The sequence below is a fragment of the Candidimonas nitroreducens genome (genome assembly GCF_002209565.1).
GTDB classification, from domain to species: domain Bacteria; phylum Pseudomonadota; class Gammaproteobacteria; order Burkholderiales; family Burkholderiaceae_B; genus Candidimonas; species Candidimonas nitroreducens.
On the sequence record NZ_NJIH01000002.1, the window covers coordinates 282127 to 339017 of the forward strand.

The following is a 56891-nucleotide window of genomic DNA, read 5'->3' on the forward strand; positions in this document are numbered from 1 at the left end:
CCCAGCTCGCGGGCATGGCGGCGCACCGAAGGCGAGGCCAGCGGCTTTTCGCTAAGGTGCCGTGGGGAACCGGAAGCCGCAGCGGCCGCCGAAGACGGCTGCGAAGAAGGAGCCTCGCCGGCCTTTGATGCCACTGCCTGTACCGTACGCGAGCCCGCCGCGGTACTGGCGCCGGCGGCCGCGGCCGCCGCTACGTCGTGGCCAACGGCCGACATGGCCTGCGGCGCAGCGGAACCCTGGTTCGGTAGCTTGGCCGGAGGCTCGCCTTGCTCCGGTGCGCTGCTCGGCACCGCCTCGACCGCCGCGGGTGTCGCGGCCTCCATTGACGCAATCGCACCATGATCATGTGCGGCGCCCTGCCCGGCTTCGACTTCCAGGCGGATCAGTTCCGCACCCACGGCCAGCACATCGCCGACCTTGCCGCCCAGGGACACCACTTTGCCCACCACCGGCGAGGGAATCTCGACCGTGGCCTTGTCGGTCATGACGTCGGCCAGAACCTGGTCTTCGGCCACGCTGTCGCCCGGCTGCACGTGCCATTCGGCCAGCTCGACCTCGGCGATGCCTTCACCGATGTCGGGCATCTTGATGACATGAATACGCGAAGAGGCCATGGCTTCAGTCCTCCAGCGCGCGCTTGAACGCCGCCCCGACCCGTGCCGGGCCCGGGAAGTAGTTCCATTCCTGCGCATGCGGATATGGCGTGTCCCAGCCCGCGACCCGCTGTATGGGGCTTTCCAGGTGGTAGAAGCAGTGTTCCTGCACCAGCGCCACCAGCTCGGCGCCGAAGCCGCTGGTGCGCGTGGCCTCGTGCACCACCACGCAGCGCCCGGTCTTCTTGACCGACTCGACGATGGTGTGCAGATCCAGCGGCCAGATGCTGCGCAGGTCGATGATCTCGGCGTCTATGCCGGTTTCGCGGGCCGCGGCCTCGCAGACGAACACCATGGTTCCGTAGGTGATTACGGTCAGGGCCGCGCCCGGCCGGAACACGGCAGCCGATTCCAGCGGCACGGTGTAATAGCCTTCGGGGACTTCGCCCAGCGGATGCTTGGACCAGGGCACCACGGGGTTTTCGTGGTGGCCGTCGAACGGCCCGTTGTACAGGCGCTTGGGTTCCAGGAAGATTACCGGGTCGTCGCATTCGATGGAGGCGATCAGCAGCCCCTTGGCGTCATAGGGGTTGGAGGGCATGACCGTGCGCAGCCCGCTGACATGCGTGAACAGCGCTTCGGGACTCTGGCTGTGCGTCTGCCCGCCGTAGATGCCGCCGCCGCAGGGCATGCGTATGGTCAGCGGCGCGATGAATTCGCCCACCGAGCGGTAGCGCAGGCGGGCCGCCTCGGACACGATCTGGTCGGAGGCCGGATAGAAGTAATCGGCGAACTGGATCTCGACCACCGGACGCAGGCCGTAGGCGCCCATGCCCACTGCCGCGCCGACGATACCGCCTTCGGAAATCGGCGCATCGAATACGCGCGATGTGCCGTACTTGGCCTGCAGGCCTTCGGTGCAGCGGAACACGCCGCCGAAATAGCCCACGTCCTGGCCGAACACGACCACGTTGCTGTCGCGCTCCAGCATGATGTCCATGGCCGAGCGCAGCGCCTGGATCATGGTCATGGAGCGCACCGGCATGTTCTTGCTGTGCTGTTTCATGGTCATTCCTCCAGCAGCTGGCGGCGCTGCACGCGCAGGTGTTCGGGCACGCCTTTGTAGACGTCTTCGAACATCATGGCCGCGCTGAAGGTGTGGCCGGTGGCAAGCGAGCCGTAGCGCTCGGCTTCTTTTTGTGCCGCGATGATCTCGGCCTCGAGCTGCTTGCGGGTTTCTTCGTGTTCTTCTTCGGACCAGGCGCCGATGGCGATCAGATGCTGCTTCAGGCGCGGAATGGGGTCGCCCAGCGGGAATTTTTCCCAGTCGTCGGCGGGCCGGTATTTCGACGGGTCGTCCGACGTGGAATGGGGGCCGCCGCGATAGGTGACCCACTCGATAAGCGTGGGCCCGAGATTGTTGCGGGCCCGCTCGATGGCCCACTGCGAGGCCGCATACACCGCCAGGAAATCATTGCCGTCGACCCGCAGCGAGGCAATACCGCAGCCCACGCCGCGCGCCGCGAAGGTGGTGCTTTCGCCGCCGGCCAGCGCCTGGAAGGTGGAGATTGCCCATTGGTTGTTGACCACGTTCAGGATGACCGGCGCGCGGTACACATGGGCGAAGGTCAGGGCGGTATGGAAGTCGGACTCGGCCGTTGCGCCATCGCCGATCCAGCCCGAGGCGATGCGGGTGTCGCCCTTGATGGCCGAGGCCATGCCCCAGCCCACGGCCTGGATGAACTGCGTGGCCAGGTTGCCCGACACCGAGAAGAACCCCGCCTTGCGCACCGAATACAGCACCGGCAGCTGGCGGCCTTTCAAGGGATCGCGCTCGTTGGACAGCAGTTGGCAGATCAGGTCGACCAGCGGCACGTCGCGCACCATCAGCAGGCCTTGCTGGCGGTAGGAAGGAAAACACATGTCGCCATCCGACAGCGCCAGCCCGTGGGCCGTGCCTATGGCTTCCTCGCCCAGGCACTGCATGTAGAAGGACATCTTCTTCTGGCGCTGCGCGATCAGCATGCGCGCGTCGAAGATACGCGTCTTCAGCATGGCCCGCAGGCCCTTGCGCAATAGTTCGGGATCGGCCTTGGGCGCCCAGGGCCCCAGCGCCCTGCCCTGGTCGTCCAGCACCCGTATCAATGAATAGGCCAGGTCGCTGGTGTCGACCGGCAGCACGTCGACCGGAGGGCGGCGCACTTCCCCTGCGGGGGAAAGGTGCAAATAGGAAAAGTCGGTTTCACGCCCGGGACGCCCGCTGGGTTCCGGCACGTGCAAACGCAGATGTGATGTATGTCTCATTTTTTGTTTCGCCGTAGAAAGAATCTTGTGGATGCTTCCCCCGCCGCGCCGATCTTTTGGATACGGAACTATCATCGCGCATCCGCTTGAAATTCGCAAGGCGGCCGGAAAGCGGCCAGAGGCAAAAACAGCAGCAGGCTGGGAGACGAACCGGCGCGCCCGGCGCCGCCCGACCAGAGCTGCCTGACCGGATCCACCTGACCAGACCTGCCTGACCAGACCTGCCTGCTCAGACCTGCTGGATCAAATCGAGCCGATCCGTTCAAGCATCTGGAATATTTCAACACCCTTGCCAATAAGATTTCAACGCCCCTGCCAATAGCGGGGATATTGTTGCCGTTCGGCCTGCGCTGTCAGGCCGGTGGGGCGCGAGCGCACTGTTATGGCGCCGTGCAGGTCGGTGCGCCAGAACTCTGTACCGGCGCGCCGCCAGCGTTGCTCGACGCCGCGGCCAGGGTGGCCGTAGCGGTTCCAGCGGCCCACCTGCGCCACGACGTGCGCCGCCTGTAGCCGCGCAATGAAGCGCGGCGCGGAAGATCCCGACGAACCGTGATGCGCCGCCATTGCCACGTCGGTGGGCGGCAGGCCGCTACGCACCAGGGCGGTTTCCTGCGCGGCACCGATGTCGCCGGTGAGCAGCAGCGAATGATGGGCGCCGCTGATGCGCAGCACGCAGCTTTGGCCATTGCGGCGATTGCCGCTCTTGCCGGACACGTAGGCAACACTGGCTTTCTGGGGGGCGTTGGAAGGCTCGACAAGGCCAACAGATTTGCTTGTCGACGAGTCGGCGGCATTGAAGACGACGGGGGTTCTGGCGCGTGCCGAAACCCGGGAGGCCGCAGAACCCTCGGGCCAGAAAAACTCGAAGCGCACACCGTCCACCTCCCAGGCCATGCCACGTTCGCAGCCAGACAAGGCCATGGGGCGCCTGACGGTATCGGTGGCCATGCCCAGCAGCCCGGCCTCGCGCCTGAGATAGGCATCGAGGTCAAAGGAACTATAGGATTGCTGCACCGGAATTTCTCGCAGCACACTGCGCGCGCCGCCCACATGATCGATGTCCGCGTGCGAGATCACCATCGCGTCCAGCCGGCGGATGCCGCGCGCCTGCAGAAAAGGCACGATCGTGCGCGCACCTTGATCGGCATCGGGGCCGATGCGCAGGCCCGTATCGAACAGCAGCGCATGCGCGGCGGTCTGTACCACGATGGCGCTGGATTGCCCGACGTCCAGCGCATACATATCCCAGCCGCCCGGCGGCGGCTTTTCAGGCCGCCACGCCAGGGCCGGCAAGATCAGCAGCCAGCCGCCATGCCTGGCGGGAAAACCGCGAGGCAGCATGGCTACCCCTACCCCCAGAAATGCCAGGGCCACCGCCCACCATGGCGCCTGCGGCACGCCGACGCTGGCGGCCGGCAGTGCGGCCAGCCATTGCGTGGGCCACATCGCGGCCTGCAGGACGGCATGCGCCAGCCATGCCAGGCCACCGGCCGCACTGTCCAGGCCAGGCACGACGGCGCAGGCCGCGGCCAGCAACGACACGGGTGTGATCACCATCTCGACCAGCGGAATGGCGTAGGCATTGGACAACGGCGACACCAGCGAAACCTGATGGAAGATAAGGGCCAGCAGCGGCATGAGCGCTGCATTGATGGCCAGCTGCAGCCGCGCCGCCGCGCATACCAGGCGCCAGGCGCGCCGCGGGCGGGTTTCCTGCAGACCGGCCGCAGCCTGACCCACCCAGGACTGCGCCGCCAGCAGCACGCAGACGGCGCCGAAGGACAGCCAGAAGCCGCTGGCCAACGGCGCCCAGGGATCGAGCAGCACGACCGCGCAGAGCGCGATGCACAGCAGGCGCGAGGCTTTGACTGGCAGGCGCAATATCTGGCCGCCGGCGGCCACCGCCAGCATCAGGAAGGTGCGCTGCGCCGGCACGCCCCAGCCTGCCAGCAGGCAATACAGCCATGCCACGAGCAAGGCGGTGCTTGCGGCCGCGACCTGCGCCGGCATGCGCTCGGCCAGCGCCCGGCCGCGCCAGCGCGCTCTGCGCCACAGCCAGTACATCGCCACCGCACCCAGTGCCGCGATCATGGTGATGTGCGAGCCGCTGATGGACACCAGATGCGTGATGCCGCTGCGATTGAATACCTGCCAATCGGCGGCATCGACCCCGGCCTGGTCGCCGATGACCAGCGCCAGCAGCACGGGGCCATAGCGCATGCCCTGCAGGTGCGGGCTCATGGCTCGGCGCACGTAGTGACGCACGCGATTGGCGACGATGGCCAGTCCCGCCCAGGGTTCGTCGCGCAGATAGCGCGGCGTGCCGCGCACGCTGCCGCTGGCGCGCAGGCCGCGGGCAAAAGCATGGCCCTCGTAGTCGAAGCCGCCCGGGTTGCGAATGCCTTGCGGCCGCTTCAGATTCAGCGACATGCGCCATACCTGGCCCGGCACCAGCTCGGGAAAAGGCTGGGACGGTGCGCCGCGGCGGCCATAAGGCCCGGCATAGCCGGGCGCGTTCCAGGACACCAGGATGCGCGAGGGCACACCCGCCGGTATGGATTCGATGACCTCGGCCTCGAAGCGGCGGTTGTCCGGGCCGAGCCGCACCAGATCCGCCACACGCAGCACTACCCGCGAGACGCGGTTCTCGTTGCCGGGCGCCAGTTCGTCGGCCAGGCGATGCTCGATACGCGCCAGTACCAGCAGCAGCCCGGCCGCCGCGGCCCATAGCGGCCAGGCCTGGCGCGGCAAGCGCTGGCGCCGCCGCATGCCCAGCATGACCGCAAGCAGGGCCAGCAGCGCAGCCCAGGCCGCGGCCATCCAGCCCGGCGGGATCGACACTGCGGGCAAGCCATGTGCCGCCCAGGTCACAAGCGCGACGGCCAACAGGCAGCAGCGTCCCGTCACGCCCGGCCTCCTTCATAAATAAGGACAGCTTATTCGGCCCGAGCGCAAATGCCATCCGTGCAGGGACAATGGCAGCACTGCGCAGTACTACCAATTTTCGGGTCGGCTGTATGCCCGAAGGTATACATTTAATGCTTGACGTTAAACGCTATAAAATGCCCATGATTAAGAGTTTCCGATGCTCGGACACAATGGCTCTTTACGAAGGTCGACGCGTCGCGCGATTCGTGAACTTTTCCGCGATTGCCCAGCGCAAGCTGCAGATGCTGGATAGCGCGGCCACGCTCGACTTCCTGCGTTCGCCCCCGGGCAACCGGCTGGAGCGGCTCAAAGGCCATCGTTCGGGCCAGTACAGCATCCGCGTCAATGATCAGTGGCGTATTTGTTTCGTCTGGACCAGTGAAGGGCCGGCCCAGGTCGAAATCGTCGACTACCACTGAAAGGAATTCATCATGGCCCAAAACAATATGCGCCCGATACACCCCGGAGAAGTTCTACGGGAAGAATATCTTGTCCCTTTGGGGATGAGCGTCAATGCCCTGTCCAGGCTCTTGCATGTGCCGGCTACGCGCATGAACGAGATCATGCACGGACGCCGTGGCATTACACCCGATACGGCATTGCGCCTGGCCGCCTTGTTCGGAGGCGACGCTGCGTCCTGGCTGAATCTGCAACAGGCCTATGACCTGAAAACCGCACAGGCCAAGGTTGCCAGGCTGATCGCCAAGCAGGTCAAGCCGCTGGAGTATGCCTGACGCCGCATTGCCAACCCGCGATCGGTTGCGGCCGCCGGGCCAGCTCCGGCATTCACGCATTCAACGCAAGACTCAGCCCCCCTGGACATCAACGTCGAGGGCCGACCGCCTTCAAACCTCCAACAAACGCTGGAAGATATCCGCCGGCCCCATCTGGCCGCCCTTGAGCATGAGCTCCAGGCCGTCGAGCGCCGGATCATCGCTGTGGGCGCGGCACAAGGCCACGCCGGGGCTCAGCGGGCGCAGGAAAGACAGGCCCCAGACGGGCAGGCCCTTGACCGCGAGGCTGGAGGTATCGCCGCCGGCAACGCCTATGCGGCGCAGGCCGGTGCTTGCCGCGGCGCGCAGCACCCGGCCCAGCAGTTCGGCGGTGCTTTGCGCCAAGTCCCGGGTGGCGACCCCGCGGTCGGGGCCGGCCCCCGACTGCTGCACATGGGCCAGCACGTGCCTGCCACCGGCCAGCGCTGCCGCAATCGTATCCGCCTGCGCCTGCAGATAGGCCGGATCGGCCACCAGGCTGGACGCCGCCAGCGGCAGGCGCAGGAACGAGGTCGCTTGTTCGACCTGGTGGGCGGTTACCGGCGACATGCTGCCGGCCAGCGCGAATACGGGAGCCGTCGCGGGCACCACTGCGACTTGGCGTCGCGCGGAGGAATCGGACGCAATGCGGTGGACAGCGGCCACACCCGCGGAAGGGGCCACGTCCGACGCATCCCAATGCGCGGCCAGCGCCTGCACCACGGTACTGGGGCCGGCGACCAGCACCGGCCCGCGCCCGGCCGCACGCCAGATCTGCCGGCCCACCGGGGCCAGATCCGCGTTGCAGGCGACGTCGAACAGCACGGCGCCGCCCTGCCCCCGCAGCAATTCGAGCAACTCGTCGACGCGGGCGTCCAGCTGTGGCGCGGGCCGGCCATAGTCGGGATAATGCACGCCGGTCACGCGCGCCAGCCCCTGCTCTTCCAGATGGCGCCGCAGATCCGCCTCGCGCATGGGCGTGACGGGATGACGGCTCATGGTGGGGTGCCGATCCAGGCGATAGACCTCGGCATCCGCGCCGGCCGCCGCGTACAGATTGCTGAAGCAGCAATAGCGGCCGATATCGGGCTGGCCGCCCACCACGTATGCGATATCCGCGTCCACGAATGGGTGCAGGCAGGAAAGCGCCGCGCCTATGCTGCCCACGGTGGGCGAGCTGTCGAACGTGGAGCAGCATTTGTAGTGCAGCACGGGCGCGCCCAGGCCGCGGAAGAAATCGCCCACGCGTGCCATTTCGGCCCGCAAGGCGGCCGGCGCCATGGTGCGCGCCGAACCGGCGATGCCCAGCGCGTCCAGCGGCCCGGCCTGCGCCAGCCTGCGGGCGTCGGGTACGTCCAAAAAAAGCATGCTGCGCAGGCCCGCCCGGGCGGCCACGGCCAGCGTGTCGCTGGCGCCGGTGAAGTCGTCGCCGTACCAGGCGATTTTCAGTTCCTGCCCCGGCATCCCATTCTCCCGCTACCCTGAGCCTTCTTCGCGCTGCCCGACGCCATCTTCAACGCCATTTCATAAAGGGAATCGTGCCTCGTGCACAGCTGCACGGGCGCGGACGAGGATCCGCGTCCGCGCCGCAGCGCGGCGCCTTGCCCCGTGAAGACCGCAGGGCTATTCCCATTATTGTCATGCCGCGGGCTTGCCGAAGCGCTGCAGCGCAACGCGCAGCTCGGGCATGTTGCGGCTGTACTCTTCCAGCGACAAGCCTACGCGCTGGGCCTGCCAGGCCTGGCGGATACTGGCCACGCCCGCGGCGGGGCCGTCCGGGTGCGCGAGTATGCCACCGCCCGACATGAACAACAGGTCTTCGCTGCCTATCGCCTGCCAGGTAGCGGGCACCGTGCCGGCCCACTGGCCCGACGAAAAAGCCGGCAGCACGCGGTCGTCGGCACTGTCCGACATGCGTGCGGCGCAATCGCGCGCCGCCTCCACGACTTCCTGGTCGGGCTGCGCGAACTTGCCCTGCAGCCCATGCACGTGCATGTGATCCACACCGGTCAAGCGCCACAGGGTCTGCCAGGCCTGGTACGAAATGCCCAGCAAGGGGTGGCGCGATAAGGCGCCGAAGCCGTTGCGGTGCCCGTGTATGGCCAGCGGCGTGCTGCGGCGCAGGCTCTGGATCGCCGAAAACCCGCACCAGTTCAGGCTGGCCATGACGCAGCTGCCGCCTTCACGCTGCACCAGCTCGGCATGGCGCAGCATCGCGTCGGTCTCGTCGCTGATATTGAAGGCCATCATGACGTGACGGCCGCTGCGCTCGGCGTGCGCGCGGATCACCTCCATCACGGCCGGCACGCGCTCGGCCAAGGGCGCGTGCACCGGATCGGCGCAGACCTCGTCGTCCTTGATGAAATCCACGCCGGCCTCGCACAGTTCCCTGACCAGCGCCGCGGTCTGCCGCGCCGACAAGCCGACGTTGGGCTTGATGATGGTGCCGACCAGGCAGCCCGAAGCCGCGCCTATGCTTGCCCGGGTGCCGGCTACGCCCTGCGCGGGCAAGTCGAAGCGCATGCGATAGGCGGACGGCAGCCGCAGCGATTCCAGGCGCAGCCCGGTCAATTCGCCCAGGTCGTAGAGATTGCCGGCCACGGTGGCTGCCAGCGTGGGCAGGTTGGCGCCGATATTGCCCAGCGGAAAAGACAGGCTAACCCGGGCACGCCGCCAAGGCCCGGCCACGCCGCGCCGTTCCAGATAGGCATTGGGCAGGCTGGGCGCGGGAGCTGCCGCCAGTTCCTCGATGGACTCGACCGTGGCGCGGGCGCGGGCGCGCAGCTCGTCGGTTTCGTCCCTGACCCGCGCGAAGGTGCCGCAGGACTGCTCCCCCGCCATGGTCTCGGCCACCTGGCGCGGATCGAACGGCGTCTCGATCAAATAGCTGGCGTATATACGTTGTATATAAATATCCGCATCGGCGGCAGATTGCGCATGGGCGCGCGCGCCCTGCCCGGCCCCGGAGCCCTGCGCCGCTGCATCGCCGCCGCCGTGGATGTCCGCGGCGGCTCGGCCGCTCGCAACAGCACCGGAGCCGCTCATTGCAAGGGTGCTGGTGTCGCTCACAGCGTATCCAGATCGGGAAAGTTGCGCACCGGATCCTTACCGTCCCAATCGCGCGCCGACTCGCGGATCAGGTCGAACAGGCGTCCTTTGGGGCCGGCCACTTCGGACAGCTCGATGACGGTGCCCGGATGCAGCCCAGTATCGAAATAGACGAAGCGCCCCTGGCGCCCAACCTCGCCGCCCATCTTGACCCGGAAGCCTTGCGCCTGCAGGCGCTGCAGGTCGGCGTCATAGTCCTCGGTCCAGTAGGCCACGTGCTGCAGCCCGGTATGGCCTTCCTGCAGGAAATCGCGATACATGGACGGCACGTCGTTGCGCACCTGGATCAGCTCGACCTGCACGAAGCCCGAATTGGCCAGCGCGACCGAATTGTGCGGCTCGTAGCCGCGGCCATCGTATTGATAATTGACGATGGGCACCTTGGGGTTGTAGTACCACGGGCCCACGCCCAGGGTATTGCTCCAATACTGCATGGCCTGCTCGATGTCGCGCACCACGTAGCCCAGTTGGCGGATCTCTCCGAAATAACGGCTCATATGCTTCCCTGTTGCAAGGGCACCGTGCCGCGTGCCGCGGCCGGCCGCCCGGATTCATTCATTTGAGAAAACCGACCGACAGCCACGGCACGGCGGCCACGATCACCAGCCCGATCAGCAGCGCGGCGATATAGCCCCAGATGTGCCGCATGCCTTCGCTGGGTTCGACGCGGCTGATCGCGCAGGCGCCGTAGTAGCCCACGCCGAAGGGCGGCGAGAACAGGCCTATGCCCATGGCGAAGATCACCACCATCGAGTACTGCACCTCGTGTATGCCCATCTCGCGGGCCACGGGGAACAGCAGCGGGCCGAACAGCACGATGGCCGGTATGCCCTCGAGCACACTGCCCAGCACGATGAAGGTGACAATGGAAATGGCCATGAAGCCGTAGGCACCGCCGGGCACGCCGGCCATGAAATGCGCCAGCTCGCTGGAAAACCCCGACTGCGTCAGCGCCCAGGCCATGGCGGTGGCGCAGCCTATGATCAGCATGATGGCGCCCGACAGCGAGGCGGTCTCCACCAGCATGGGGATCACGCGCTTCCAGTCGAAGTGGCGGTACACGAACAGGCCTATGCATATGGTGTACACCACGCCGATGGTAGAGACTTCGGTAGCAGTGGCCACGCCCTCCACCACCGAGGCGCGTATGACGAAAGGCAGGCATACCGCGGGCAGCGCCACCACCAGCATGCGCAGCACCTGCCCGCGGCTGACGCGCTGCACCTGGCTCAGGTCTTCATGGCGGCAGCGGCGCCACACCACGAAGCACAGGGCCAGGCCCAGTACCACCGCGGGCAGGATGCCGCCGCTGAACAGCGCGGCGATCGACACCCCCGTCACCGAGCCTATGGTGATCAATACGATGGAAGGCGGTATGGTCTCGGTCTGGGCGCCGGTGGCCGCCAGCAGCGCGATCAGCTCGCCCGGCTTGGCGCCGCGCTTCTGCATCTCGGGAAAGAGCACCGGCGTAATGGCGGCCATGTCGGCGATCTTCGAGCCCGAGATGCCGGACACCAGGTACATGGCGCCGATCAGCACATACGACAAACCACCGCGCACATGGCCCAGCAGGCCCGCCAGGAACTGGATCATGGCCCGGGCCATGCCGGTCATCTCGATCAGCGCCCCCAGGAAGATGAACAGCGGCACCGCCAGCAGGATCAGGTGCGACATGCCTTCGTTCAGGCGGCCCATCATCACCACCATCGGCGTATCGGTGGTCAAGGCCAGGTAGCCGAAGGTGGACAAGGCGAAAGAGAAAGCGATGGGCACGCCCGAAAACACGTTTATCGCCACCAGGATCACGAAAAAGATCACCAGGTTGATGTTGCCCAGGCTGGCGAACAACGGCTGCGCCAGCCAGAAGCCCAGCGCCAGCACAGCCGTGCAGACGGCGGCCAGCGACACCGTGCGCAGGTCGTGCACACGCGCCAGCCGCAGCAGCGACACCACGGCCATCAGCCCCAGGCCCACCGGCAGCGCGATCGCGCGCCACAAGTCGTTGATCTGCAGCGCAGGAGTGATGATGAAGGATTCCTCTTGCGCGTAGTCGCAGGCGGACACGATGACCAGCAGCAGGAAGGCCAGCGAGGCCGTCTGCGCAAAGGTTTCCAGGAAGGCGCGCCAGCGCGGCCCCACCCTGTCGATGAGCGCCGTCATACGCATGTGCTCGCCGCGCCGCAAGGCCACGACCGAGCCCAGCATCGACAGCCACAGGAACAGCATCGATGCCAGCTCGTCGGACCAGACCAGCGGCACGTGCAGCACGTAGCGCGCCACCACGCCGCTGAACAGCACGACGATTGCCACGACCAGCAGCGCCGCGCACAGCAGTTCGACGACGCGGCCTATGCCATCGTCCAGCCGCAAGAGCCCGCGGCGCAGGCCCGACTGCGCTTCGGCCGCGGCGGCGGATTGGCCGGTGGTGCTCGCGTAGATCATGGCGCCGTCACACCAGCTTGCCGACGGCCTGTTCCAGCACGCCCCAGGCGGCATCGCCGAAGCGCCCCTTCCAGGTCTTGTAGAAGCCGGCGCTGCGCAGCTTGGCGCGGAAGCTATCGGCCGACACCTGGTTGAACTGCAGGCCCTTGGATTGCAGGTCGGATTGCACCGAGTCGTTCAGCTTCTTGATGTCCTCGCGCTGGCGCAGCCCGGCGCCGTTGATGGCGTCGGCCACGATGGTCTGCAGATCGGCGGGCAGGCGCTTCCAGGCCCGGCCATTGGCGATGAACCAGAAGCCGTCCCAGATGTGGTTGGTCAGCGAGCAATACTTCTGCACTTCGTAGAGCTTGGCCACCTGGATGATGGGCAGCGGGTTCTCCTGGGCGTCGACGATCTTGGTCTGCAGCGCCGAATACACCTCGCTGAACTGCAGGCTGGTGGGCGCCGCGCCCAGCGCCTTGAACATGGCGATCGACAAGGGGCTGACCGGCACGCGGATCTTCAGGTCGGCCATGTCGGCGTCGGTCTTGATGGGCGCCTTGCTGCTGGTCATCTGGCGAAAGCCGTTGTCCCACATTTTTTCAAAGGCATACAAGCCCACCTTGTCGACCGCCGAACGGATGTAGGCCCCGACCTTGCCGTCCATGGCCTTCCATACCTGGCCGTAGTCCGAGAACGCGAAGCCCACGGCATTGATCGCGGCCACCGGCACCAGGGTGGCGATCACCAGCGAGGACGGCGTGAAGAACTGGATACCGCCGGAGCGCACCTGCGACAGCATGTCAGTGTCGCCTCCCAGCTGGTTGTTGGGGAAAATCTTGATGTCCACCCGGCCCTTGGATTTATCGAGAATTTCCTTGGCGGCCTCGTGGGCGCGCACGTTCAGCGGGTGCGCCAGCGGCAGGTTGTTGCCGTACTTGTAGGAAAACTCGGCGGCTCGCGCGGTCAGCGGCAGCGCGCTGGCGACACCGGCCAACGGCAGCGCCGACATGGCCTTCAACATGCTGCGGCGGGTAATATTGCTCATCATTGCCTCCTGATTGGATTTGATGTTATTTGATCAAAATATTGATTGATAAATTAGGGTTTTTCGAACGATAATCGCCTCATGGCAGCATGGTCAAACCCTTTGAATGATGTTTTTTGATGTAATCATATGGCTGTAATCAATTCCCACGCAGGCACCGCTAGCCGTGCCCGGGTGACGGACATCGCCGCTGCGGCAGGCGTCTCTACCGCGACCGTGGATCGGGTGCTGAACCGCCGGCCGGGAGTGCGTCCGGCCACCGCACAGCGCGTGCTCAAGGCAGCGGCGCAGCTGGACTATCTGCCCGAGCACGAGCTATACGCCGCGCTGGCGCCGGCCCCCATGCGCATCGTCTTCCTGCTGCCCAAAGGCACCAACCGCTACCTCAAGATGCTGGGCGATACGGTGCACTACTCGCAGGAAAGCTGGGCGCCCTTCAACGTGCGCTGCCGCGTCGAATACATAGAAGGCTTCAATCCGCAGCTGCTGGCCGCGGCCCTGCAGCGTCAGGCCGATCGCGCCGAAGGCGTGGCCTTCATGGCGATCGAGCACCCGCTGGTGCGCGACGCCGTCAACCTGCTGGTGGCGCGCGGCGTGCACGTGGTGACGCTGATCACGGATATTTCCGGCTCGGGCCGCGCCGCCTACATCGGCCTGGACAACCGCGCCGCCGGGCGCACCGCCGCCTACCTGATAGGCCGTTTCATGGGCCCGCGCCCGGCCAAGGTGGGGATGATCGCCGGCAGTCTCAGCTACCGTGCCCATGAAGAGCGCGAGATGGGATTCCTGTACCTGTTCCGCGAATTATTCCCGGGCATCGAGGTGCTGGGGCTGCGCGAAGGCCAGGACAATGCCGAACGCAATTACCGGCTGACGCACCAGCTGCTGCAGCAGTGCCCCGAACTGGCCGGCATCTACAACATCGGCGGGGCGTCGGACGGTGTAGCGCGCGCCCTGAAAGAGGCCGGGCTGGAACACAAGGTGGTGTTCATCGGCCATGGCCTGACGCCCGATACGCGCGCGCTGCTGATCGACGGCACCATGGACGCCGTCATCACCCAGAACCCCCAGTCGGCCACCTCGAGCTGCGTGCGGATCTTCGCCAACTTGCGCGACCACCGCGCCGCCCTGAGCGGCGTCGACCCGGTGCAAAGCCAGATAATCTTCCGCGAGAACCTGCCCTGATCCAGGCTCCCGCACTTACGGCGAAAATCGCGCGGCGCGAAACGCACCGGCGCGATGCAAACAACAGATGCGACACAACGGATACGGCCGCGGCTCAGGCCAGCGCCGGCACGACCGAGGCCAGGCGCGGCAGCACGCGCAGGGCATTGGCGGCCGTGGCGGCCGCGACCTGCGCGGCGTCCAGTCCGCGCAAGCGGGCCAGTTCGGCGCCTATGCGCGCGACTTCGCCCGGCTCGTTGCGGGCTCGTGGCAAGCCGCGGCCGCCCAGCCACGCGGGCGGGATGTCCGGCGCATCGGTTTCCAGCGCCAGCGCGTCCAGCGGCAGTTGCGCGGCCAGGCGGCGTATCTGCAGCGCGCGTTCGAAGGTCATGGCGCCGCCCATGCCCAGCGCGAAACCCATGTCGATGAATGCGGCGGCTTGCTGGAAGCTGCCGTTGAAGGCGTGCGCCATACCCCCGGCCACGGGCTTGCGGCGCAAATGCTTGAGCAACTGGTCTTGCGAGCGCCGTACGTGCAGCAGCACCGGCAGGCCATGTTGCCGCGCCAGTTCGAGCTGGGCGGCGTAGAAAGTTTCCTGGCGCGCGCGCATCGCCTCGGTGCACAGCTCGGGCACGAAGAAGTCCAGCCCGATTTCGCCGATGGCGACAAAGCGCGGGTCGGCCAGGCTGGCCTGCACGCAGGCCTCCAGCGCCTCCAGATCCGCCGGCTGCGCCCGCGGCACGCACATCGGATGTATGCCCAGCGCGTAGGCGCCGCCCTCGAAGCTGTGCGCCAGGCTGCGCACGGTCGTGAAATTGCCGCGTTCCACGGCGGGTATGACGATGGCCCGCACGCCCTGCCCTGCGGCGCGCTGTATCACTTCGCGCCGATCGGCATCGAACTCGGAGGCGTCCAGATGGCAGTGCGTATCGATCAGCAATGTGTGCTCCCTGCCGGCGGCGCGGCAGCCGGCCGCGAGTCGGCCCGCGTCAGTCAGACCGGGGCGTGTCCTCGTCGGCCAGGCGGCCCTTGTTCATGAACAACTGGCGATGCGCCAGCGCCGCCAGCGCCGGGTCGTGAGTCACGATGGCCAACGCCGTGCCCAGCTCCTGGTTGATGCGCACCAGCAGTTCGAACATGCTCTCGGCCGTGTAGCGATCCAGATTGCCGGTGGGCTCGTCGGCCAGCACGCAGATGGGATTGGTGACCAGCGCACGCGCCAGCGCCACGCGCTGGCGCTCGCCGCCGGACAACTGCCCCGGGTAATGATGCACGCGCGCGGCCAGCCCCACTTGCTCCAGGGCCTGCGCGGCCTGCTCGCGGGCGGCGGCGCGCGGCGCGCGGCGCACGATCAGCGGCATGGCGACATTGTCCAGCGCCGAGAACTCGGACAGCAAATGGTGGAACTGGTACACGAAGCCCAGGCTGCGGTTGCGCAGGCGGCTGCGCTGCGACTCGCTCATGCCGCGCGCCTCTTCACCGTCGACAAAGACCGAGCCGGAAGTGGGCTCGTCCAGCAGTCCCAGCATGTGCAGCAGCGTACTCTTGCCCGAGCCCGAAGCCCCCACGATGGCGACGAACTCGCGCTGCGCCACGTGCAGGCTGACATCGCGCAGCACCTCGATGCGGGTAGCGCCGTCGTCATAGGCCTTGACCAGGTTGCGGGCCTGCAGCACGTAATGGGCGGGCGGCTGGGAGGAGGCATTGAAAGATGGCTCAATCATGGCGCAGCACCTCGGCGGGTTGCAGGCGCGACGCGCGCCAGCTCGGGTACAGCGTGGCCAGCACGGACAGAACCAGTGAAGTCACGGCAATGGTGACGATATCGGATAGCTCGGGAGTGGACGGCAGCTCGCTGATGAAGTACACCTGCTGCGGCAGGAAATGCACGCCGAACAGGCGCTCCAGGAATGGCACGATCACGTCGATGTTGTAGGCGATCAGTGCGCCGAAACCCACGCCCAGCAAGGTGCCGACCACGCCTATCAGGGTGCCCTGCACCAGGAATATGCGCCCGATCTCGCGCGGCGTGGCGCCCAGCGTGCGCAGGATGGCGATATCGGACTGCTTGTCCTTGACGGCCATTACCAGCGAGGACAGCAGATTGAACGCCGCCACCGCCACGATCAGCGCCAGGATCAGGAACATCATGCGCTTCTCGGTGCGCACCGCCGCGAACCAGGTGCGGTTGTTCTGCGTCCAGTCGCTGGCCTGCACGGCCGGCGGCAGGATCTGCTTGAGCTGCTGCGCCACTTCGGGCGCCCGCTGCATGTCGGCGATGCGCAGCCTTACCCCGCTGGTGCCGCTGTCGCGGAACACCTTGGCGGCGTCTTCATAGTTGACGAAGGCCAGCGATGCGTCATACTCGTAATACCCCGAAGAGAAAATGCCGGCGACGGTGAACTGGCGCATGCGCGGCGCAAAGCCCGCCGGCGAGATCGAGCCTTGCGGCGCCAGCACCAGCACCGTGTCGCCGCGATGCACGCCCAGCGAGGCCGCGATCTGGTTGCCCAGCACGATGGCGTAGCTGCCGGGCTGCAGTGCATCGAGGCTGCCGTCCATCATCTGGCCGTGTATGTCCGACACCGCCGACTCGAGCTTGGGATCGATGCCGCGGATCTGCACGCCGCTAAGCGATTCGCCGCGCACCAGCATGGCCTGCGCGGCGACAAAGGGTGCGGCGCCCTTGACCGCACGATTCTTTTCGGCGTCCTGCGCAATCTGCTGCCAATGCTGCAGCACCTGCCCGGGCGCCATGCCCGGCACATAGAGTTCGATGTGCGGCAACACCGACAGCATGCGGTCGCGCACCTGGGTCTGGAAGCCGTTCATCACCGACAGCACCACTATGAGTGCGGCCACCCCCAGCGCGATCCCGGCCATCGATGTGGCGGCAATGAACGAGACGAAGCGGTCTTTGCGCCCGTCCCGGCGGCGGGCACGCGCCATGCCCGCATAGCGCGCGCCGATCCAAAGTTCATATGAGCTCTTCAATATCCCACCATCTTTTCATTGCCACTACAATCCGGGAATGCAAATCGTACTACCGGGCGCCTTGCCCGACCCTCGCGAGGCCCGCGAACTCACGCCGCACATGCTCAAGACCGCGCCTACACTGGGGCGCTGGCTGGAACATAGCCGCGCCACGGTCACGCAGGCCAGCCCGGGCGTTTCGGGCTGTACCCCGTACGAACGCTGGCAACTGGCCAGCCGCGGTTTCGTGCCGCGGCGTGAACAGAACTTCTGTGCCGGGCTCGGCCCCTTATGGGGCGCCGGCCAAACCGCCGCAGGCGCGCCCGGCGTACCGGTGTGGCTGGCCGAGCTGGTGCATGTCTCGCCCTCGCGCGAGGGCGCGCGCCTGCTGGCGGCGCGCCAGCTCGACATCACGCCAGACGAGAGTGTAGCCTTGTTCGCAGCCGCGCACAGCGCCTTCGAGGGCAGCGGTTTCCAGGCCAGCCAGCTGGCCACCGAGCACTGGCGCATCACCATCGAAAGCGACTTCTCGCCGGTCTGTGCCAGCCCGCGGCTGGTCAGCCTGAGCTCGGTCAACGAATGGTGGCCGCAGGACGCCGCCGCCCGCCCCTGGCGCAAACTGGTCAATGAACTGCAAATGACCTGGTTCGAGCATCCGGTCAACCTGGCGCGCCAGGAACGCGGGCTGCCGCCCGTCAACAGCCTGTGGCTATTTGGCGGCGCCAGGCCCGAACAGTTCCCGGCTATGCAAGAAAAAGAAGCCGCGCAGGTTCACGAAGCGCTGCTGGAGCCCATGCTGGCGCACGACTGGGGCGCGTGGCTGCAGGCCCTGGGCGAACTGGAAACACGAGTCCTGCGGCCCCTGGCGAACATCAAGCCTGCGCTGGTGCTGATCGGCAGCGACAAATACGTGGAACTGAAAAGCCGCGGGCGGCTTGCCGGCCTATTGCCCGGCGGCCGCATATCCTGGAGAAATTGGTGGTCACCCCGAGACTGAGCACACGCCGCGCCCAACCCGATGCCGCGCGCGCGCTCGAGGCCTGCGGCGTGCACCCCCTGCTGGCGCGCCTCTGGGCCGCACGCGGCGTGCGGGAAATCGCCGAAACCCGGCCCGACTGGTCGGCCATGCTGCCCCCGGGCCGGCTTACGCACAGCGAACACGCGGCGCGCCTGCTGGCCGACGCGATCGACGCACGCAGGCGCCTGCTGGTGGTGGCCGACTACGATTGCGACGGCGCCACCGCCTGCGCGGTGGCAGTGCGTGGCCTGCGGGCCATGGGCGCGCAAATCGACTTCCTGGTGCCCAACCGCTTCGAGACCGGCTACGGCCTGTCGCCCGCCGTGGTCGAACTGGCGCTGCGCCACCACGCCGGCAAGCCGGACATCCTCATTACCGTGGACAACGGCATCGCCAGCGTCGACGGCGTGGCCGCGGCGGCTGCCGCCGGCATGGAGGTCATCGTCACCGACCACCACCTGCCAGGCAGCACCCTGCCCCGCGCCTTGGCCATCGTCAACCCCAACCAGCCCGGCTGCGGCTTTCCGTCCAAGAACCTGGCGGGCGTGGGCGTGATCTTCTACCTGCTGCTGGCGCTGCGCGCCGAACTGCGCCGGCGCGGCGTCTACGCGGCCAATGCCGGCCCACGCCTGGACGCGCTGGCCGACCTGGTGGCGCTGGGTACAGTGGCCGACGTGGTCAAGCTCGACGCCAACAACCGCCTGCTGGTCACGCAGGGCCTGCAGAAGATCCGCACGGGCCGCATGCAGCCCGGCCTGCGCGCCCTGTTCGCGGTGGCGGCGCGCGAACCGGCACAGGCCGGTGCTTTCGACCTGGGCTTTGCCATAGGCCCGCGCATCAATGCCGCCGGCCGCCTGGCCGACATGAGCCTGGGCATCGCCTGCCTGCTCAGCGACGACGAGGCCGAAGCGCTGCGCCTGGCGCGCGAACTGGATTCCATCAACCACGAGCGGCGCGCCATCGAAGCCAGCATGCGCGAAGAAGCGCTGGCCGCCATGGAGCTGCCTGAAACCGAAATCGGCGCGGGCGTCTGCGTCTACCACCCCGATTGGCATCAGGGCGTGGTCGGCTTGGTGGCCTCGCGCATCAAGGAAACCTACTGGCGCCCCACCATCGCCTTCGCGCGCGCCGACGACGGCCAACTGCGCGGCTCGGGCCGCTCGATTCCCGACGTGCACCTGCGCGACGTGCTCGACCTGGTGTCCAAACGCCATCCCGGCATCATCGTCAAATTCGGCGGCCACGCCATGGCCGCGGGCCTGACGTTGCTGGAGCAAGGCTACGAAGATTTCACCCAGGGCTTCGACCAGGCGGTGCGCGAACTCAGCGGCCGCGACAGCTTCGACCCCCTGATAGAAACCGACGGTTCGCTGGACAGCGGCTACGCCAATGCCGACGTGGCCGGGCTGCTGCAGCAGCAGGTCTGGGGCTCGGGCTTTCCCGCCCCCGTGTTCCGCGACACCTTCCAGGTGCAGCAGCAGCGCCTGCTGAAAGACAAGCACCTCAAGCTGAGCCTGGCGCGCGGCAACCAGCGCTTCGACGCGATCTGGTTCGGGCACGCCGAGATGCTACCCGAATACGTCGAAGTCGCCTACCGTTTGGACAGGAACGTGTGGAACGGCATGGTCAGCGCACAGCTGGTCATCGAGTACGCCTGCGCGGCCTAGCTCGCCGCCTCACGAGCCCGGCAGCGCCACTAAGCTCTTGCTCCGTAGGGAACCCAATTGGACTGGCAATGCGCCAATGAGCGCGCACGATCATATTTCATGCATCGCCCATGTATCGCAACAGCCGTCCGCCTTCAAGGCTCGGCGGGCGCCTCCTCAAAGGCCGCGCGAAAACGTGCAATCTGTGGGTGATCTTCCGTGCTCTTGCGCATAATCAGACAAACCGGCATCAGCGCTATACGCAAAGTCAGATCCAGCACTTGCACACGTCCGGTGCGCGCATGAGCCATGGCCATACGACGAGGCGCCGCCGTCAGAAACTCCGCCGCGGCCACGATGTCTAGGGCTTGAATGTAAGTCGGCGTCTCCACCACGGGGGGAGGCAGCACCAGCCCCTTACGGAGGAATGCCTCGATCAATGCCCGCCGTACGCTCGAACTGGCGCGCTGCAACACCCAGTCCCACTGCGCCAGTCGAGCATAGTCCACTCTGGATCGGGTGGCAGGATGATCGGGCCCACATACGATGCATACGTCGTCTTCATAAAGACGAACAAAAGACAGTGACGCCATATCGTGTTTCAGGCTGCCCATGTCCGGCGGCATGCGGCCCAGCACGCAATCCAGGTCACCCGCCAGCAAACGCTCCAACAGATCGGGCGCACTCCCCTCGCTGGTATGCAGGTAGCAACCACCCGCTCGTCTGAAGCGCTCGACGGCATCTGGCAACAAGACGGTAAAAGCCTGTGGAGCCATGCCCACCCGCAGTACTTCATTCTTACCGGTATTCAACCGATCCAGCATCGCCCCCAACTCATCGAAGTCGTTCAGCAGCACGCGCAAGCGCGGTGCGAGCGCCAGTGTCTGTGCCGTCGGCGCGACCCCCTGTCGATTGCGTGTGAACAGCTGCACGCCCCACAGGCTCTCGATGTCGGTGAGCATTGCCGTCGTAGCCGGCTGGCTGATATTCAGGCGCCGTGCCGCCTTGCGCAGGGTGCCTTCCTGTAACAGGTATTCGATCAAGGCGAGATGGCGGAACTTCAGATGCGAAAGCGCGGCGCGAGAATGTCGAGTCATGAAACTGGCCATTTACGTGAAAGTTATGGGTTATCACATAATAGGAATTTTTGAATTTTAACTTTATACGTTGATCACTACACTTCCCTCACATTCAAAACGAACACACAGGGAGACACCATGAAACCGAGCCCACGTACTGCACTATGCGCAATGCTCCCCAGCGCCCTGCTCGGCGTAGGGCTGGGAGCCGCTACAGCGGCCCATGCCGAATGGCCTGCCGACCAACCCGTCAAGATAATTGTCCCGCAAGCCGCCGGCGGGACGAATGACACGGTCGCGCGGATGATAGGCTCCGAACTCGGCAAGGCTCTGGGACAAAGCGTAGTTGTCGAAAACCATCCCGGCGCATCCGGCTCCATCGGCATGCAGCTCGCAGCCCGCTCACCCGCCAATGGCTACACATTGGCAATCGCCTCTGACTCGGCAGCCATAATCAGCGCCACCCGTAATATGGGCTGGAAACTGGATCGCGACCTGACTGGCGTCGCACTGATCGGCGACCAGCCCATGGCGGTGGCTGTGTCCACCCGTTCCAAATATCGCAGCCTGGCCGAGCTGATCGCCGCCGCCAAGGCCAGGCCGGGCCACATTCCCTTCGGGACTTCGGGCCTAGGAACCTCACAGCACATTGTTGGCGAATGGCTTGCCCACTTGGCAGGGGTGCAGTTGATCCACGTGCCATACAAGGGTGGCGGACAGGCCGTGGCCGATCTCGTGGCCGGCACTATACCGGCGGCGGTACTCGGCTTCGCGCCGCTGCTGGCACAGGCACGCAATCACGCCGTCCGCATCGTCGCGGTCACGACCGCAAAGCGAAATCCCGCCACGCCCGACGTGCCGACGCTGAAGGAGCTTGGCTATCCAGACATTACGCGTGCCCAGTGGGTCGGTGTCGTCGCGCCGCGCGGCACACCGCCGGCCATCGTAAAACAGCTGTCCGACGCAATCGACGGCATAGTCCGGCAGCCTGCCATCCAGGCCAAGCTGCTGGGGATAGGCGTCACGCCCAAGCCTATGGGTGCTGCCGAGTTCGACGGCTTTATTCACCAAGACGTGACCGACTGGGGCAATCTGGTCAAGCAATTGCACATCAAGCTCAACTGACACGGAGACACAACATGCCGCAAGCGAAACCCCGGCCCAATGTAGTTCTGATCTTGGCCGACAACCTTGGCTGGGGCGAACTAGGCTGCTATGGAGGCGGCGCTATCCGCGGGGCACCCACGCCGCGTATCGACGCGCTGGCCGCACAAGGCACCCGGTTCCTGAATTTCAACGTCGAGAGCGACTGCGTACCCACACGTTCGGCCCTGATGACAGGTCGCCACCCAGTCCGCACCGGCGCCATGCAGTCCGTGCCCGCAGGGCTGCCCCAGGGCATTATTCCATGGGAGCGTACGCTGGCCGAAGCCTTCTCCGCGCAGGGCTATGCTACCGCCATGTACGGCAAATGGCACTTGGGCGACAAAGAAGGGCGCTATCCCAAGGACAAGGGCTTTGACGAGTGGTATGGCATTCCCCGCACGACGAATGAAACCATGTTCTTCAATGCCGTAGGCTTCGACCCCGAGGTCGTTGAAGTCCCCCACGTCATGGAGGGCCGCAAAGGCCACCCCGCAGAGAAGCGCGAACTCTACGATCTCGAGATGCGCCGCCGCATCGACGAGAATCTAACGCAACGCAGCTGCAACTTCATCGGTAGCCATGCCGGCAAGACACCCTTCTTCCTGTACGTGCCGCTGACTCAGCTGCACTTCCCCACTATCCCTCACCGCGACTTCGAAGGCCGCACGGGCAAGGGCGATTTCGCCGACTCGCTGGTGGAGATGGATGCCCGTGTCGGCCAAATACTCGATGCAGTCGAGGATCACGGCATCGCTGGCAACACTGTGTTTATTTTTGCCAGCGACAACGGCCCCGAGTATCGACGTCCATGGCGCGGGAGCGCCGGTATATGGGCCGGGACGTATCACACCGCGATGGAAGGCGCGCTGCGCGTGCCGCTCATCGTACGCTGGCCCGGTAAGGTACCCGCCGGCCGCCAGACCAATGAGATCGTCCATGTCGTGGATCTATTCCCTACTCTTGCCCGCATTGCGGGCCTGGAAGTGCCCACCGACCGCCCCATCGACGGGGTCGACCAGTCCGCGCTTCTGCTGGGACAGGCGGAGAAGTCGGCGCGCGAGGGCTTTGTCTACTACATCAAGACCGAACTACGCGCGGCCAAGTGGCGCGACTGGAAGATGCACTTCGTCTGGGAAGTGGAACCCAATGCCGGCCCCAATCATCTGGAAACCCCCTATGTGTTCAATGTGGTGCAAGACCCGAAGGAGGAGACTGACGTCAACACCACGCAAGGCTGGGTACGAGGCCCTATCCGCCACATGGTGAACAACTTCCAGGCCTCGCTCAAAGCCCACCCGCCGATACCACCGGGCGCACCCGACGACTATACGCCGTCCTATGACATGGCTGCCATACCGAATCCGAATGCTCGCGGCGGCGGCACGCCATGATCGCACAACTGGCCTGCCACATCGACACGACACACGCCACGCCATTGGCCGCCCTGCCGGCATGCGATGTCATCTATCTCGCAGACGCCGCCCCGGAGGCCGTCGAACGCCACATGCGTTCCTTGAACGATACACAGGTTTTACTGGGCATCAGCTTGGACTATCCAGAAGGAATGGATCCGCGCCACTGTGCTGCTGCATCCACAGACATCCTGCTGCAGCAAGCGTTATCGTCCCGGCTGGCAGCCTTCGCTGCCATCGCACAGAGTCAAGGCCGAGTACTCTCGACCGTGGGCTGCCATGGATCACTCGAGCAGGATGTCGCCGACGACGAGCGCACCACCCAGGTCGTCGCACGTACGCTGCTCCGCTTCGATTCCAGTCTGTCCATGGCAGTACCGGCGGGCCGGCGTGGAATAGCCGTGGCATACCATTGCGGCATCCAGGTATTGCGCGAAGCATGGCTGGGCAAGGAAATCAGCCAGCCGAGCCGCGACGGAAACCGTTCGGCAATGCTGCACATCGATCGCTACCGTACACAACATGAGCCGGCGCAACGGGTCGCGTCAGCGCCGCGGGAAGCCTCCCGCGGGCGCCAGCGGCGTGGCTCGGGCGTTTTCTAGCCTTGCTTGCCGCCGCTGCGCGCATGATCGCGCACGGCATCTGCCAGGAACTGCTTGATCCGCTTCCACGATTCCTCGTCGGCCCGGGCGTTGGGGGCCGGGCTGCCGCCACCGGTGCTGACCTTGCCCGAGACGGGATGGCTGTACACCAGTTGCGTGGTGGGGATATACGGGAAGACGATGGCGTGGCCCGCGTCCTGGGCGTCCACCCACTGCACGTCATAGGGATAGTGCTGCGCCTGCAGGCTGTCCACCACCATCTTGCTGTACAGGCTGGACGGCCAGGATCCATCGTCGGTAGCCGACAGCAGGATGATCGGCGCGCGGATCTTCTCGACCGGAATGCGTGCCCTGGCGACGGCCTCGCTGTCCTGCAGGGCGGTGCGGATGGCGCGCTCGTGGCGATGCGGCGACGGGCCTTCGTCGAACGGCGCCCAGGTGGCGGTGCGATTGCCCTCCCACAGGTGCCGCAGGGGCTTGCCGCCCAGCAGCCACGTGGGGCCCTCGCGGCCGACCTTGGGGTCTGCCGCATTCTGGCCGCTGTGCACCACGGCGCCGGGCACGTAGGCGACCACTGCCGATACGTCCTGCGGATACACCGAGGCCAGCAGCAGCACCAGTTCGCCGCCCCGGGACTGCCCATTGAGCGCGACGAAGCCGTCGCGCGGCTGTTGCGTCCTGCGCAGCCAGTCCAGGCCCTGCTTGAAGTATTCCAGCGGCGTGTTGGAGATATAGTCCGACAGGCCCGGCGCCTTGAAATACGCCAGCGCGAAAGCGATATAGCCGCGCGAGGCATACAGCGCCGCGCGCGGCTCGTTGATGCCGCCGCCCGAACCGTTCAAGATCATGATGGCCGGATGCGGGCCGGGGCCGGCCGGCTTGAACAGCGTACCGACCAGCCCTTCTGCGCGGATGTCCTGGCGCGTCACGCCGGCGGCCATCAGGCGCTGCACCAGCACGGCTTCCAGCCGCACGCCCGCGGCCCCGCCTACGCCCTCGACCTCGGCGCTGATCTGCGTGCGCAGCGGCTCCGACATGTCGGCCGGGAATACATCCCGGGCACCGGCGCGCTCGGGACACTGCGACCAGATCAGGCCCATGGCCGACACGCCCGCATAGTCGCCGGACAGCGGCGCGCACTCGGCCAGTTCGACGACGCCCGCGGCGTCGGCCTGGAAGCTGGCGCTGCTACGCCAGACCGTGCCGTTGCCCCGCACGGTGCGCGTGGCGATGGTGACGCGGGCGTGCGCCGGAACATGCTCGAGCCGGATGCGGCGCGGCACATCGATGAGGTCGTCGGCGGGCTCGACGAGCAGGCGGGCTGGACTCATGCCGGTCGCGCTCATTACTTGGCGCCGGCCTGCTTGCCGTCGGCCTTGCTGACCTGCATCGCCACGGTGCGGTCGCTGGTCCACGGCACCACCTTCAGGCCTTTCTTGGCGGCCCAGATGTTCTTGTAGTGGTACAGCGGCAGGATGCCCACGTCATTCATGACCACGTTCACGGCATCGCGCAGAATGGCCTCGCGCTTGTCCACGTCGAACTCGACGGTGGCCTTGCGCAGGTCTTCATCCATCGCGGCGCTGCTGTAGTGGCCCCAGTTCGAGGTGCCCAGGCCCTTGGCCGGCGTCACGGTGGCCAGGATGTTGACCATGGCGTAGCTGCCCTCGCCGGTGCCGTTGCCCCAGGCGATCATGCTCATGGCGTATTCGTTTTTCTTGGCGCGGCCCGCGTACACGGCCCATGGCACCACCTCGACGCTGGTCTTGACGCCTATGCGCGACCAGAACTGCGCCACCGCCTGCGCGGTCTCCGGCCCCAGCGGATAGCGGTCGGACGGCACGTGCATGGTCAGCTTGAAGCCCTCGGGAAAACCAGCCTCTTTCAGCAGCGCCTTGGCTTTGGCGGGGTCGAACGCGATAGGCTTGATATCGGGGTTATAGCCATAGGTGTCGGCGGGCATCCATTGGTCGGCCACCGTCGCGGCATCCTGCAGGATGCGATCGACGATCGCCTTGCGATTGACCGCCAGCGACAGGGCCTGGCGCACACGCACGTCCAGCAGCGGGTTCTGCGGCAGTTCCTTGCCGCTATTGTCGGTGATGTACTGGTTCGGCCCCTTGCGGAAGCTGGGCTGCAGCAGCATGACGCGCAGGCCCGGGTACGAGAACAGCGACACCTTGGACGATTTCTTCAGCCGCGCGATGTCGGATACGGAAACCTTGTCGATGACGTCCACGTCGCCCGACAGCAGCGCGGCGGTGCGCGAGGCGGCATTGCTGATATAGCGGTAATTGACCTTGTCCCATTCCGGCTTCGGGCCCCAGTAGCCGTCGTTGCGCTGCATGATGATGCGATCGCCCGGCGTATAGGACACCAGCTTGTAGGGGCCGGTGCCGACCACGGCCTTGCCGCTGTTGTAGTCTTCGCTGGTGGCATTCGCGCCGACATGGCGGCTGACGATATGCACGGAAGCCAGGTTCAGGGGCAGGTCGGGATTGGGCACCGTGGTCTTGACGACCAGGGTAAGCGGATCTTTGGCCTGCGCCGAGGCGACAGTGCGCAGATAACCGGCGAAGGTCGCGACGCTGCCTGGTACTTTACGCGCGCGCTCATAGGAAAATACGATGTCGTCGGCCGTGAAGGGCTTGCCGTCCGACCACTTGACGCCGGGGTGCAGCTTGAATTCCCAGGTGTGATCGTCCAGCGCCTTCCAGCTGTCGGCCAGCATGGGCTTGACCCGGTTGTCGCGGATCTGGGTCAGCAGGTCGAAAAAGTGCAGGTCGACGGAGCGGTCGCCGGCAAAATTGTTCAGCTGCGGATCCAGCGACGAGACCGGATCGGCGAAGCCGATGTTCAGGGTTTCGGCATGCGCGATGCCGCCGGCGGCAAGCACGCCGGCCATCATGGCACTGATTAAAAAACGCTTCATTGCGACTCCTCCAGGAAAAACCATTGCAATCGTAGGACGGGATGAAAACTCATGACGGGTGCGGCTCAGGCCTGGTCGTTCAGGTGGCAGGCGCTCAGGTGGCCCGGGGCCACGCTCTTGAGCTCGGGGCGCTCGACCCGGCAGCGCGGCATCGCGTACGGACAGCGGGGATGAAAATGACACCCGGACGGCGGCGCCAGCGGACTGGGGATTTCCCCCTTGACCGCTGAAAAGGCGCGGCGGCGCACATCGATGCGCGGCACCTCGTCCAGCAAGGCCTTGGTATACGGGTGATTCGGATGGTGAAAGATTTCCGCCACGGGCGCCGTTTCGACCACGCGCCCCAGGTACATGACGACCACCCTGTCCGACAAGTGCTCGACCACGCCGAGGTCGTGGCTGATGAACAGATAGGTCAGGTTCAGCTGCTCGCGCAGATCCATGAACAGGTTCAGGATCTGCGCCTGGATCGACACGTCCAGCGCAGCCACGGCCTCGTCGCACACCAGCATGTCCGGGTTCACCGCCAGGGCCCGCGCAATACCTATGCGCTGGCGCTGGCCGCCGCTGAACTGGTGCGGATAGCGGCCGCGCAAGGCGGGGTTCAGGCCGGCACGCTGCAGCTGCGCGCAGACGTAGTCGTCCAGCTCGGACTGCGGCACCAGATCGTGGGTGCGCACCGCTTCGCCGACGATTTCCGTAACCCGCAGCCGCGGGTTCAGGCTGGCGTACGGATCCTGGAATATCAGCTGGATCTTCAGGCGTGCCTGGCGCTGCTGGCGGCGGCTCATGGCGGCCGCCTCGACGCCGTTGACGCGCCGGCTGCCCTCGCTGGGCGCCAGCAGGCCCGCGGCGATGCGGCCCAGCGTGGATTTGCCGCAGCCGGACTCGCCCACCAGGCCCACGACCTCGCCGCGCCCGACCACCAGGTCGACACCGTCCACCGCGTGCGTGACCGCCGGCTCGCGCTGCAGGCGCAGGCCTTGCAGAATGCCGTCGAACAACCCGGGCGCTCTTTCGCCGAAACGATGGCTGATGCCCTTGAGCTCTACCAAGGGCGCGGTCGGATTCATGCCGGCACCTCCTGCCCGATCGGGTGAAAGCACCGCACCGCGTGCCCGTTTCCATGAGGATCCAGGGCGGGCCGCTGTTGCTCGCACTGCACCGTGCGGCGCGTACAGCGTTCGAAGAAAGCGCAGCCCGCGGGCAGGGCCAGCAGGTTGGGCGCCATGCCGGGTATCTGGTTCAGGCGCCTGCCATGCCGGTTGCTGCTGGGCAGACTGTTGAGCAGGCCCAGCGTGTAGGGGTGCAGCGGCCGATCGAGCACGTCGTCGACACCGCCCTGCTCGACGATGCGGCCGGCGTACATGACCGCAATCTCGTCGGCCAGGCCCGCCACCACCGAAAGATCGTGCGTGATCCATATCAGGGAGGTACCGTACTGGCGCGTCAGGTTCTGCACCTCGGACAGTATCTGTCCCTGGATGGTGACGTCCAGCGCGGTGGTGGGCTCGTCGGCGATGATCAGTTCGGGCCGATGCAGCAGCGCAATGGCGATGGCCACGCGCTGGCGCATGCCGCCGGACAACTGGTGCGGGTACGCCATCAGCCTCTCTTCGGGGCTGGAAATACCCATCGCGCCCAGCGTGTCGCGCGCCAGCTCGCGCGCCCGCGCCCTACTGGTGTTGCTGTGCGCCAGCACCGTTTCGATCATTTGCACGTCCACGCGCAGCACCGGGTTCAGCGTCATCATCGGATCCTGGAAGATCATGGCGATGCGATTGCCGCGCAGATGCTGCATTTCTTTTTCCCGCAGCCGCAGCAGATCGCGCCCCTTGAACAGGATCTCGCCGGCGACGATGCGGCCCGGGGGATCGATCAGGCGCATGATGGAAAAGCCGGTCACCGATTTGCCCGAGCCCGATTCGCCCACCAGGCCCAGGATCTTGCCGCGCTCCAGGCCGAAGGACACCTCGTCGACGGCCGCCACCGCGCCCGCCCTGGTGGAGAAATGGGTGCGCAGGCCGCGCACTTCCAGAAGCTTGTCCGCGCTCATTTCTGCAGCCTCGGGTTGAAGATGTCCCGCAGGCGATCCCCCACCAGGTTCAGGCTGACGATGGTGACCAGCAGCGCTATGCCCGGATAGAAGCTGATCCAGTACTGGCCCGACAGCATGTATTGGTAGCCATTGGAAATCAGCAGGCCGAGCGAGGGCTCGGTGACCGGCACGCCTAGGCCCAGGAAGCTCAGGGTGGCCTCCAGCGTGATGGCGCGCGCCACCTGCAGGGTGCCTATGACGATCAGCGGCGGTAGGCAGTTCGGCAGCATGTGCTTGAGCACGATGCGCCACTGCGGTATGCCCAGGCAGCGCGCGGCTTCCACGTATTCCTTCTGGCGCTCGACCAGCGCCTGGCCGCGCGCCGTGCGCGCGTAATAGGCCCATTCCAGCACCACCAGGGTAAGAATCACATTGCCTACGCTCTTGCCCAGATAAGCCAGGATCATCATGGCCACCAGGATGGAAGGCAGCGACAACAGCAGGTCGACCAGGCGCATGAGCGCGGCATCGGTCTTGCCGCCGAAGTACGCTGCCACCAGACCGAGCACGGTGCCGATGATGCCGGCCGCCAGCGCCGAGCCCACCCCCACCGTCAGGCTGATGCGCAAGCCGTACAGAATCGCCGACAACAGGTCGCGCCCCTGCCCGTCGGTACCCAGCCAGTAGGAAAAAGTGCCGGTGCTGCTTTCGGTGCCCGGCGCAAGACGCGCGTCCAGGATGCTGATCTGCGTAAGGTCGTAGGGATTCTGCGGCGTGATCCACGGCGCGAGAATCGCGGCGGCGATCAGGGCCAGGCCCACCACCAGGCCCAGCACGGCGCTTTTGGAGGCGAATAAATCGCCCAGGAACTGGCGCCAGGAAGATTCCAGCTCCATGGGAACGGCGGCCTTTGCGATGACTGCGCTCATGCCGTCTTCTCCAGGCGCACGCGCGGATCCAGCAGGCGGTACAAAATGTCGACCACCAGGTTGACGGTGACGAACAGGCACACGATCACGATCAGGTAGCCGACGATGACCGGCCTGTCCAGGGAATTGATGCTGTCCAGGATCAGCTTGCCCGCGCCCGGCCAGGAAAAGATGCTTTCGGTCACCACGGCGAAGGCGATGGTCGAACCGAATTCCAGCCCCAGCACGGTCACCAGCGGAATCAGAATATTGCGCAGCACGTGCACGCCGATGATGCGCAAGGGCGACAGCCCTTTGGCGCGCGCGAATTTGATGTAGTCCAGCGGCAGGGTTTCACGCACCCCCGCGCTGGTCAGGCGGATCACCAGCGAAATCTTGAACAGCGACAGGTTCAGGGCCGGCAGCAGCAGGTGCTTCAGGCCGTCCCAGGTCAGGAACGACCACTGCGCCCCGAACAGCTGCACGGTCTGGCCGCGCCCGCTGGCGGGCAGCCAGCCCAGGCTCACGCTGAACGCCATGATCAGCATCAGGCCCACCCAGAACGTCGGCAGCGAGAAGCCGAGTATGCTGCCCGCCATCACCGTCTTGGACAGCGGATGATCGGGCTTCAGGCCCGCCAGCAGGCCGACCGGCAGGCCCAGCACCACGGCGATGACCATGGCCGCCACCGCCAGCTCCAGGGTCGCCGGCAGGCGCTGCATGATCAATTGGATGGCCGGCTGGTTGTAGACGAAGCTGTTGCCCAGGTCGCCGTGCAGCGCGCCCGCCAGGAACGATAGGTACTGGCGCCACAGTGGCAGGTCGAGCCCGAGCTGCGCGATGATGCGTGCCCGGTCGACCTGGTCGACGTCCTGGCCTATCAGGATGTCGACGGGGTTGCCGATGGCGTGCAGCCCTACGAATACGATCAGCGTCATCAGCAGAATGACGAAAACCGCCTGCACCAGGCGCTTGGCCAGCCAGAGCATCATCGCGCGGCCTCCGTCCGAACCGGGCCCGCGGCCTGCGCGCCCCCGGCCACGACACAGTTCATGGGTATCGGTCGCCGCATGGTTTTCATGCCTCGGCCACGCTGTAGAGCGAGCCCATGATCGCCGCCAGGTTCTGCGGATCGTGTTCGACCAGCTTGGGCAGGCGCAGGCGGGCCTGGTCTTTGAGGCAGCCGATCAGGCGCGCCACGTGCTCGCCGCCCAAGGCGCCTTTGGCGGTGATGACGCCGAACAAATAAGGAATGTGCACGTCGATCGGCCGTATGACGATGTCGTCCATCGAGCCGCCGAGCGCGCTGACGGGTTCGACGATGGAAATACCCATGCCGTTGCGCACCATCGCCAGCGCATTCAGCGTGGAATTCGTCTCGATGCTGAACGAGGGATGGATTTCATTCTGCGCCATGGCCTGATCCAGGCGGTGCTTCAGCCTGTAGGGGTTGGCCATGGTGATGATGGGCGAATCGCCTAGCGCGGACAGCGCAACGGTCTCGTGCCGCGCCAGACGGTGCCCCTTGGGCAGGGCCAGCACACAGGACACCTCGGCCACCCAATGGATATGCGTGCCCTGGCTCTGGATGGGCAGGCTGGCAATGCCCAGGTCTACGCTTTCGCCGGCGACGCTCTTGACGACTTGTTCCGGCAGCAGGCTTTGCACCCCGAAGCGCCGCGGCAGGTCGGGCCCGGCCTGCTCGCGCAGTTGCTTCAATGCATGCGGCAACAGGCCGGCAGCCAGCGCCGCGGTGGCGGCGACACGCAGCGGCCGGTGCTCGCCGCGGGCGATTTCTTCCGAGCGGATGCGGATCTGCTGCAGGCCGCCCAGGGTGCGCCGCACTTCTTCGTAGAACAGCAGGCCTTTTTCCGAGGGCGTGACACAGGGCCGGCTACGGGTGAACAGCACGTAGCCGATCTCGGTTTCGAGATCCTGGATCAGGCGACTGATGGCGGACTGCGAACGCCCCAGCAGCTGGCCCGCAGCCGTCAGGCTGCCGGCGGACATCACGGCGGCGAAGGCTTCCAATTGTCGTAGATCCATAGCATCCATGCATTTTCTGCAAATTATACTTTCAACTATTTGGTTCTACGATATATAAGCTTATTCCTCAAGCCTCTATTCGCCGAAATTAGCGGCAATTAAGGGTTTATCCGGACAAGATTAGCCGCGGGCAAGCAACACGGCCGGCCGCCGGCAACGCGCCTCGACGCTGCTGCCCGCCGCATGCTGTTTCTTGAAGATTGAAAAATATCGCGCCCCGCCCCTTGCGGGCGAAACCGCTGGCTATCCAAGGCAAGGGCACAGGCACGGCGGCGCCGCAGCCCTATAGCTGCCCTACCCTCGGCATTCCATCGCGGCACAGCCCGGCCGGACGCGCACCGGGCCGGCCCAGACCCTATTGCGGCGCCGAGGCAATGCGCCGCAGCGCCTGCTCGAACACCTCTGGCGGCTGGCCGCCCTGGATCAGGTGCTTGTCGTTGACGATGATGGAAGGCACGGAATCGATGCCGGCATCACGGTAGTAGCCCTCGCGCTCGCGCACCTCTTGGGCGTAGGCGTCGGAGGCGAGGATCTCGCGGGCCTGCGCCGCATCCAGCCCTACCTGGGCCGCCAGGTCGGCCAGCACATCGATGTCGCCCGGGCTGCGGCCCTCGGTGAAATAGGCGCGGAACAAGGCATGCTTGAGTTCACGCTGGCGCCCCTGCAGGCCGGCCCAGTGCAACAGGCGGTGCGCGTCGAACGTGTTGTAGACGCGCGTGCGCGGCGCGAATTCGAACCCTACCTGGGCGCCGCGCTGGCGGATGTTCTCGGCGCTGCGCGCGACCTCTTGCGGCGTCCTGCCGTATTTCTGGCCGAGATACTCGACGAAGTCGCGCCCCTCGGCCGGCATCTGCGGGTTCAGCTCGAAGGGCTGGAAATGCAGATCGACGCCGACCTCGCCGTCCAGCTGCGCCAGCGCCTGTTCCAGCGAGCTGAGCCCGATGGCGCACCACGGGCACGATACGTCGGAAACGAAATCTATCTTGAGCTTGCCTGCCATATCAATATCTCGCAATTTGAACGTGCCCGACGCGAGGCTAGGCCCGGCGTCCGCGGCATCTACATACATCTACCATCCATCCGACCCAGTTTAATCCCTTGCGGCGAGGCCCGCGCGATCGCCGTCCCGGTCACTCCGCAACCGAAGCCGATCCCGGCGCGGCGGCGCTGGTAGGAGGCAGCACCGGGCCTGCGGGCTTGGCCTCGGCCAGCAGCATGGTAGAGGGCGTCGACAGGGGCAGGCCGGCCTCGCGCAGGCGCCGCAGCACGTCGAACAGCAAATCGCTGCGCACCCCCGAGGCGGCGCGCGGCGACACTACATAGCCGATCAGGTTGAAGACCAGGCCGCCGGCGTCCAGGCCTTCGAGCAGCACGCTCGGCGCCGGTTCGTCGAGCACCCCGTTGTGTTCGCGCAGCGCGTCGAGCATCAGGCCGCGCGCCCGGTCGGCATCGGTCGACAGCGGCATGGGCAGCTTGATGAGCACCCGTCCCAGGGGATTGGCGTGGGTCACATTGCGCACGATCTTGGTGATGAACTCGGAATTGGGCACCACGACCGTCGAGCGGTCGCTCATCTGGATTTCGGTGGCCCGCACGTTGATGCGGCGTATGTCGCCCTCTACGCCGCCCAGAGTGACCCAGTCACCCACCTTCACCGGGCGTTCGGCCAGCAATATCAGGCCCGACACGAAGTTCTGCACCACCGCCTGCAGGCCGAAGCCTATGCCTACCGACAGTGCGCTGGCGATCCAAGCCACGCGCTCCAGGCCTATGCCCGCGGCCGACAGCGCCAAAGCCACGATCAGCACGTAGCCGGCATAGCCGAACAGGGTCGCGGCCGAATACTGCATGCCCCGATCGAGGCTGGTGGCGGGCAGATAGCGCGCCAGCAGCCAGCGCTGCAGCACCCGGATGCAGGCGAACCCCAGGATCAGAACCAGCGCCGCCAGGAATACCGAGGTCGGCCGGATCTGCGCCTCGCCTATGGAAATGCCGGTGTACAACTGGTTGAAGCGGCTGATCCACTCCGAGGGCCCTTCGCCGAACGGGATCAAGAGCAGCATCAAGGTGATCAACACGATGGCCAGGCGCACCAGCCCGGCTGCCAGCACCAGGGCCTGGCAGCGGGCGCGCAGCATGGGGCCGGGATCGGGCCCGTCGGGCGCGCCGCGCTTGACGGCCGCCAGCAGGCTGGCACAGCCATCCTCCACCAGCACCGACAGCAGATACGCCACGCCGAGCACCGTCACGACCCACACCACCTGCCTGGCCAGGAAGCCGCCGAAGGCCACGTAGCCGGCCACCAGGCACACCGCACTGATCGCCAGGGCCGTCCAGGCGGCGGCCATGAGCGCCGAAGCCCATATGGGCAGCGCCGGCGCCGGCCCCTTGTCGCTGGTGTCGGCCGTGGCCTGCCGCAGGCGCCGCGCGCGCAGCAGGCCGGCCGCCAATATCGCCGTGGTCAGCAAGCCGGTGAGGCAATCCAGGAAAACCGTGGTACTGAGACTGGCATTGACCTGCGCGGCCAGGTGCTGCGCCGCCCAGCCCAGCACGATCACCACCGACAACAGCAAGGGAAACCTGCGCAGGCCTTGCGCCACGCCGTCCGACAGATGAGGCAGGCGCCAGGAAGGCCGATCGGCAGCCAGCAGGGCCCGGCCCAGGCCGGCCACCAGGCCGCCGAAACACAGCAGGCCGACCAGCCAGCTCAGCAAGGCGTCCAGGCCATCGGGCAAGGCGGCAGACCAATCGATGCCGGTGTGCAAGGCCGTGGCGATCAGGCCCGGAACGGCAACCGCCATCACGACCCGCACCACCGCATACAAAGAGCGGCGCAAGCGGCCCGATGGCACGTGCGTGGTCGAGAAACGCATCAGCGCGCGCCCCGCCAGCACGCGCAGCACCAGCAACAGCGCAACCCCCAGCAGCACCAGCACCCACACCCGAGCCGGCGCGGCGCGCACATAGCCGGCCAGTTCGTTGCCCAGGGGCACGAAGCGCCGATGGGCATCGCGGGGCCACTCCTGGGCCAGTTCGGCCCAGAACGGCACGCCGAAGACGGAATCGGTGCGCGCCCCCAGGCGGGCCTGGAACTGCGAACGCCGCAGTGTCTGGATCTGCTCCACGGCCTGGTCGCCTTCGACCGTGATCAGGCGCGCCAGCTTGAGCTGGGAGTCGAGCGTGCTGCTGCTCTTGCCGAGCTGCGCGCGCTGGGCCGCGACATCGGGCGCCTCTTGGGTGCCGGCCGGCACGGAGCCCAGCTCGGCCTGCCTGGCCTTGACACTGGTGAGCTGCGGCTCGATCTGGGTGGCGGCCTGCTTGGCCTGGGCCTGGGCGTCCTGCACCGTGGCCCGCAATTGCACCAATTGCGCGTCGTCCAGCGGCTGCTTCAGGCTGTTCTGCACCGAGTCCATGCGCGCACGAGCCTCGTCGAGCGTGCGGGCGAAGTCTGCCGGCGTGGGGGTGCCCTTGGCGGCGCCGGCATTGGCATTGGCATCCGAAACCTGGCCTACGGCCCCGGCCAGTGGCGCCAATGCCAGCACGCAGGCCAACAGGGCCACGCAAAGCCAGGCCCACAAGGCCGCCAGGCCGGCGCGCGCGCCACCGGGTGCGCGCGTAAGCGTCGCTTTCATGTTCATGCTCAAGCGTTGAGGTTGCCTATTTTATGACGCGCCAGGCGGCCGTGCCGCGTCGCTTACCGATGGATACGGCGCCACGCCTGCAGCGCCTGTTTGGTCTATCTCGCCTACTGCGCCCGGGCAAGCCCGGGCACACGCCCCGGAAAAGTGCATGAGCCGGTTTGGTGCAATGAAAACGCACCAATAACGTGCAAACAAACCTTCATCTTCGGTGAACAATGAATCAACTGCGTTCAACCATTCGTCAATTTAGCGCTCGTAAAATTCAAGGCCGGACTGCGGCACGAGCGCGCCGCGCATTTATCACAACAAAAAGGAGCGTGCCGCATGGAGCGCCACATAGACAGCGCCGATGCCCTGTTCATTTTGCTCGGGGCCATCATGATCCTGGCCATGCATGCCGGCTTCGCATTCCTGGAACTGGGCACGGTGCGCAAGAAAAACCAGGTCAACGCCCTGGTCAAGATTCTCGCCGACTTCGCCATTTCCACCATCGCCTATTTCTTCGTCGGCTATTACGTCGCCTATGGCGTGACCTTCTACGCCGATGCGCCGGTGCTGGAAGCACATAGCGGCTTTGCGCTGGTGCGCTTCTTTTTCCTGCTGACGTTTGCCGCCGCCATCCCGGCGATTATCTCGGGCGGCATGGCCGAGCGCGCCAAGTTCTATCCGCAGCTATGCGCAACCGCGCTGCTGGTCGGCCTGGTGTACCCGTTCTTCGAGGGCATCGCCTGGAACGGCCACCTGGGCATCCAGGCTTGGCTGCAATCGGCCTTTTCGGCGCCCTTCCACGACTTCGCCGGCTCGGTGGTGGTGCACGCCATGGGCGGCTGGATCGCCCTGCCGGCGGTGCTGCTGCTGGGTGCGCGGCGCGGACGCTACTCCAAGAGCGGCGCCATCGCCGCCCACCCACCCTCGAACATTCCGTTCCTGGCGCTAGGCGCCTGGATTCTGACGGTGGGCTGGTTCGGCTTCAACGTAATGAGCGCGCAGACGCTGGATCGGATGAACGGGCTGGTGGCCATGAACTCGCTGATGGCCATGGCCGGCGGCACGCTGGCGGCGCTGGCCAGCGGCCGCAACGACCCGGGCTTCATCCACAACGGCCCGCTGGCGGGGCTGGTGGCCGTATGCGCGGGCTCGGACGTCATGCATCCCCTGGGCGCCCTGGCCACCGGCGCCGTGGCGGGTGCCGTTTTCGTCTGGATGTTCACCCTGACCCAGAACAAATGGAAGATCGACGACGTGCTGGGCGTATGGCCGCTGCACGGCCTGTGCGGCACCTGGGGCGGCCTGGCCGCCGGCATCTTCGGCCAGCGCGCCCTGGGCGGCCTGGGCGGCGTGTCATTCATGTCGCAGCTGGCGGGCACCCTGCTGGGCATCTGCACCGCGCTGATCGGCGGCCTGGTGGTCTACGGCAGCCTGAAGCGCTTCGTGGGCATCCGCCTGGAGCCCGAACAGGAATTCGAGGGCGCCGACCTGTCGATCCACAAGATATCGTCCACGTCGGACAGGGAAACCAGCTGGTAGGGGCCCGCGTCACGGCGCGGGCTCACTCGTGCCCCGCCCTGCCCGTCTCGCGGTGCCTGGAGGGCAGCTCATGGCGCGCATGCTGCGCCACGGCTCCCAGCCCGTGGCGGATGCCGTGCCGGCGCAGCGCGACGCCATTGCGTTCCATCTGCCTGCGCGCAAAAACGCGCCGCCCGACCCAGGTAAGCAGGCCCACGAAAGTCATGACCCAGGCCACGATCGCCACGAACAGAAAGCCCTCGGCCACAGGCATGAGAAAGCCGAAGCCCATCATCAGATCCATGCGGTAGGTGCTGGCCGCATACATGCCCAGGGGGAACACGGCCCCCCAGTAGAGCGCGTCGTATTGCACCGGGAAATGCCGGTAGCCGTGGCGCCACAGCTCCAGTATCACCAGCAGCGGGATCCACCAGGTTCCCGTGGCCCAATAGAAAATGGTGAAGCCTTTGACGAAGGGCAGCAGCGAATCCAGGTACGGCACGTCGGCGGCGTGCTCGATCATCGAAGCGCCCGTGAGGGCCGAAATGGCCATGGCGCCCATATTGATCCAGTACGGAGGCACCATGTCGCCCGGCGAGAAGCGGAAGAAGGTGTCGCGATAAAAGATGAGCGAGACCATCCATATGTACAGCATGCCGCCCCACAGCCACAGCGACAGCGCCAGAAAAGCCATCAGCGTACGGTATTCGACCGGCACGTCGACCACCAGGAACAGACTGAGCGACGAAACCGACTGGGTGGCGACCACCGCCAGCAGCCAGCCGCCGTTGATGCCCTGCTTGAGCTCGGGCTTGTGCGCCTTGATGATCAGGGCCGTGAACACCGCATAGTTCAGGCAGACCCAGAGCCCCAGGGCCAGCAGCCAGAAGGCCCACGCGACCTTGACATTGCCCGCCTGCTCGAGAAACTGGATGCCGAGAATGCTGGAGGCGGCCACCATGGTGAAATAGCCCCAGCCCTGCAGATGATGCGTCAGGTCTTCCAGCATGCGCGCCGGGTGGCGCATGATGCGCAATAGCGTCAGGATCCAGAGCACAGCGTACAGCGCCACGTTCAGGTAGAACAGCACCCGCGCGAACAAGGGCGCCAGCGAGAACGCCGCCGGGCCCAGCATGTGCGCGGCCAGCGAGACGATCCCAGTGGCCATGGTCAGGCCGAAATAGGCCGGGGACATGGAAGCCAGCGTGGCCCTGCGGGCCCGGCGCCGCCGCAGCCTTGCGGCAGAAGCGCGTGCGAAGAATGGCAGACTCATGAACGTGGCGGCATGTGGGCAGGCTTTCAGTATTCGACGACGGGCGGCGCCGGCCGGGTCGGTTGAGCCGGTTTCGGGTGCGCCTCGGGTTCGGGCTTGCGGCCCGGATGGGCCAGCATGGCCTGGCAGTCGCTGGCCTCGGTGGTGCCCGGGTTCAGCAAGGGCAGCAGCGCCGCGAAAGGCGTAGCCACCACGCCCAGCACCACCGCCGCGCCAGCGCGCAACAGCAGCGGCCCCTTGTAGACACCCACATCCGGGTGCTTGAAGGTGCCGTGCACGTACAGCGGGGTGCGCAGCGTGAACACGCGCGCCGACTTGTTCTCGGGCTTAACGTCCAGGTTCAGCACCTCGGTGGCCAGGTTGATCGTGCCGCTCACGTCCACGACGGCGTCACTGGTGTCCAGCCTGAACACCCGCGTACTCATCAGGCCCTTGTGCACGCTGAAGTCGCTGGCCATGCAGTTGAGTACCACTTGCTGATCGCCGAACAGCTTGTTGATCAAGATATTGGCCACGTTCAGGCCCGCGGTCTCCAGCAGCAGGCGGCTGATGGTGCCCTTGCTGATGAGCGCGCTCAATTCGCCATTGGCATGGCCCAGCAGCGCGGCAATGGAATTGCCCGTGGCCGCCAGCCGGGCGTTGCCATGCAGCTCGCCGAAGCTGGCATTCATGCTCTCGGCGCCAGGAAACAGCCGCTTGAGCTTCAGGTGGCGCGCAGAAACCGTGACATCCGCCTTCAGCGGCTTGCTGCGGCCGTCGGCATGGATCACCGTGGCCAGCGTGCCGCCGGCCACCCCGAAATCCAGCGGATCGAGGCTCAGCACGCGGTCGTCCAGCACCACATGGGTCTGGATGTGATCCAGCGGCAGCTCTTTGGAGTGAACGATCTTCTGCCCCGAGAACTTGACGTCGGCGTCCATGGTGGCCCAGCTGTCGGTAGAGATCGGGTCGACCGGCAGCACCTTGCCCGCGGGCTGCCGCACCTTTGCGGCCGGCTGCAATTCCTCGCCTTCGGCATTGTGGACGGCCTGCAGGCGCTTGGCCTTGCGCGCCGCGGTATCCACCCCCACCAGGGGCCCCAGATCCTTGAATCGCAACAGTGAAGAGCGCAATTCGCCGCTGAGCAGGGGACGCGGCTTGCGGATCTGGTACTTGAGCGTGCCTTCTATGTCGCTGGCGCCGACCTTGCCGCGGAAGTCGGAATAAGTCCAGGTTTCGTGCCCGGGCTGCAGCGTCCCGACCAGATGGCCCGAGGTGCTGTAGGCCGGCGTGTTGGGCAGCACTACCCCCAGTATGGGGTACAGATCGGCCATGGTCGCGCCCTGCAGCTTGAACTGCACGTCCAGCGCGGCGAGGTCTTGCGGGCGGGTCACCGAGCCCTGGGCCTGGATCTGCGTCTCGCCGATTTTCACGCGGGCATCGATGGGAAAGGGCTGGCCGCCCTGCTGCAGCGACAAGATGCCGCCCGAACTGCCCTGCCCCTCGACCCGCGCGCGGTTGTAGCTGCCGCTGAGCTTCCAGCCCAGGCCATAGCCTTCGGCAGTCGTCTGCGGCAGGCTGTCTAGGGTGGCCTGCAGGTCGAGCCGGTTGGCGGCGTCGCGCACCTGCACGCCGACGTCCCGCAGCTGCAGCCGGCGCAGGTCGAAGGCCCAGTCGGATTGCGGCTCGGTGGACGGGTTCTGCGTCAGGCTCCAGTTGACGGTGCCGTCCTGGGCACGCTGCAGCAAGAGCCGGGCCGAAGCCACCTGCAGGCTGTCGATGCGCGCCACGTGCTCGGGCAGCACCCAGGGGTCGACCACGACGGACACGTCGGCGGCCCGCAGCATGTCTTCGTCGGCCGGACTCCATTGCGGATTACCCACCGCCAGCCCCTGCGCCCGGATGCGCGGCAGCGGCAGCCAGCCGCGCCAGCCCGGGCGGTCGGCGGGCCAGAACCAATATACGGACAGATCCTGCATCGACACCGGCCGATGCAGCACGTCGCTGAGCCGCCGGCTCAACGGCTCGCGCAGCAGATTCCAGTTGAAGGCCCAGACGACGGCCACGCACAGCACCAAGGCCGCCAGCGGAGCCGCCACCACCCATAATCCGATTTTTGCGTATCTGCGCATCCCTGCTTCCATGCCTCGCGCCCGCCAAGGGCCATGTGATCCATTGAATGCTACGTGCGATGGGCAACGATCGTCCGCTTACAAGGTAACACAATGTGAAGCCATTCCCATGGCTAGCCTGCCCGAAAAGCCCCCGGCCGACGCCGTGGCTGCAGCCCTGCCGAGGCGGGCTCGGCCGCCGCCCTGCGCACAGGCGGCCCACGCGGTAAAATGGCAGGCTGCCCGGCGCGAAGGCGGGCTGCACCCTCTTCGGCACGGCGCCCCCGAACTTACGGAATATACGAACGAACACATGCGATGCACAGGCATGTATCCATATATATACATGTGTATCGCCAACCCGAATCACCCACCGGAATTTGCAAACCATGGAAGCAGAACGTCAAAATCAACTGGCCGCACGCCTGCAGGACTACCAGGATCGGCAGCTGGCTCTACGGAGGTATCTTTGACTTCGATGCCAAAGCGGAACGCCTGCAAGTAGTCAACGCCGAGCTGGAAAGCGCCAGCGTCTGGGACAATCCCACACACGCCCAGGAACTGGGGCGTGAAAAAAAGAATCTCGACACCGTCGTGCAGACGCTGTCGGAACTGGGCGCCGGCCTGGGCGACGCGCAGGAACTGTTCGAGCTGGCCGCAGCCGAGGGCGATGACGCCACGCTCGAGTCGCTCGAGCACGACAGCGACGGCTACCAGCAGCGCCTCGAGGCGCTGGAATTCCGCCGCATGTTCTCCAATCCGGCCGACCCGCTGAACTGCTTCCTGGACATCCAGGCCGGCGCCGGCGGCACCGAGGCCCAGGACTGGGCCTCCATGCTGCTGCGCCAGTACCTGAAGTATTGCGAACGCAAGGAATTCAAGGCCGAAGTCCTGGAAGAGTCCGAGGGCGAAGTGGCCGGCATCAAGTCGGCCACCATCAAGATCGAGGGCGAATACGCCTTCGGCTTCCTGCGCACGGAAACCGGCGTGCACCGGCTGGTGCGCAAGAGCCCGTTCGACTCCGCCAACGGGCGGCACACTTCGTTTGCCAGCGTCTTCGTCTACCCCGAGGTCGACGATTCCATCGAAATCGAGATCAATCCGGCCGACCTGCGCATCGACACCTACCGTGCCAGCGGCGCCGGCGGCCAGCACATCAACAAGACCGACTCGGCGGTGCGCATCACGCACACGCCCACCGGCATCGTGGTGCAGTGCCAGAACGACCGCTCGCAGCACCGCAACCGCGCCGAGGCGATGCAGATGCTCAAGTCGCGCCTGTACGAACGCGAACTGCGCGAGCGCATGGCCGCCCAGCAGAAGATGGAAGATGCCAAGACCGACGTGGCCTGGGGGCACCAGATCCGCTCGTATGTGCTGGATCAAAGCCGTATCAAAGATCTGCGCACCAACGTGGAAACCTCCAATACCCAGAAGGTGCTGGACGGCGATCTCGACCCATTCATCCAGGCCAGCCTGAAACAAGGCGTCTGATACGGATTCGCGATCGACAAGACAACGGCGCCGCCCGCGCCGGCCAGCCGCAACCCGCAATCCGCAACCCGCAACCAGGAGCACCCGCAATGAGCCTTTCCACTTACGCCATAATCACCGGCGCATCGCGCGGCCTGGGCCTTGCGCTGGCCCAGGGCTTGCTGCAGGCCGGCACCGGCGTCCTGACCCTGGCGCGCAGCCATAATGCCGAACTCGAAGCGCAGGCCGTGCAGGCCGGCGGCAGCTTGCGGCAGATCCAGGTCGATCTGGCGGACGCAGCCGCGGCACAGCGCTGCGCCGCGCAGCTTGCCGACTGCCTGCCGCGCGACGCGCAGCGCTACCTGCTCATCAACAATGCCGGCAGCGTCGACCCCGTGCGCAGCGCCGCGGGCCTGGACGACGCCGCGGCAATCGGCGCGGCGCTCACCCTGAACGTGGCCAGCGTCATGCTGCTGAGCGCCGCGTTCCTGAGCGCCACCCGCGGGCTCGACGCCCAGCGCCGTGTGGTCAACATCTCGTCAGGCGCCGGCCGCAACCCCGTCCCCGGCTGGGCGGTGTACTGCGCCACCAAAGCCGCCGTGGATCGCTACACACAGGTCGCCGCCGCCGAAAACCCCGACGCCCGCTTCGCGTCCCTGGCGCCGGGCGTGATCGACACCGCCATGCAGGGCCACATACGCGACAGCGACCCGGCCGATTTCCCCGGGCTGGCGCGCTTCGTCGACATGCACGCCGGCGGACAGCTGGCCGCGCCCGCGGCGGTCGCGGCGAAAATCCTGCGCTACGTGAACCGCGACGATTTCGGCTCGACCATCATCGACGACATACGCAATTACGACTGATACCTTCCATGACCGATTCCACACCCACGACCCCTGCCCTCGACGAGAACCACCTGATCGCAGAGCGGCGCGCCAAGCTGGCGCGGCTGCGCGGCCAGGGGCCGGCCTACCCCAACGACTTCAAGCCCGACAGCAGCGCGGCCGAACTACGCGCGGCCTATGGCGAACTCGACAAAGAAGCGCTGGATGCCGCCGGCAGGCAGGTTGCCGTGGCCGGGCGCATGATGCTCAAGCGCGTCATGGGCAAGGCCAGTTTCGCCACGCTGCAGGACGCCTCGGGGCGCATCCAGATCTACCTGGAACGCGGCGCGCTGGGCGAAGAGGCCTACGCCGAATTCAAGACCTGGGACATCGGCGACATCATCGCCGTACAGGGCAAGGTGTTCAAGACCAACAAGGGAGAACTGTCGATACACGCCGGCAGCGCCCGGCTGCTCGCCAAGTCGCTGCGGCCGCTGCCCGACAAGTTCCACGGCGTGGCCGACCAGGAACTGCGCTATCGCCAGCGCTACGTCGACCTCATCATGACCGAGGAGACCCGGCGCACCTTCATCGCACGCAGCAAGGCCGTGGGCAGCATCCGCCAGTTCATGCTGGAACACGGCTTCCTGGAAGTCGAGACGCCGATGCTGCACCCGATACCCGGCGGTGCCAGCGCCAAGCCCTTCGAGACGCACCACAACGCGCTGGACATGGACATGTTCCTGCGCATTGCGCCCGAGCTGTACCTGAAGCGCCTGATCGTCGGGGGCTTCGAACGGGTCTTCGAGATCAACCGGAATTTCCGCAACGAAGGCGTCAGCCCGCGCCACAACCCTGAATTCACGATGATAGAGTTCTACGCGGCCTACACCGACTACCGCTGGCTGATGGACTACACCGAAGCGCTGATCCGCGCTGCCGCCGTGGCGGCCTGCGGCACTGCGGTACTCAGCTACCAGGGCCGCGAACTGGATCTGAGCCGCCCTTTCGACCGGCTGACCATCGAGCAGGCCATACTCAAGTACGCCCCCGCCTATCAGGCCGGGCAACTGCGCGACGCAGCGTTCCTGCGCACGGAACTCGCCAGGCTGGGCGCCGACGTGCAAGGGCCGGTGTTGGCCCGTGCCGGCCTGGGCGCGCTGCAGCTGGCGCTGTTCGAGGAAACCGCCGAGGCGCTACTGTGGAACCCCACCTACATCATCGACTACCCGGTGGAGGTTTCGCCGCTGGCTCGCGCCTCGGACGCGCAGGCCGGCATCACGGAACGCTTCGAGCTGTTCGCCACCGGGCGTGAGATCGCCAATGGCTTCTCGGAATTGAACGATCCCGAAGACCAGGCCGCGCGCTTCCAGGCGCAGGTGCAGGCCAAGGACGCCGGCGACGAAGAGGCCATGTACTACGACGCCGACTACATCCGGGCCCTGGAATACGGCATGCCGCCCACCGGCGGCTGCGGCATCGGCATCGACCGCCTGGTGATGATGCTGACCGACAGCCCCAGCATCCGCGACGTGATTCTGTTTCCGCACCTGCGGCGCGAAGATTAGGGCTGGTTCACGCTAAAAGGGATCGCCCCGGCGCGGCCGCCCCGCCGAGGCTTGCCTCAGGCCAGCAGCTCCATGGCCTGCGCCCATTTATAGGCCACGGCCGGCGAGGTCGCGCAAGTGGCCGTGGCGGTCACCACCCGCACGGCCCGTTCCAGCAGCTGGATGTCGGCCTCGTGCTGGCGCGCCACGTGCGGGTCTTCAAAGAAAATGACGCGCTGGCAGCGGCCTTCCAGCACCAGTTCGGCGATCTGGGCGTCGCCGCCCAGGGGCCCGCTCAAGTAGGGCTGCACCCAGGGCCGCTCGCGCGGCCAGCCGCGCGACCAGGCCATCGCATTCAGGCGGCCGCTGGTGGTGCCGGTGCCGACACGCGCGGCGAAGCGCGACAGCAGCTCGAAATGGCTGTCGGCGAAATCGACCATCTGATCCTTGAGCGCATCGTGCGCGATCAACGCCACGGTCTGCGCCGCAAAATCGAAGGCCTGGCGCGCGGCCTGGCCCGCGCTCAGCCCCAGCCCCGCGTGCAGGCGCTCGACCTCGATCCATTCTACGGCGCCGGCCAGCGTCGAGATGAAGGGCTTGCCATGCGTGACGCACTGGCGCTTGAGCGCCAGTGCTTCGGGAAAAATGGAGGACGGATCGACCGGATCGATAAGATAAATGGCGCCGTCCAGGGCCGGCTCGCCGCCGGGCCGCTGCGGAATATGCGCCACCAGCTTCATCAGGCCGCCGTCGCGCCCGTAGGGATAGCGCAGCAGGCCCCGATAGCCGGCCAGCAGGCCCGAATGCTCGATCGCGTGATAGGTGCGGCCCACCGCGCGCAGCTCGACGCCCAGTTCGCGGATGGCCGGCCCCGAACGCTCCAGCCATTTGAAAAGCGCCGCACCGGGAGATTCGTGGTGCAGGCGGTTGGCAGCCAGGCCGAAACGCAGACGGGGAAAGGTCATGAACAGGGATCCGTATGGGGTCGGTCGGGAATCGGCTGGAAAATTCGCCGACTCGGAACAGACCGCAACTATACCGGAGCCCTGAGCGCCGTAGTGAGGCCACGCGCACCGTGTTTGCGGCCGGCCCGCGCTTGAGGCAGGCTCGGGCTTCAGGCTACCGAGTACGGCGGCACGGGGCTCGAGCGGCCGCCCGGAACGGTGGGCGGCAAGCCTGTGCTCGATCAACAGGCCGGCGGCAGCGGCTTTTGCCGGCCTCGGTGTTTACACCGTAAAGGATTCGCCGCAGCCGCAGGTGGCCTTTTCGTTGGGATTGGAGAACTTGAAGGCTTCGTTCAGGCCGTCGCGGGTGTAGTCGAGCTGCGTGCCGTCGAGGTAGGCCATGCTGTCTGGGTCGACGTAGACCTTGATGCCGCAAGACTCGAAAATGAGGTCGTTGGCGGCCGGCTCGTCGACATATTCCAGCTTGTAAGCCATGCCCGAACAGCCCGAGGTGCGTACGCCCAGCCTCAGGCCCACGCCCTTGCCGCGCTTCTCTAGGTAGCGCCCGATGTGATCGGCCGCGCTCTGCGTCAGAGTAATTGACATGGAATGCTACTCCTGGTGTTTCTCTTGGTAATTGCGCACCGCCGCCCTGATCGCGTCTTCGGCCAGGATCGAACTGTGGATCTTGGCCGCAGGCAGCGCCAGTTCCGCGGCGATTTGCGTACTGCGTATATTAAGCGCTTCGTCCAGCGTCTTGCCCTTGACCCACTCGCTTGCCAGCGAGCTGGAGGCGATGGCGGAACCGCCGCCATAGGTCTTGAAGCGGGCATCCTCTATGATACCCGAGGCGCCGACCTTGATCTGCAGCCTTATGACATCGCCTTCCGCGGGCGCCCCGACCATGCCCGTACCCACGCTTGCGTCGGCCTGGTCGAAGGTGCCGACATTGCGCGGGTTTTCGTAGTGATCCAGGACTTTCTGGCTGTAAGCCATGCGTGCTCCGGGTTCGGGCCGGTTTGCCTTCAGCGCGCCGCCCATTGATACGTGTTCAGGTCTATGCCTTCCTGGGCCATTTCCCACAAGGGCGACATATCGCGCAGCTTGCTCACGCGCCTGGTGATGAGTTCGACGGCGTAGTCGATTTCTTGCTGCGTGGTGAAGCGCCCGATCGTGAAGCGTATGGAGCTGTGCGCCAGTTCGTCGCTGCGGCCCAGCGCGCGCAGCACATAGGAAGGTTCCAGGCTGGCCGAGGTGCATGCCGAGCCGCTGGACACCGCCAGCTCTTTGATGGACATGATCAGCGATTCGCCCTCGACGTAATTGAAGCTGACGTTCAGATTGTGCGGCACGCGCTGCTGCAAGTCGCCGTTGAGATAAACCTCGGGAATGCGCGACAGCCCCGCCCAGAGGCGGTCGCGCAGGCCGCGCATGCGTTCGTTTTCGGCGGCCATTTCGGCGCGCGCCAGGCGGTAGGCCTCGCCCATGCCGACGATCTGGTGCGTGGGCAGCGTGCCGGAGCGAAAGCCCCGTTCGTGGCCGCCGCCGTGCATCTGGGCCTCGATGCGCACGCGCGGCTTGCGCCGCACATAGAGGGCGCCTATGCCCTTCGGGCCGTAGGTTTTATGAGCCGAGAACGACATCAGGTCGACCTTCAGCTGCTGCAGGTCTATGGCTACCTTGCCCGTAGCCTGGGCCGCGTCGACGTGGAAAACAATACCTTTGTCGCGGCAGATTTCGCCCAGCGCGGCGATGTCTTGCACCACACCGATCTCGTTGTTGACGAACATGACCGAGGCCAGGATGGTGTCGGGGCGCAGCGCCGCCTTGAAGGCGTCGAGATCGAGCAGGCCGTTTTCCTGCACGTCCAGGTAGGTGAGCTCGAAACCCCGGCGCTCGAGTTCCTTGCAAGTGTCGAGCACGGCCTTGTGCTCGGTGCGCAGCGTAACGATGTGCTTGCCGCGCCCGGCGTAAAAGCCGGCGGCGCCCTTCAGCGCCAGATTGTCGGATTCCGTGGCGCCCGAAGTCCAGATGATCTCGCGCGGGTCGGCATTGACCAGGGCAGCCACATCGGCACGGGCTTGTTCCACGGCTTCTTCTGCGTCCCAGCCATAAGAGTGGCTGTTCGAGGCGGGATTGCCGAAGTTTTCATACAGCCAGGGCACCATTTTCTCGACCACCCGCGGATCGACCGGCGTGGTGGCGGAATAATCGAGATAGATGGGGCACGTGGACTTCGACATCAAAGGGCTCCGGGATAGCGGCTATGCAGGCACTGACGTTGCGGGCATGCGGTTGAGGCGGATTTCCGCCTGTGCCTGCGAGGCCTCGCGCAGCAGCCGCATGCGCTGCTGGTCTACCAGGTCTTGTAGGGAAACAGAATCGAGATAATCGATCATTTTACGATTTAACGTGGACCATAGCTCGTGCGTCATGCACTTGCCCGAACTGCCGATGCGCCCGACGTTGCAGTCTTCCTTGCCGCCGCAACTGGTGGCGTCGAGTGGTTCGTCGACCGCGAAGATGATGTCGGCCACGGTGATATTGCGCGCCAGCCTGGCCAGCGAATAGCCGCCGCCCGGGCCGCGCACGCTTTCGACCAGTTCGTGCCGGCGCAGCTTGCCGAATAACTGCTCTAGATAGGATAGCGAAATGTTTTCACGTTGGCTGATGGCCGCCAGCGTTACGGGGCCGCTTTGCTGACGCAGCGCCAGATCTATCATTGCCGTTACTGCAAAACGCCCCTTGGTCGTCAAACGCATGATGGTTTCCTTGGTCTAACTCGAAGCCTGCAAGCCATGTGCGGCCGCAAAAAGAAATATCCGAGTAATTGACTCAAGTATAGCAAATTCCCGACTAAATTGCTGGGGATTTATTGTCGGCGGCCCTGCTCGATGCAGCACCAGGGGCCTGCGCATGGCCCACGGCCCTTAACCTGGTTGCCCTTATTGCAAGCCTGTCCACCTTATTGCTGCCTGCCCACCGCGCCGCGGCATGCCGGGCTCCTGCCCGGCATGGCCACCCCGGCCTGTTTGCCCTACCCGGGCCCGGGCCGCAGCCGGAGGCCGGGAGCGTGCCCGCCTAGCCCCAATAACAAAAAGCCGCGCATGGCGCGGCTTTTTGTGACGGCGGCGGCCTGCTTCAGGCAGCCTGGTATTGAGTGGCGCGCTTGCGGACGAGTTCGAGTACGCCCTGACAGGCGTCTTCGAGGTAATCGAGCACTTTGTTGAAGCCTTCGGGGCCGCCGTAGTACGGATCGGGAACCGTGGCTTCTTCGAATTCGTTGGCGAAGCGCATGAGCAGCATGAGCTTGTGCTGGTAGACCTTGGGGCACTGCTGCTGCAGCGCCGACAGGTTTTCCCAGTCCATGGCCAGGATCAGGTCGAATTCGCGGAAATCTTCGGGCGTTACCAGACGGGCGGTGCTGCCGGAGATGTCGTAGCCGCGCTTGCGGGCCGCAGCCTGAGCGCGCGCGTCGGGGGGTTCGCCGATATGGAAGCTGTGGGTACCAGCAGAGTCCACGCTGACCACATCGGCCAGACCCGCTTCGGCGACCATGTGGCGGAACACGCCTTCTGCGCTCGGCGAGCGGCAGATATTACCCATGCAAACGAAAAGTACCTTAGTCATCATAGGTGAAAGTGTGAGGGAAAACCCCAAATAAGGCAAGGATTTTTTGCAGTGTCACAATCACCTGTAGGGACATTATTGACAAATCGAAAAACTTAATGACATTAAGGTGTTATAAGGTTTTTCGGGTAATTTCCGGAGCATTCCGCAAGCCATTTCGCGGGCCTGGCCGCAAAGCGCATGCGGCAGTGCAACAAAGCGATGGGCGGCGATCCGTCACCGCTTGCGGGATCGCGCCGCCGCGCCAGTTTCCGCGCCCGGCCTAGCCCCGCGATTTAGCCGCCGAAGACCAGAATTGCTGCACACTTGCATACACTTATGTTGGTATTTGACAACAAATGCAATCGATGAAGCAATGCGATACAGGAGGGAGGCGCGCGGCGATATGCGTCGACCCGCAGGGGCTGGCCGATATGGGTCGACCTGCGTGGCGTGGCCTGCCCTGCGCGGCCCGGCCCACGAGCCCCGACTTATGCGGCTCGACCTGCGTGGCTCGGCCTACGCGGCCCGGCCTGCGCGGCCCGCTAATTCATCAAGGCCTGGTCTTTTAGGCGGTTCAATGCATCGCGGGCCGCGGCGGCCTGCTCGAACTCGAGATTGCGGGCGTGATCCATCATGAGTTTTTCCAGCCGGCGTATTTCCTTGGCCAGGGATTTCTCGTCGCGCAGCACCTCGGCAGGGATGTCCGCCAGCCCGGCATCGGGCGCGGGCGAGGCCATGACGCCGTCGATCAGCTCGCGCACCGCCTTGCTGACGCCGCGCGCCGTGATGCCGTGCTGCTCGTTGAATTCGAGCTGCTTGTGGCGCCGCCGCGCGGTCTCGTCCAGGGCTCGCTGCATGGAGTCGGTGACCCGGTCGGCATACAGAATCGCGCGGCCGTTGAGGTTGCGCGCCGCCCGCCCTATCGTCTGGATCAGGCTGCGCTCGGAACGCAGGAAGCCTTCCTTGTCGGCATCCAGTATGGCCACCAGCGACACTTCGGGGATGTCGAGGCCCTCGCGCAGCAGGTTGATGCCCACCAGCACGTCGAAGATGCCCAGGCGCAGATCGCGGATGATTTCCACCCGCTCGACCGTGTCGATGTCCGAATGCAAATAGCGCACCTTGACGCCACTCTCGCCCAGATAATCGGTAAGGTCTTCGGCCATGCGCTTGGTCAGGGTGGTGACCAGCACCCGCTCGCCAGCCTGCACGCACAGCTTGATCTCGCCCAGCAGGTCGTCGACCTGGGTCAGCGCCGGGCGCACCTCGACCTCGGGGTCGACCAGCCCGGTGGGCCTGACCACCTGCTCGACGATGTTGTCGGCATGCTCGCGTTCGTAGGTGGCGGGGGTGGCCGACACGAACACGCACTGGCGCATGCGCCGCTCGAACTCTTCCAGTTGCAGCGGCCGGTTGTCCAGCGCCGACGGCAGGCGAAAACCATACTGCACCAGGGTTTCCTTGCGCGAGCGGTCGCCGCGGTACATGCCGCCGAGCTGGCCGATGGTGACGTGGCTCTCGTCGATGAACATCAGCGCGTCGGGCGGCAGGTAGTCGATGAGCGTCGGCGGCGGCTCGCCCGGCGCCGCGCCCGACAGGTGCCGGGAATAGTTCTCGATACCCTTGCAGAAGCCCAGTTCCTGCAGCATTTCCAGGTCGAAGCGGGTGCGCTGTTCCAGCCTTTGCGCCTCGACCAGCTTGCCGGCCGCGGTCAGGTGATCCAGGCGTTCGCGCAGCTCCAGCTTGATGGTCTCGATGGCGCGCAGCACGGTCTCGCGCGGCGTCACGTAATGGGAACTGGGGAACACCGTGAAGCGCAGCACTTTCTGGCGGATCTTGCCGGTCAGTGGATCGAACATTTCCAGGGATTCGATCTCGTCGTCGAACAGCGTGATGCGCAGCGCCAGCTCGGCGTGTTCGGCCGGGAACACGTCTATGGTCTCGCCGCGCGCACGGAAATGGCCGCGCGCGAATTCCACATCGTTGCGCTCGTACTGCATGGCCACCAGCCGCGCCAGCAGTTCCTGGCGGCCTATGGTGTCGCCGGTGCGCAAGGTCAGCACCATGGCGTGATAGTCGCCGGGGTTGCCGATACCGTAGATGCAGGAGACCGTGCCCACGATCACAGTGTCGCGCCGTTCCAACAGGCTCTTGGTGGCCGACAGGCGCATCTGCTCGATGTGTTCATTGATGGACGAGTCCTTCTCGATGAACAGGTCGCGCGTGGGCACATAGGCCTCGGGCTGGTAGTAGTCGTAGTACGAGACGAAATACTCGACCGCATTCTTCGGAAAGAATTCGCGCATTTCGGCGTACAGCTGCGCGGCCAGCGTCTTGTTGGGCGCCAGGATGATGGCCGGGCGCCCGGTGCGGGCGATGACGTTGGCCATGGTGTAGGTCTTGCCCGAACCGGTCACCCCCAGCAGGGTCTGGAACATGAGGCCGTCGTCGATGCCCTCGGTCAGCGCGGCAATGGCCGCAGGCTGGTCGCCCGCCGGCGGATACGGCTGGTAGAGCTGGAACGGACTGCCGGGAAACTCGACAAAACCAGGAGCTTTCATGGCTGGACACACCTAGGGTAAACCCCTTATTATCACACTATTGCCTGTCAATTCACCACTTCCCACACTTCCCCCCAAGATATCCCCAAACATGGACTCACTTTTCGCCTCTGTCGAGCTCGCTCCGCGCGACCCCATACTCGGCCTTACTGAACAATATGTGGCCGATAAGCGCGGCAACAAGGTCAATCTCGGTGTAGGCGTCTATTGTGACGACCAGGGCCGCATTCCCCTGCTGGAAGCCGTGCGCCGCGCCGAAATCAAGCGCGTCGAGGCCGCCGCGGCCCGCGGCTACCTGCCCATCGACGGCATCGCCGGCTACAACAAGGGCGCGCAAACCCTGCTGCTCGGGCCCGATTCAACCCTGGCGGCCGAAGGCCGCGTGCTCACCGCCCAGGCGCTGGGCGGCACCGGCGCCCTGAAGATCGGCGCCGACTTCCTCAAGCAACTGCTGCCCGACTCCAAGGTCGCCATCAGCAACCCCAGCTGGGAAAACCACCGCGCGCTGTTCGAGCGCGCCGGCTTCGAAGTGGTCGCCTACACCTACTACGACGCCGCCACGCACGGCCTGGACTTCGACGGCATGCTGGCCTACCTGCGCGGCCTGCCGGCGCGCACCATCGTCGTGCTGCACGCCTGCTGTCACAACCCCACGGGCGTGGATCCCAGCTTCGAGCAATGGCAGCAGATCGCCCAGGTGTTCCAGGAAAAGCAGCTGGTGCCCTTCATGGACATCGCCTACCAGGGCTTCGGCGCCGGGCTGGAAGAAGACGCCGCGGTGGTGCGCCTGTTCGCCGGGCTGGGGCTCGACATGCTGATCAGCTCGTCGTTCTCCAAGTCGTTCTCGCTGTATGGCGAGCGCGTCGGCGCGCTGACCATGATCTCGGGCGACCGCGACGAATCCGCACGCGTGCTCAGCCAGCTCAAGCGCGTCATCCGCACCAACTACTCCAACCCACCCACTCATGGCGGCAGCGTGGTTTCCATGGTGCTGAACACGCCCGAACTCTACCAGCTCTGGACGCAAGAACTCGCCGGCATGCGCGATCGCATCCGCAGCATGCGCGACCAACTGGTCGACAAGCTCAAGGCGCATGGCGTGAAGCAAGACTTCGAATTCGTGCGCAAGCAGCGCGGCATGTTCTCGTATTCGGGCCTCACTTCCGCCCAGGTCGATCGCCTGCGCGAAGAACATGGCGTATACGCCATAGCCAGCGGCCGCATCTGCGTTGCGGCCCTGAACAGCCGCAACGTCGACTACGTGGCCGAGGCCATCTCCAAGGTGCTTTAAGCTTATCCGTGCCGGCAGGCATATGCCGGCAGCGATCGCTGATCGGGCGGGCCGGAAACGGCCCGCCCGTTTCTTTGGCGGCCGATCGGCCGGCCACCGGTGCCATATCGATGCCACATTGGCGTCGCACTGGCGCTCCATGAGTACCCGGTCAATTACTGATCAATTGCCGATCAATGCCCGATCAGCGCCCAGTTGGCGCCCGGCTGGTACTGGCGCCCCACCGGCGCTTGCTTTTTGGCCCCCGATACGACAGAATTCGAACTGTATAAAAATACAGGCATATGCCGGGGCAGCCATGGCCGTAAAACTCACTGCGCGTCAGCAAGAAATTCTCGACCTCATCCGCAACGAAATCGCGCGCACGGGCTTTCCCCCTACCCGGGCCGAAATCGCCCGGGCACTGGGCTTCAAGTCGGCCAACGCCGCCGAAGACCATCTGCGCGCCCTGGCCCGCAAGGGCGCCATCGAACTCACCGCCAACGCCTCGCGCGGCATACGCCTCAAAGACGCCCCGGGCGCTGCGGCAGGCCTGGCGGCCGGCGCCGCGGCAGCATCCGTTTCCGCGCCCTCTGCCGCGCCCCTGGCATCGGCCGCCCGCGCTTCCGTGGCGGGCGCCGCTGCCCTGGCCGAGGGCCTGGCGCAACTGCTGCTGCCCATCGTCGGCCGGGTAGCGGCCGGCAGCCCCATTCTCGCAACCGAACACATAGAACGCGAAATCGGCGTCGAACCGGCCTTGTTCGACCAGACGCCCGACTACCTGCTGCGGGTGCGTGGCCTCAGCATGCGCGACGCCGGCATACTCGACGGCGACTTGCTGGCCGTGCGCAAAACCCCAGAGGCGCGCAACGGCCAGATCGTCGTGGCCCGCATCGGCGACGACGTCACGGTCAAGCGCCTGTCGCGCAGCGGCAAGCGCATCGAGCTGCTGCCCGAAAATCCCGACTTCAAGCCCATAATCGTGGGCCCCGAAGACGACTTTTCACTTGAAGGCATCGCGGTCGGGCTGATACGCACCAGCGCCCTGAACTAACATACCGCCGCCCTGGCCACAGGCTCGCAGCGCTCGAATTTCGGGGCGAATTCCTGGCAGGCACCTGCTTGACCAGAGCTTTTCATGCGAGCGCCGCCGCGGGGAAATTCAAGCCGAACTGGGCCGCCAGGCCGCACAGCTCACGATACAGATCCTCGCTTATATCCAGGCTGCCGCGGCGGCGGACTTCGCGCTCGAGTTCGGCGCCGCGCGCACCCGGCAGGCGCGCATCGACTCCTCCCTTGCGCCTGTACTGCCCGGCCCACTGGCTCATATAGGCATCGAAATACCCGCGGCTCAATACGCGCTGGTTGATCAGCAGCATGAAGGCGCCCTGCCTGCCTACCGCACCCTGAATCGCCACGCCTGTTTCGCTGCGCAGGGCAGCGATGCTGCGCTCCGAAGCCAGCAAGCCCGCGGACAGGCATTCGACCAACATGGCAATACCCATGCCCTTGTGCCCGGCACTGGGCAGCAAGGCGCCGCCCAATGCGGCGGCGGCCTCGGTGGTGGGTTCGCCGTGGGCATCGAGGGCCCAGCCTTCAGGGATGGGCTCGCCGCTGCGCGCTCTCAACAATATGTGGCCGCGCGCCGCCACACTGCACGCCATGTCGAACACCAGGGGATCGGCACCGCTTATCGGACAGCCGAACGCAATGGGATTGTTCCCCACCGCGGGATGCTCGAAGCCCGGCAGAGCCATCAATGCGGGCGTGCGCTGCGCCACCACAGAAAAATACCCCTGTTCCGCGGCCATCAGCGCATACAGGCCCAAAGCCCCGAGATGGCCGCATTCCCTGATCAACAGGGCACGCATGTCGCCCGTATCCAGGCCCTGCACGCCCAGGCGCAGGGCCTCGCTCATGGCCACTTGCCCGAAGGCGCCATCGGCCTCCAGCAGCATGGTGTTGGGCGAGATCGAGTGCGACGAAATCTGCGGATCCGGGTTGACCTCGCCTGACCTCAGCTTCTCTACATACGAAGCCAGGCGCGTGACGCCATGAGTCCGCACGCCACGGCTGTCGGTACGCAGCAGAATATGCGCCACGCACGACGCCTGCGGCGCCGGCGCTCCGGCTCGGCACAGAATACCCTTCACCCAATCGCGCAGCGCCTCGCACTCGACCAGCATGCTCATGACGGGCCCGCGCCGCACTGATGCAGAAAACCCAGCTCCAGCCGCGAGATCGAGATTTCCGTGTCGCCCAGTACTTCGCTTTTCGTGGCCCTGCCATTGGCCACCTTGATCATCAGGCCGCGCAGTGCGACGGCAGCCTCGGCCAGATCCAGCCCGTCGGTCAGGACGGCGCTGACGTCCAGATCCAGGTTGTCTGCGAACAGTTCCGCGGTTTGCGGGTTGCCCGTTACTTTTATGGTCGGCGACAGCGCGTGTCCCACGGGATTGCCCACGCCGGTATTGAAAATGATCAGGTGGGCGCCGCCGGCGGCAAGCGCCGTTATGTTTTCCACCCCCGGCGCAGGGGCGTCCATGAAGACCAGCCCCTTGCGGCTGGGCCTGACGCCGTATCCCACGACTTCGCGCAGCGCCGAGGTTCCACCTTTCCTGATGGCGCCCAGCGATTTTTCCTCTGGCGTGCTCAGGCCTCCGGCAATGTTGTCCTCGCCCAAAGGCCACAGCTGGATTCCCTGGAAGCGGGAAAGCGCCTCGAGACGGGCGACCGCGGCAAGCAGGCTGCGCTGGACTTCCGCCGAGTCGGCACGCTGCCCCAGCAGGTGTTCTGCGCCCACGATTTCATCCGTTTCGGACAGGACGACCGTGCCCCCTTCCTCGACCAGCCAGTCCGACACATGGCCCGTCACTACGTTGGCCGTAAGTCCGGAAGTGGCGTCCGAAGCGCCGCACTCGACGCCCAGCACCAAATCGGCCAGCGGGAATTCCCGGCGCTGCGCTTCCGTGGCCGTCAACACCAGATCCAGAGCCATGCGCACGCCCTTTTCCACCGCCCGTACAGTGCCGCCGCTACCCTGCACATCCAGCCAGCATACCGGCCGCCCCGAGCCGGCGATGCGGACCGCCATGCGCTGCGTGGTCTTGGGCTCCAGGCCAACCACCAAAGCGGCCGCCACATTCGGATGAGAACCGTAGCCGGCCAGCACCCGGTCGTGCTGCTCCAGGTCGGCGCCGAACTGGCCACGTCCATATGCCACACAGACGGGCACCGTTCCCGCGACCTGCGCACAGATCCTGCGCACCACCGGATTCACATTGTCCATCGCGGCAATCACCACGACGTGATTGCGGATACCCACCGTGCCATCGGGCCGCGCATATCCCAGAAAAGTACCGCCGCTGGCAGTCATGACCTGTCCCCCCGTCCACGCATGCTTTCTATGTTCTGCACGTGTACGTGGCGCCCGGCCTCGATGGCTTCGGTGCTCAGGCCTATGCACACCCCGTATTTCCTGATGGGCTGGGCCGGCCCGATGGCGCTCAGGGCAAATTTGTGGCCGGCAGGTATGTCCTGCTTCAGACGCACACTCTCGGCCAGGCCGGAGCCGCTCAGAATGCTGCCGGCCGGCAGGTCGGCCAGCGCCACGCCCACGTTGTCGGTCTTGTCCAGTATCAGGAATTGCCGCGTCATCACGAATTCTCCACTATTGGTGTCCATGGCCCGACTCGGTCTTGGCGAGGCGTGCCATGGCATGGCCATAATATTTAAGCTGGCTTTTCAATTCGGCCTCGTAGGCCGCTGCCCCCATCACGGGCTTTTCAATACCCAGGCGCTCGAGCTTCTTGCGGATATCGGGGTCTTGCACCACCGCCTTCAGGTCGGCTTCCAGCTGGCGGCGGCGAGCCTGCGGCCAGGAACTCGGCGCAAAGAAACCATAGGAAATCTCGGGGATCTTCTCCCGCAAAGGGACATACGAAGTAATGGCGGGCACGCCCGGCAACAGGCTGGAACTTTGGGAGCCCAGGACGGCAAGCGCGCGCACGCCTCCGTTTGCGATCAAGGACG

49 protein-coding genes (2 of these 49 only partly in view) are annotated in these 56891 nt (G+C 65.7%); 14 read left to right on the top strand and 35 right to left on the bottom strand.

Annotated elements, in window-relative coordinates; translation table 11 throughout:
* From CEY11_RS02770 to CEY11_RS02785, 4 genes are all read right to left on the bottom strand, one after another.
* On the bottom strand, window positions 1–614 hold the beginning of the coding sequence (locus CEY11_RS02770; RefSeq protein ID WP_088601828.1) for a dihydrolipoamide acetyltransferase family protein. Its footprint begins 817 nt before the window's first position; 614 of the gene's 1431 nt are visible here — the first part of the coding sequence; it begins with the start codon at window positions 612–614; its stop codon lies beyond the left edge, outside the window.
* 4 nt (window positions 615–618) lie between these two features.
* Entirely contained in the window at window positions 619–1659 is a 1041-nt protein-coding gene (locus CEY11_RS02775; RefSeq protein WP_233154687.1) for an alpha-ketoacid dehydrogenase subunit beta, read from the bottom strand.
* Between the two features lie 2 nt (window positions 1660–1661).
* Window positions 1662–2897: a 3-methyl-2-oxobutanoate dehydrogenase (2-methylpropanoyl-transferring) subunit alpha gene (locus CEY11_RS02780; protein ID WP_088601830.1), complete on the bottom strand. Its 1236-nt coding sequence runs from the start codon at window positions 2895–2897 to the stop codon at window positions 1662–1664.
* A 303-nt stretch (window positions 2898–3200) separates the two neighbouring features.
* Complete coding sequence (locus CEY11_RS02785) at window positions 3201–5804, bottom strand: DNA internalization-related competence protein ComEC/Rec2 (RefSeq protein WP_233154688.1); 2604 nt, start codon at window positions 5802–5804, stop codon at window positions 3201–3203.
* Window positions 5805–5965: 161 nt separating this feature from the next.
* On the opposite strand from CEY11_RS02785, the gene CEY11_RS02790 reads away from it, so the two are divergent.
* Complete coding sequence (locus tag CEY11_RS02790) at window positions 5966–6244, top strand: type II toxin-antitoxin system RelE/ParE family toxin (protein WP_198958817.1); 279 nt, start codon at window positions 5966–5968, stop codon at window positions 6242–6244.
* 12 nt (window positions 6245–6256) lie between these two features.
* Complete coding sequence (locus CEY11_RS02795) at window positions 6257–6559, top strand: HigA family addiction module antitoxin (protein WP_088601831.1); 303 nt, start codon at window positions 6257–6259, stop codon at window positions 6557–6559.
* Between the two features lie 111 nt (window positions 6560–6670).
* Here the strand turns inward: CEY11_RS02795 and CEY11_RS02800 are convergent, their stop codons facing one another.
* From CEY11_RS02800 to CEY11_RS02820, 5 genes are all read right to left on the bottom strand, one after another.
* Window positions 6671–8041, bottom strand: coding sequence for a four-carbon acid sugar kinase family protein (locus tag CEY11_RS02800; protein WP_088601832.1), 1371 nt, complete (start codon window positions 8039–8041; stop codon window positions 6671–6673).
* Window positions 8042–8215: 174 nt separating this feature from the next.
* Window positions 8216–9646, bottom strand: a complete 1431-nt coding sequence (locus tag CEY11_RS02805; protein WP_233154689.1) for a ribulose-bisphosphate carboxylase large subunit family protein — start codon at window positions 9644–9646, stop codon at window positions 8216–8218.
* Window positions 9643–10182, bottom strand: coding sequence for a VOC family protein (locus CEY11_RS02810; protein WP_088601834.1), 540 nt, complete (start codon window positions 10180–10182; stop codon window positions 9643–9645). The genes CEY11_RS02805 and CEY11_RS02810 overlap by 4 nt, the downstream gene beginning before the upstream one ends.
* A 58-nt stretch (window positions 10183–10240) precedes the next feature.
* On the bottom strand, window positions 10241–12127 hold the full coding sequence (locus CEY11_RS02815; protein WP_088601835.1) for a TRAP transporter large permease: 1887 nt from the start codon (window positions 12125–12127) through the stop codon (window positions 10241–10243).
* 7 nt (window positions 12128–12134) lie between these two features.
* Complete coding sequence (locus CEY11_RS02820; RefSeq protein ID WP_088601836.1) at window positions 12135–13154, bottom strand: TRAP transporter substrate-binding protein; 1020 nt, start codon at window positions 13152–13154, stop codon at window positions 12135–12137.
* A 129-nt stretch (window positions 13155–13283) separates the two neighbouring features.
* Here CEY11_RS02820 and CEY11_RS02825 point away from each other — a divergent pair, with 129 nt between their 5' ends.
* Entirely contained in the window at window positions 13284–14339 is a 1056-nt protein-coding gene (locus tag CEY11_RS02825) for a LacI family DNA-binding transcriptional regulator (protein ID WP_088601837.1), read from the top strand.
* 94 nt (window positions 14340–14433) lie between these two features.
* Here CEY11_RS02825 and CEY11_RS02830 read toward each other — a convergent pair whose 3' ends face one another.
* From CEY11_RS02830 to CEY11_RS02840, 3 genes are read right to left on the bottom strand one after another with little or no spacing between them, the layout of a single operon-like run.
* The gene (locus CEY11_RS02830; RefSeq protein ID WP_088601838.1) at window positions 14434–15258 is read right to left on the bottom strand and encodes a TatD family hydrolase; all 825 of its coding nucleotides are present in this window, start codon (window positions 15256–15258) and stop codon (window positions 14434–14436) included.
* A 49-nt stretch (window positions 15259–15307) separates the two neighbouring features.
* Entirely contained in the window at window positions 15308–16042 is a 735-nt protein-coding gene (locus CEY11_RS02835; RefSeq protein WP_088601839.1) for an ABC transporter ATP-binding protein, read from the bottom strand.
* A complete protein-coding gene (locus CEY11_RS02840) occupies window positions 16035–17267 on the bottom strand; it encodes a lipoprotein-releasing ABC transporter permease subunit (protein WP_233154707.1) in 1233 nt (410 codons plus the stop codon). The genes CEY11_RS02835 and CEY11_RS02840 overlap by 8 nt, the downstream gene beginning before the upstream one ends.
* A gap of 82 nt (window positions 17268–17349) precedes the next feature.
* Here CEY11_RS02840 and CEY11_RS02845 point away from each other — a divergent pair, with 82 nt between their 5' ends.
* The gene (locus CEY11_RS02845) at window positions 17350–18288 is read left to right on the top strand and encodes a hypothetical protein (RefSeq protein WP_088601841.1); all 939 of its coding nucleotides are present in this window, start codon (window positions 17350–17352) and stop codon (window positions 18286–18288) included.
* On the top strand, window positions 18270–19976 hold the full coding sequence (gene recJ, locus CEY11_RS02850) for a single-stranded-DNA-specific exonuclease RecJ (RefSeq protein ID WP_088601842.1): 1707 nt from the start codon (window positions 18270–18272) through the stop codon (window positions 19974–19976). Before CEY11_RS02845 ends, recJ begins: the two co-directional genes overlap by 19 nt.
* 134 nt (window positions 19977–20110) lie before the next feature.
* Here recJ and CEY11_RS02855 read toward each other — a convergent pair whose 3' ends face one another.
* A complete protein-coding gene (locus CEY11_RS02855; RefSeq protein ID WP_088602026.1) occupies window positions 20111–21052 on the bottom strand; it encodes a LysR substrate-binding domain-containing protein in 942 nt (313 codons plus the stop codon).
* Between the two features lie 120 nt (window positions 21053–21172).
* On the opposite strand from CEY11_RS02855, the gene CEY11_RS02860 reads away from it, so the two are divergent.
* Genes CEY11_RS02860 through CEY11_RS02870 form a run of 3 tightly spaced genes read left to right on the top strand, consistent with a single transcriptional unit; the run spans window position 21173 to window position 24194 of the window.
* The gene (locus CEY11_RS02860; RefSeq protein WP_233154690.1) at window positions 21173–22159 is read left to right on the top strand and encodes a Bug family tripartite tricarboxylate transporter substrate binding protein; all 987 of its coding nucleotides are present in this window, start codon (window positions 21173–21175) and stop codon (window positions 22157–22159) included.
* Between the two features lie 14 nt (window positions 22160–22173).
* Complete coding sequence (locus CEY11_RS02865; protein WP_088601844.1) at window positions 22174–23571, top strand: arylsulfatase; 1398 nt, start codon at window positions 22174–22176, stop codon at window positions 23569–23571.
* On the top strand, window positions 23568–24194 hold the full coding sequence (locus tag CEY11_RS02870; protein ID WP_088601845.1) for a LamB/YcsF family protein: 627 nt from the start codon (window positions 23568–23570) through the stop codon (window positions 24192–24194). The genes CEY11_RS02865 and CEY11_RS02870 overlap by 4 nt, the downstream gene beginning before the upstream one ends.
* Here the strand turns inward: CEY11_RS02870 and CEY11_RS02875 are convergent.
* The 9 genes from CEY11_RS02875 to CEY11_RS02915 form a co-directional block, all read right to left on the bottom strand.
* The gene (locus CEY11_RS02875; RefSeq protein ID WP_088602027.1) at window positions 24191–25525 is read right to left on the bottom strand and encodes an acyl-CoA thioester hydrolase/BAAT C-terminal domain-containing protein; all 1335 of its coding nucleotides are present in this window, start codon (window positions 25523–25525) and stop codon (window positions 24191–24193) included. The two genes, CEY11_RS02870 and CEY11_RS02875, sit on opposite strands and share 4 nt — an antisense overlap.
* Before the next feature lie 14 nt (window positions 25526–25539).
* Entirely contained in the window at window positions 25540–27126 is a 1587-nt protein-coding gene (locus CEY11_RS02880; RefSeq protein WP_088601846.1) for an ABC transporter substrate-binding protein, read from the bottom strand.
* A gap of 65 nt (window positions 27127–27191) precedes the next feature.
* Complete coding sequence (locus CEY11_RS02885) at window positions 27192–28199, bottom strand: ABC transporter ATP-binding protein (RefSeq protein WP_088601847.1); 1008 nt, start codon at window positions 28197–28199, stop codon at window positions 27192–27194.
* Complete coding sequence (locus CEY11_RS02890) at window positions 28196–29182, bottom strand: ABC transporter ATP-binding protein (RefSeq protein ID WP_088601848.1); 987 nt, start codon at window positions 29180–29182, stop codon at window positions 28196–28198. The genes CEY11_RS02885 and CEY11_RS02890 overlap by 4 nt, the downstream gene beginning before the upstream one ends.
* Window positions 29179–30093 (bottom strand): ABC transporter permease, encoded by a 915-nt coding sequence (locus tag CEY11_RS02895; RefSeq protein WP_088601849.1) that lies wholly within the window; start codon window positions 30091–30093, stop codon window positions 29179–29181. Before CEY11_RS02895 ends, CEY11_RS02890 begins: the two co-directional genes overlap by 4 nt.
* A complete protein-coding gene (locus CEY11_RS02900; protein WP_088601850.1) occupies window positions 30090–31064 on the bottom strand; it encodes an ABC transporter permease in 975 nt (324 codons plus the stop codon). Before CEY11_RS02900 ends, CEY11_RS02895 begins: the two co-directional genes overlap by 4 nt.
* Before the next feature lie 85 nt (window positions 31065–31149).
* Window positions 31150–32118 carry a LysR family transcriptional regulator gene (locus tag CEY11_RS02905; protein ID WP_088601851.1) on the bottom strand — a complete coding sequence of 323 codons (969 nt, stop codon included), beginning with the start codon at window positions 32116–32118 and terminating at the stop codon, window positions 31150–31152.
* Window positions 32119–32473: 355 nt separating this feature from the next.
* A complete protein-coding gene (locus CEY11_RS02910; protein WP_088602028.1) occupies window positions 32474–33118 on the bottom strand; it encodes a DsbA family oxidoreductase in 645 nt (214 codons plus the stop codon).
* A 130-nt stretch (window positions 33119–33248) separates the two neighbouring features.
* Window positions 33249–35750 carry a DUF3772 domain-containing protein gene (locus tag CEY11_RS02915; protein ID WP_233154692.1) on the bottom strand — a complete coding sequence of 834 codons (2502 nt, stop codon included), beginning with the start codon at window positions 35748–35750 and terminating at the stop codon, window positions 33249–33251.
* 333 nt (window positions 35751–36083) lie between these two features.
* Here CEY11_RS02915 and CEY11_RS02920 point away from each other — a divergent pair, with 333 nt between their 5' ends.
* Complete coding sequence (locus CEY11_RS02920) at window positions 36084–37286, top strand: ammonium transporter (RefSeq protein WP_088601852.1); 1203 nt, start codon at window positions 36084–36086, stop codon at window positions 37284–37286.
* 22 nt (window positions 37287–37308) lie between these two features.
* Here the strand turns inward: CEY11_RS02920 and CEY11_RS02925 are convergent, their stop codons facing one another.
* Both CEY11_RS02925 and CEY11_RS02930 read right to left on the bottom strand, forming a co-directional pair.
* Complete coding sequence (locus CEY11_RS02925; protein ID WP_233154693.1) at window positions 37309–38460, bottom strand: tellurite resistance/C4-dicarboxylate transporter family protein; 1152 nt, start codon at window positions 38458–38460, stop codon at window positions 37309–37311.
* Window positions 38461–38564: 104 nt separating this feature from the next.
* The gene (locus CEY11_RS02930) at window positions 38565–40649 is read right to left on the bottom strand and encodes an AsmA family protein (RefSeq protein ID WP_088601854.1); all 2085 of its coding nucleotides are present in this window, start codon (window positions 40647–40649) and stop codon (window positions 38565–38567) included.
* Between the two features lie 368 nt (window positions 40650–41017).
* Between CEY11_RS02930 and prfB the strand changes: the two genes are divergently transcribed.
* The 3 genes from prfB to lysS all read left to right on the top strand — a co-directional run bounded on the left by prfB (window position 41018) and on the right by lysS (window position 44493).
* Window positions 41018–42122, top strand: a protein-coding gene (prfB, locus tag CEY11_RS02935; RefSeq protein WP_143322664.1) for a peptide chain release factor 2 whose coding sequence is annotated in 2 segments (ribosomal slippage) — window positions 41018–41098 and window positions 41100–42122 — 1104 coding nt in all. Because the reading frame shifts where the segments join, the coding sequence is not laid out codon by codon here.
* Window positions 42123–42211: 89 nt separating this feature from the next.
* Window positions 42212–42964: an SDR family NAD(P)-dependent oxidoreductase gene (locus CEY11_RS02940; RefSeq protein WP_088601855.1), complete on the top strand. Its 753-nt coding sequence runs from the start codon at window positions 42212–42214 to the stop codon at window positions 42962–42964.
* 8 nt (window positions 42965–42972) lie between these two features.
* Window positions 42973–44493, top strand: coding sequence for a lysine--tRNA ligase (gene lysS / locus CEY11_RS02945; protein WP_088601856.1), 1521 nt, complete (start codon window positions 42973–42975; stop codon window positions 44491–44493).
* A 56-nt stretch (window positions 44494–44549) separates the two neighbouring features.
* On the opposite strand, the gene CEY11_RS02950 is transcribed toward lysS, so the two are convergent.
* The 7 genes from CEY11_RS02950 to uvrB all read right to left on the bottom strand — a co-directional run bounded on the left by CEY11_RS02950 (window position 44550) and on the right by uvrB (window position 51589).
* Window positions 44550–45437 carry a methylglyoxal synthase gene (locus tag CEY11_RS02950; protein ID WP_088601857.1) on the bottom strand — a complete coding sequence of 296 codons (888 nt, stop codon included), beginning with the start codon at window positions 45435–45437 and terminating at the stop codon, window positions 44550–44552.
* Between the two features lie 261 nt (window positions 45438–45698).
* Complete coding sequence (gene iscA / locus CEY11_RS02955) at window positions 45699–46022, bottom strand: iron-sulfur cluster assembly protein IscA (RefSeq protein WP_088601858.1); 324 nt, start codon at window positions 46020–46022, stop codon at window positions 45699–45701.
* Window positions 46023–46028: 6 nt separating this feature from the next.
* On the bottom strand, window positions 46029–46412 hold the full coding sequence (locus tag CEY11_RS02960; protein WP_088602030.1) for an iron-sulfur cluster assembly scaffold protein: 384 nt from the start codon (window positions 46410–46412) through the stop codon (window positions 46029–46031).
* Between the two features lie 29 nt (window positions 46413–46441).
* A complete protein-coding gene (locus CEY11_RS02965; RefSeq protein ID WP_088601859.1) occupies window positions 46442–47659 on the bottom strand; it encodes an IscS subfamily cysteine desulfurase in 1218 nt (405 codons plus the stop codon).
* A 21-nt stretch (window positions 47660–47680) separates the two neighbouring features.
* Entirely contained in the window at window positions 47681–48178 is a 498-nt protein-coding gene (iscR, locus tag CEY11_RS02970) for a Fe-S cluster assembly transcriptional regulator IscR (protein WP_088601860.1), read from the bottom strand.
* Window positions 48179–48557: 379 nt separating this feature from the next.
* A complete protein-coding gene (locus tag CEY11_RS02975) occupies window positions 48558–49049 on the bottom strand; it encodes a low molecular weight protein-tyrosine-phosphatase (protein WP_088601861.1) in 492 nt (163 codons plus the stop codon).
* Window positions 49050–49570: 521 nt separating this feature from the next.
* Window positions 49571–51589 (bottom strand): excinuclease ABC subunit UvrB, encoded by a 2019-nt coding sequence (uvrB, locus tag CEY11_RS02980; RefSeq protein ID WP_088601862.1) that lies wholly within the window; start codon window positions 51587–51589, stop codon window positions 49571–49573.
* A 91-nt stretch (window positions 51590–51680) separates the two neighbouring features.
* Between uvrB and CEY11_RS02985 the strand changes: the two genes are divergently transcribed.
* A complete protein-coding gene (locus tag CEY11_RS02985; protein WP_088601863.1) occupies window positions 51681–52880 on the top strand; it encodes an amino acid aminotransferase in 1200 nt (399 codons plus the stop codon).
* 298 nt (window positions 52881–53178) lie between these two features.
* Window positions 53179–53913 (top strand): transcriptional repressor LexA, encoded by a 735-nt coding sequence (gene lexA / locus CEY11_RS02990; RefSeq protein WP_088601864.1) that lies wholly within the window; start codon window positions 53179–53181, stop codon window positions 53911–53913.
* An 82-nt stretch (window positions 53914–53995) separates the two neighbouring features.
* Here lexA and CEY11_RS02995 read toward each other — a convergent pair whose 3' ends face one another.
* The 4 genes in view from CEY11_RS02995 to CEY11_RS03010 are tightly spaced (each overlapping or abutting the next) and all read right to left on the bottom strand, a layout consistent with a single transcriptional unit that may run on beyond the window.
* The gene (locus CEY11_RS02995) at window positions 53996–55051 is read right to left on the bottom strand and encodes an Ldh family oxidoreductase (protein ID WP_088602031.1); all 1056 of its coding nucleotides are present in this window, start codon (window positions 55049–55051) and stop codon (window positions 53996–53998) included.
* On the bottom strand, window positions 55048–56235 hold the full coding sequence (locus CEY11_RS03000; protein WP_088601865.1) for a UxaA family hydrolase: 1188 nt from the start codon (window positions 56233–56235) through the stop codon (window positions 55048–55050). Before CEY11_RS03000 ends, CEY11_RS02995 begins: the two co-directional genes overlap by 4 nt.
* Window positions 56232–56543, bottom strand: a complete 312-nt coding sequence (locus CEY11_RS03005; protein ID WP_198958818.1) for a UxaA family hydrolase — start codon at window positions 56541–56543, stop codon at window positions 56232–56234. Before CEY11_RS03005 ends, CEY11_RS03000 begins: the two co-directional genes overlap by 4 nt.
* Window positions 56530–56891, bottom strand: partial view of a tripartite tricarboxylate transporter substrate binding protein gene (locus CEY11_RS03010; protein ID WP_158215170.1) — the final stretch only. The gene runs 628 nt beyond the window's last position; the window shows 362 of its 990 coding nt (coding positions 629–990); its start codon lies off the right edge, out of view — the gene reads right to left on this strand; the stop codon is at window positions 56530–56532. Before CEY11_RS03010 ends, CEY11_RS03005 begins: the two co-directional genes overlap by 14 nt.

What these genes read in the sequence shown, in the direction of transcription:
- CEY11_RS02855 (WP_088602026.1), bottom strand. Translation starts at nt 21,052, where the DNA reads ATGACTCGACATTCTCGCGCCGCGCTTTCGCATCTGAAGTTCCGCCAT.
- CEY11_RS02925 (WP_233154693.1), bottom strand. Translation starts at nt 38,460, where the DNA reads ATGTCCCCGGCCTATTTCGGCCTGACCATGGCCACTGGGATCGTCTCG.
- CEY11_RS02810 (WP_088601834.1), bottom strand. Translation starts at nt 10,182, where the DNA reads ATGAGCCGTTATTTCGGAGAGATCCGCCAACTGGGCTACGTGGTGCGC.
- CEY11_RS02930 (WP_088601854.1), bottom strand. Translation starts at nt 40,649, where the DNA reads ATGCGCAGATACGCAAAAATCGGATTATGGGTGGTGGCGGCTCCGCTG.
- CEY11_RS02890 (WP_088601848.1), bottom strand. Translation starts at nt 29,182, where the DNA reads ATGAGCGCGGACAAGCTTCTGGAAGTGCGCGGCCTGCGCACCCATTTC.
- CEY11_RS03005 (WP_198958818.1), bottom strand. Translation starts at nt 56,543, where the DNA reads ATGGACACCAATAGTGGAGAATTCGTGATGACGCGGCAATTCCTGATA.
- lysS (WP_088601856.1), top strand. Translation starts at nt 42,973, where the DNA reads ATGACCGATTCCACACCCACGACCCCTGCCCTCGACGAGAACCACCTG.
- iscA (WP_088601858.1), bottom strand. Translation starts at nt 46,022, where the DNA reads ATGTCAATTACTCTGACGCAGAGCGCGGCCGATCACATCGGGCGCTAC.
- CEY11_RS02860 (WP_233154690.1), top strand. Translation starts at nt 21,173, where the DNA reads ATGAAACCGAGCCCACGTACTGCACTATGCGCAATGCTCCCCAGCGCC.
- CEY11_RS02905 (WP_088601851.1), bottom strand. Translation starts at nt 32,118, where the DNA reads ATGGATCTACGACAATTGGAAGCCTTCGCCGCCGTGATGTCCGCCGGC.
- CEY11_RS02800 (WP_088601832.1), bottom strand. Translation starts at nt 8,041, where the DNA reads ATGCCGGGGCAGGAACTGAAAATCGCCTGGTACGGCGACGACTTCACC.
- CEY11_RS02795 (WP_088601831.1), top strand. Translation starts at nt 6,257, where the DNA reads ATGGCCCAAAACAATATGCGCCCGATACACCCCGGAGAAGTTCTACGG.
- CEY11_RS02910 (WP_088602028.1), bottom strand. Translation starts at nt 33,118, where the DNA reads ATGGCAGGCAAGCTCAAGATAGATTTCGTTTCCGACGTATCGTGCCCG.
- CEY11_RS02940 (WP_088601855.1), top strand. Translation starts at nt 42,212, where the DNA reads ATGAGCCTTTCCACTTACGCCATAATCACCGGCGCATCGCGCGGCCTG.
- CEY11_RS02900 (WP_088601850.1), bottom strand. Translation starts at nt 31,064, where the DNA reads ATGATGCTCTGGCTGGCCAAGCGCCTGGTGCAGGCGGTTTTCGTCATT.
- CEY11_RS02875 (WP_088602027.1), bottom strand. Translation starts at nt 25,525, where the DNA reads ATGAGTCCAGCCCGCCTGCTCGTCGAGCCCGCCGACGACCTCATCGAT.
- CEY11_RS03000 (WP_088601865.1), bottom strand. Translation starts at nt 56,235, where the DNA reads ATGACTGCCAGCGGCGGTACTTTTCTGGGATATGCGCGGCCCGATGGC.
- CEY11_RS02885 (WP_088601847.1), bottom strand. Translation starts at nt 28,199, where the DNA reads ATGAATCCGACCGCGCCCTTGGTAGAGCTCAAGGGCATCAGCCATCGT.
- CEY11_RS02825 (WP_088601837.1), top strand. Translation starts at nt 13,284, where the DNA reads ATGGCTGTAATCAATTCCCACGCAGGCACCGCTAGCCGTGCCCGGGTG.
- CEY11_RS02895 (WP_088601849.1), bottom strand. Translation starts at nt 30,093, where the DNA reads ATGAGCGCAGTCATCGCAAAGGCCGCCGTTCCCATGGAGCTGGAATCT.
- CEY11_RS02835 (WP_088601839.1), bottom strand. Translation starts at nt 16,042, where the DNA reads ATGATTGAGCCATCTTTCAATGCCTCCTCCCAGCCGCCCGCCCATTAC.
- uvrB (WP_088601862.1), bottom strand. Translation starts at nt 51,589, where the DNA reads ATGAAAGCTCCTGGTTTTGTCGAGTTTCCCGGCAGTCCGTTCCAGCTC.
- CEY11_RS02995 (WP_088602031.1), bottom strand. Translation starts at nt 55,051, where the DNA reads ATGAGCATGCTGGTCGAGTGCGAGGCGCTGCGCGATTGGGTGAAGGGT.
- CEY11_RS02975 (WP_088601861.1), bottom strand. Translation starts at nt 49,049, where the DNA reads ATGATGACTAAGGTACTTTTCGTTTGCATGGGTAATATCTGCCGCTCG.
- lexA (WP_088601864.1), top strand. Translation starts at nt 53,179, where the DNA reads ATGGCCGTAAAACTCACTGCGCGTCAGCAAGAAATTCTCGACCTCATC.
- CEY11_RS02985 (WP_088601863.1), top strand. Translation starts at nt 51,681, where the DNA reads ATGGACTCACTTTTCGCCTCTGTCGAGCTCGCTCCGCGCGACCCCATA.
- CEY11_RS02775 (WP_233154687.1), bottom strand. Translation starts at nt 1,659, where the DNA reads ATGAAACAGCACAGCAAGAACATGCCGGTGCGCTCCATGACCATGATC.
- CEY11_RS02780 (WP_088601830.1), bottom strand. Translation starts at nt 2,897, where the DNA reads ATGAGACATACATCACATCTGCGTTTGCACGTGCCGGAACCCAGCGGG.
- CEY11_RS02950 (WP_088601857.1), bottom strand. Translation starts at nt 45,437, where the DNA reads ATGACCTTTCCCCGTCTGCGTTTCGGCCTGGCTGCCAACCGCCTGCAC.
- CEY11_RS02845 (WP_088601841.1), top strand. Translation starts at nt 17,350, where the DNA reads ATGCAAATCGTACTACCGGGCGCCTTGCCCGACCCTCGCGAGGCCCGC.
- CEY11_RS02870 (WP_088601845.1), top strand. Translation starts at nt 23,568, where the DNA reads ATGATCGCACAACTGGCCTGCCACATCGACACGACACACGCCACGCCA.
- CEY11_RS02840 (WP_233154707.1), bottom strand. Translation starts at nt 17,267, where the DNA reads ATGGCGCGTGCCCGCCGCCGGGACGGGCGCAAAGACCGCTTCGTCTCG.
- CEY11_RS02960 (WP_088602030.1), bottom strand. Translation starts at nt 46,412, where the DNA reads ATGGCTTACAGCCAGAAAGTCCTGGATCACTACGAAAACCCGCGCAAT.
- CEY11_RS02965 (WP_088601859.1), bottom strand. Translation starts at nt 47,659, where the DNA reads ATGTCGAAGTCCACGTGCCCCATCTATCTCGATTATTCCGCCACCACG.
- CEY11_RS02865 (WP_088601844.1), top strand. Translation starts at nt 22,174, where the DNA reads ATGCCGCAAGCGAAACCCCGGCCCAATGTAGTTCTGATCTTGGCCGAC.
- CEY11_RS02920 (WP_088601852.1), top strand. Translation starts at nt 36,084, where the DNA reads ATGGAGCGCCACATAGACAGCGCCGATGCCCTGTTCATTTTGCTCGGG.
- CEY11_RS02915 (WP_233154692.1), bottom strand. Translation starts at nt 35,750, where the DNA reads ATGAAAGCGACGCTTACGCGCGCACCCGGTGGCGCGCGCGCCGGCCTG.
- iscR (WP_088601860.1), bottom strand. Translation starts at nt 48,178, where the DNA reads ATGCGTTTGACGACCAAGGGGCGTTTTGCAGTAACGGCAATGATAGAT.
- CEY11_RS02820 (WP_088601836.1), bottom strand. Translation starts at nt 13,154, where the DNA reads ATGAGCAATATTACCCGCCGCAGCATGTTGAAGGCCATGTCGGCGCTG.
- CEY11_RS02880 (WP_088601846.1), bottom strand. Translation starts at nt 27,126, where the DNA reads ATGAAGCGTTTTTTAATCAGTGCCATGATGGCCGGCGTGCTTGCCGCC.
- CEY11_RS02790 (WP_198958817.1), top strand. Translation starts at nt 5,966, where the DNA reads ATGATTAAGAGTTTCCGATGCTCGGACACAATGGCTCTTTACGAAGGT.
- CEY11_RS02815 (WP_088601835.1), bottom strand. Translation starts at nt 12,127, where the DNA reads ATGATCTACGCGAGCACCACCGGCCAATCCGCCGCCGCGGCCGAAGCG.